Origin of the sequence: Clostridium acidisoli DSM 12555, assembly GCF_900176305.1 — a bacterium.
GTDB classification, from domain to species: Bacteria; Bacillota; Clostridia; order Clostridiales; family Clostridiaceae; genus Clostridium_I; species Clostridium_I acidisoli.
This window is the reverse complement of record NZ_FWXH01000005.1, coordinates 115,343-173,013: the sequence shown is the minus strand read 5'-3', so window position 1 is coordinate 173,013 and position 57,671 is coordinate 115,343. Positions and strand designations below refer to the sequence as shown.

60 protein-coding genes and 1 other annotated feature (2 of these 61 running past the window's edge) are annotated in these 57,671 nt (G+C 31.2%); of the genes, 13 read left to right on the top strand and 47 right to left on the bottom strand.

All coding sequences use genetic code 11. From position 1 onward, the window contains the following. The 3 genes from B8978_RS09615 to proS all read right to left on the bottom strand — a co-directional run. On the bottom strand, positions 1 to 664 hold the start of the coding sequence (locus B8978_RS09615) for an ABC transporter ATP-binding protein (protein WP_084115589.1). Its footprint begins 1,166 nt before the window's first position; only the first 664 of its 1,830 coding nucleotides appear in the window; its start codon is at positions 662 to 664; its stop codon lies off the left edge, out of view. A 33-nt stretch (positions 665 to 697) separates the two neighbouring features. Beyond that, positions 698 to 2,491 (bottom strand): ABC transporter ATP-binding protein, encoded by a 1,794-nt coding sequence (locus B8978_RS09610; RefSeq protein WP_242950532.1) that lies wholly within the window; start codon positions 2,489 to 2,491, stop codon positions 698 to 700. A 601-nt stretch (positions 2,492 to 3,092) separates the two neighbouring features. Beyond that, the gene (gene proS, locus B8978_RS09605; RefSeq protein ID WP_084115585.1) at positions 3,093 to 4,529 is read right to left on the bottom strand and encodes a proline--tRNA ligase; all 1,437 of its coding nucleotides are present in this window, start codon (positions 4,527 to 4,529) and stop codon (positions 3,093 to 3,095) included. A gap of 184 nt (positions 4,530 to 4,713) precedes the next feature. Further along, positions 4,714 to 4,924 (bottom strand) — a binding site (T-box leader). A gap of 144 nt (positions 4,925 to 5,068) precedes the next feature. Between proS and B8978_RS09600 the strand changes: the two genes are divergently transcribed. From B8978_RS09600 to B8978_RS09585, 4 genes are all read left to right on the top strand, one after another. Beyond that, a complete protein-coding gene (locus B8978_RS09600) occupies positions 5,069 to 5,299 on the top strand; it encodes a FeoA family protein (protein WP_084115583.1) in 231 nt (76 codons plus the stop codon). Beyond that, positions 5,296 to 7,056: a ferrous iron transport protein B gene (feoB, locus tag B8978_RS09595; RefSeq protein ID WP_084115581.1), complete on the top strand. Its 1,761-nt coding sequence runs from the start codon at positions 5,296 to 5,298 to the stop codon at positions 7,054 to 7,056. The genes B8978_RS09600 and feoB overlap by 4 nt, the downstream gene beginning before the upstream one ends. Positions 7,057 to 7,079: 23 nt before the next feature. Continuing rightward, positions 7,080 to 7,226 carry a FeoB-associated Cys-rich membrane protein gene (locus tag B8978_RS09590; RefSeq protein ID WP_084115579.1) on the top strand — a complete coding sequence of 49 codons (147 nt, stop codon included), beginning with the start codon at positions 7,080 to 7,082 and terminating at the stop codon, positions 7,224 to 7,226. A gap of 153 nt (positions 7,227 to 7,379) precedes the next feature. Beyond that, positions 7,380 to 7,778 (top strand): SatD family protein, encoded by a 399-nt coding sequence (locus tag B8978_RS09585; RefSeq protein ID WP_084115577.1) that lies wholly within the window; start codon positions 7,380 to 7,382, stop codon positions 7,776 to 7,778. On the opposite strand, the gene B8978_RS09580 is transcribed toward B8978_RS09585, so the two are convergent. The 7 genes from B8978_RS09580 to B8978_RS09550 all read right to left on the bottom strand — a co-directional run bounded on the left by B8978_RS09580 (position 7,752) and on the right by B8978_RS09550 (position 15,100). Beyond that, the gene (locus B8978_RS09580; protein WP_084115575.1) at positions 7,752 to 8,579 is read right to left on the bottom strand and encodes a DUF3307 domain-containing protein; all 828 of its coding nucleotides are present in this window, start codon (positions 8,577 to 8,579) and stop codon (positions 7,752 to 7,754) included. The genes B8978_RS09585 and B8978_RS09580 overlap by 27 nt on opposite strands. Then, positions 8,569 to 9,330, bottom strand: a complete 762-nt coding sequence (locus B8978_RS09575; protein ID WP_176212663.1) for a SatD family protein — start codon at positions 9,328 to 9,330, stop codon at positions 8,569 to 8,571. Before B8978_RS09575 ends, B8978_RS09580 begins: the two co-directional genes overlap by 11 nt. Positions 9,331 to 9,444: 114 nt before the next feature. Then, the gene (gene larA / locus B8978_RS09570) at positions 9,445 to 10,719 is read right to left on the bottom strand and encodes a nickel-dependent lactate racemase (protein WP_084115571.1); all 1,275 of its coding nucleotides are present in this window, start codon (positions 10,717 to 10,719) and stop codon (positions 9,445 to 9,447) included. A gap of 1 nt (position 10,720) precedes the next feature. Then, on the bottom strand, positions 10,721 to 12,106 hold the full coding sequence (locus B8978_RS09565; protein WP_084115569.1) for an FAD-binding oxidoreductase: 1,386 nt from the start codon (positions 12,104 to 12,106) through the stop codon (positions 10,721 to 10,723). Positions 12,107 to 12,121: 15 nt separating this feature from the next. Then, on the bottom strand, positions 12,122 to 13,330 hold the full coding sequence (locus B8978_RS09560; RefSeq protein WP_084115567.1) for an electron transfer flavoprotein subunit alpha: 1,209 nt from the start codon (positions 13,328 to 13,330) through the stop codon (positions 12,122 to 12,124). Between the two features lie 14 nt (positions 13,331 to 13,344). Continuing rightward, positions 13,345 to 14,133, bottom strand: a complete 789-nt coding sequence (locus B8978_RS09555; RefSeq protein ID WP_084115565.1) for an electron transfer flavoprotein subunit beta/FixA family protein — start codon at positions 14,131 to 14,133, stop codon at positions 13,345 to 13,347. A 271-nt stretch (positions 14,134 to 14,404) separates the two neighbouring features. Beyond that, entirely contained in the window at positions 14,405 to 15,100 is a 696-nt protein-coding gene (locus tag B8978_RS09550) for a FadR/GntR family transcriptional regulator (protein ID WP_084115563.1), read from the bottom strand. 200 nt (positions 15,101 to 15,300) lie between these two features. Here B8978_RS09550 and B8978_RS09545 point away from each other — a divergent pair, with 200 nt between their 5' ends. Then, positions 15,301 to 16,275 carry a DMT family transporter gene (locus B8978_RS09545; protein ID WP_084115561.1) on the top strand — a complete coding sequence of 325 codons (975 nt, stop codon included), beginning with the start codon at positions 15,301 to 15,303 and terminating at the stop codon, positions 16,273 to 16,275. 91 nt (positions 16,276 to 16,366) lie between these two features. Here B8978_RS09545 and B8978_RS09540 read toward each other — a convergent pair whose 3' ends face one another. From B8978_RS09540 to B8978_RS19835, 10 genes are all read right to left on the bottom strand, one after another. Then, positions 16,367 to 16,861 carry a methyl-accepting chemotaxis protein gene (locus B8978_RS09540; protein WP_479723215.1) on the bottom strand — a complete coding sequence of 165 codons (495 nt, stop codon included), beginning with the start codon at positions 16,859 to 16,861 and terminating at the stop codon, positions 16,367 to 16,369. Positions 16,862 to 17,347: 486 nt separating this feature from the next. Next, positions 17,348 to 17,812, bottom strand: coding sequence for a chemotaxis protein CheX (locus B8978_RS09535; RefSeq protein WP_084115559.1), 465 nt, complete (start codon positions 17,810 to 17,812; stop codon positions 17,348 to 17,350). Further along, positions 17,794 to 18,669, bottom strand: a complete 876-nt coding sequence (locus B8978_RS09530; protein ID WP_084115557.1) for a response regulator — start codon at positions 18,667 to 18,669, stop codon at positions 17,794 to 17,796. Before B8978_RS09530 ends, B8978_RS09535 begins: the two co-directional genes overlap by 19 nt. Positions 18,670 to 18,807: 138 nt before the next feature. Next, positions 18,808 to 19,431 (bottom strand): class I SAM-dependent methyltransferase, encoded by a 624-nt coding sequence (locus B8978_RS09525; RefSeq protein WP_084115555.1) that lies wholly within the window; start codon positions 19,429 to 19,431, stop codon positions 18,808 to 18,810. Beyond that, a complete protein-coding gene (locus B8978_RS09520; protein ID WP_084115554.1) occupies positions 19,424 to 21,256 on the bottom strand; it encodes an EAL domain-containing protein in 1,833 nt (610 codons plus the stop codon). Before B8978_RS09520 ends, B8978_RS09525 begins: the two co-directional genes overlap by 8 nt. A 245-nt stretch (positions 21,257 to 21,501) precedes the next feature. Then, positions 21,502 to 22,089 carry a rubrerythrin gene (gene rbr, locus B8978_RS09515; RefSeq protein ID WP_084115553.1) on the bottom strand — a complete coding sequence of 196 codons (588 nt, stop codon included), beginning with the start codon at positions 22,087 to 22,089 and terminating at the stop codon, positions 21,502 to 21,504. A 109-nt stretch (positions 22,090 to 22,198) separates the two neighbouring features. Further along, on the bottom strand, positions 22,199 to 22,537 hold the full coding sequence (locus B8978_RS09510) for a hypothetical protein (protein WP_084115552.1): 339 nt from the start codon (positions 22,535 to 22,537) through the stop codon (positions 22,199 to 22,201). 138 nt (positions 22,538 to 22,675) lie between these two features. Then, positions 22,676 to 23,413, bottom strand: a complete 738-nt coding sequence (gene truA / locus B8978_RS09505; RefSeq protein ID WP_084115551.1) for a tRNA pseudouridine(38-40) synthase TruA — start codon at positions 23,411 to 23,413, stop codon at positions 22,676 to 22,678. 103 nt (positions 23,414 to 23,516) lie between these two features. Then, positions 23,517 to 24,632: a DNA alkylation repair protein gene (locus B8978_RS09500; protein WP_084115550.1), complete on the bottom strand. Its 1,116-nt coding sequence runs from the start codon at positions 24,630 to 24,632 to the stop codon at positions 23,517 to 23,519. Between the two features lie 102 nt (positions 24,633 to 24,734). Continuing rightward, positions 24,735 to 24,932: a hypothetical protein gene (locus B8978_RS19835; protein ID WP_176212662.1), complete on the bottom strand. Its 198-nt coding sequence runs from the start codon at positions 24,930 to 24,932 to the stop codon at positions 24,735 to 24,737. Positions 24,933 to 25,429: 497 nt separating this feature from the next. Between B8978_RS19835 and B8978_RS09490 the strand changes: the two genes are divergently transcribed. Then, on the top strand, positions 25,430 to 25,849 hold the full coding sequence (locus B8978_RS09490) for a hypothetical protein (RefSeq protein ID WP_084115548.1): 420 nt from the start codon (positions 25,430 to 25,432) through the stop codon (positions 25,847 to 25,849). 147 nt (positions 25,850 to 25,996) lie between these two features. Here B8978_RS09490 and B8978_RS09485 read toward each other — a convergent pair whose 3' ends face one another. The 14 genes from B8978_RS09485 to dmpI all read right to left on the bottom strand — a co-directional run bounded on the left by B8978_RS09485 (position 25,997) and on the right by dmpI (position 37,895). Beyond that, a complete protein-coding gene (locus B8978_RS09485; RefSeq protein ID WP_084115538.1) occupies positions 25,997 to 27,634 on the bottom strand; it encodes a methyl-accepting chemotaxis protein in 1,638 nt (545 codons plus the stop codon). 98 nt (positions 27,635 to 27,732) lie between these two features. Further along, a complete protein-coding gene (locus tag B8978_RS09480) occupies positions 27,733 to 28,167 on the bottom strand; it encodes a MarR family transcriptional regulator (protein WP_084115537.1) in 435 nt (144 codons plus the stop codon). A 142-nt stretch (positions 28,168 to 28,309) separates the two neighbouring features. Then, complete coding sequence (locus B8978_RS09475; RefSeq protein ID WP_084115536.1) at positions 28,310 to 29,338, bottom strand: epoxyqueuosine reductase; 1,029 nt, start codon at positions 29,336 to 29,338, stop codon at positions 28,310 to 28,312. Positions 29,339 to 29,523: 185 nt separating this feature from the next. Further along, positions 29,524 to 30,189, bottom strand: coding sequence for an NAD(P)H-dependent oxidoreductase (locus tag B8978_RS09470; protein ID WP_084115535.1), 666 nt, complete (start codon positions 30,187 to 30,189; stop codon positions 29,524 to 29,526). A 163-nt stretch (positions 30,190 to 30,352) separates the two neighbouring features. After that, the gene (locus B8978_RS09465) at positions 30,353 to 31,684 is read right to left on the bottom strand and encodes an acyl-CoA thioesterase/bile acid-CoA:amino acid N-acyltransferase family protein (protein WP_084115534.1); all 1,332 of its coding nucleotides are present in this window, start codon (positions 31,682 to 31,684) and stop codon (positions 30,353 to 30,355) included. Beyond that, a complete protein-coding gene (locus B8978_RS09460; RefSeq protein ID WP_084115533.1) occupies positions 31,681 to 32,166 on the bottom strand; it encodes a MarR family winged helix-turn-helix transcriptional regulator in 486 nt (161 codons plus the stop codon). The genes B8978_RS09465 and B8978_RS09460 overlap by 4 nt, the downstream gene beginning before the upstream one ends. A gap of 181 nt (positions 32,167 to 32,347) precedes the next feature. Continuing rightward, positions 32,348 to 33,013, bottom strand: a complete 666-nt coding sequence (locus B8978_RS09455) for a response regulator transcription factor (protein WP_084115532.1) — start codon at positions 33,011 to 33,013, stop codon at positions 32,348 to 32,350. Between the two features lie 365 nt (positions 33,014 to 33,378). Then, the gene (locus tag B8978_RS09450) at positions 33,379 to 33,660 is read right to left on the bottom strand and encodes a hypothetical protein (protein WP_084115531.1); all 282 of its coding nucleotides are present in this window, start codon (positions 33,658 to 33,660) and stop codon (positions 33,379 to 33,381) included. 122 nt (positions 33,661 to 33,782) lie between these two features. Beyond that, entirely contained in the window at positions 33,783 to 34,616 is an 834-nt protein-coding gene (locus tag B8978_RS09445; RefSeq protein ID WP_084115530.1) for a PTS system mannose/fructose/sorbose family transporter subunit IID, read from the bottom strand. 1 nt (position 34,617) lies between these two features. Continuing rightward, entirely contained in the window at positions 34,618 to 35,463 is an 846-nt protein-coding gene (locus B8978_RS09440) for a PTS mannose/fructose/sorbose/N-acetylgalactosamine transporter subunit IIC (protein WP_084115529.1), read from the bottom strand. Between the two features lie 29 nt (positions 35,464 to 35,492). Beyond that, the gene (locus B8978_RS09435; RefSeq protein ID WP_084115527.1) at positions 35,493 to 35,987 is read right to left on the bottom strand and encodes a PTS sugar transporter subunit IIB; all 495 of its coding nucleotides are present in this window, start codon (positions 35,985 to 35,987) and stop codon (positions 35,493 to 35,495) included. Between the two features lie 12 nt (positions 35,988 to 35,999). Next, positions 36,000 to 36,425, bottom strand: coding sequence for a PTS sugar transporter subunit IIA (locus tag B8978_RS09430; protein WP_084115525.1), 426 nt, complete (start codon positions 36,423 to 36,425; stop codon positions 36,000 to 36,002). 319 nt (positions 36,426 to 36,744) lie between these two features. Next, positions 36,745 to 37,566 (bottom strand): nitroreductase family protein, encoded by an 822-nt coding sequence (locus B8978_RS09425; RefSeq protein ID WP_084115523.1) that lies wholly within the window; start codon positions 37,564 to 37,566, stop codon positions 36,745 to 36,747. Between the two features lie 134 nt (positions 37,567 to 37,700). Next, complete coding sequence (gene dmpI / locus B8978_RS09420) at positions 37,701 to 37,895, bottom strand: 4-oxalocrotonate tautomerase DmpI (protein ID WP_084115521.1); 195 nt, start codon at positions 37,893 to 37,895, stop codon at positions 37,701 to 37,703. A 440-nt stretch (positions 37,896 to 38,335) separates the two neighbouring features. Between dmpI and B8978_RS09415 the strand changes: the two genes are divergently transcribed. Together B8978_RS09415 and B8978_RS09410 are read left to right on the top strand one after the other, a co-directional pair. Continuing rightward, on the top strand, positions 38,336 to 38,704 hold the full coding sequence (locus B8978_RS09415; protein ID WP_084115519.1) for a winged helix-turn-helix transcriptional regulator: 369 nt from the start codon (positions 38,336 to 38,338) through the stop codon (positions 38,702 to 38,704). 147 nt (positions 38,705 to 38,851) lie between these two features. Next, positions 38,852 to 39,880 (top strand): NADH:flavin oxidoreductase, encoded by a 1,029-nt coding sequence (locus B8978_RS09410; RefSeq protein WP_084115517.1) that lies wholly within the window; start codon positions 38,852 to 38,854, stop codon positions 39,878 to 39,880. Between the two features lie 94 nt (positions 39,881 to 39,974). On the opposite strand, the gene B8978_RS09405 is transcribed toward B8978_RS09410, so the two are convergent. Both B8978_RS09405 and B8978_RS09400 read right to left on the bottom strand, forming a co-directional pair. Then, the gene (locus B8978_RS09405; RefSeq protein WP_084115515.1) at positions 39,975 to 40,409 is read right to left on the bottom strand and encodes an SRPBCC domain-containing protein; all 435 of its coding nucleotides are present in this window, start codon (positions 40,407 to 40,409) and stop codon (positions 39,975 to 39,977) included. A gap of 17 nt (positions 40,410 to 40,426) precedes the next feature. After that, positions 40,427 to 41,014 (bottom strand): TetR/AcrR family transcriptional regulator, encoded by a 588-nt coding sequence (locus tag B8978_RS09400; protein WP_084115499.1) that lies wholly within the window; start codon positions 41,012 to 41,014, stop codon positions 40,427 to 40,429. A 151-nt stretch (positions 41,015 to 41,165) separates the two neighbouring features. On the opposite strand from B8978_RS09400, the gene B8978_RS09395 reads away from it, so the two are divergent. Beyond that, on the top strand, positions 41,166 to 41,396 hold the full coding sequence (locus B8978_RS09395; RefSeq protein WP_084115498.1) for a hypothetical protein: 231 nt from the start codon (positions 41,166 to 41,168) through the stop codon (positions 41,394 to 41,396). Between the two features lie 153 nt (positions 41,397 to 41,549). Here B8978_RS09395 and B8978_RS09390 read toward each other — a convergent pair whose 3' ends face one another. Next, positions 41,550 to 42,995, bottom strand: coding sequence for an MDR family MFS transporter (locus tag B8978_RS09390; RefSeq protein ID WP_084115497.1), 1,446 nt, complete (start codon positions 42,993 to 42,995; stop codon positions 41,550 to 41,552). Between the two features lie 158 nt (positions 42,996 to 43,153). On the opposite strand from B8978_RS09390, the gene B8978_RS09385 reads away from it, so the two are divergent. From B8978_RS09385 to B8978_RS20525, 4 genes are all read left to right on the top strand, one after another. After that, a complete protein-coding gene (locus B8978_RS09385; RefSeq protein ID WP_084115496.1) occupies positions 43,154 to 43,768 on the top strand; it encodes a TetR/AcrR family transcriptional regulator in 615 nt (204 codons plus the stop codon). Between the two features lie 157 nt (positions 43,769 to 43,925). Next, on the top strand, positions 43,926 to 44,273 hold the full coding sequence (locus tag B8978_RS19510; RefSeq protein WP_176212661.1) for a transposase: 348 nt from the start codon (positions 43,926 to 43,928) through the stop codon (positions 44,271 to 44,273). A gap of 155 nt (positions 44,274 to 44,428) precedes the next feature. Further along, the gene (locus B8978_RS20530; protein WP_139796020.1) at positions 44,429 to 44,725 is read left to right on the top strand and encodes an IS3 family transposase; all 297 of its coding nucleotides are present in this window, start codon (positions 44,429 to 44,431) and stop codon (positions 44,723 to 44,725) included. A gap of 45 nt (positions 44,726 to 44,770) precedes the next feature. Continuing rightward, complete coding sequence (locus B8978_RS20525) at positions 44,771 to 45,088, top strand: DDE-type integrase/transposase/recombinase (RefSeq protein ID WP_139796019.1); 318 nt, start codon at positions 44,771 to 44,773, stop codon at positions 45,086 to 45,088. Between the two features lie 373 nt (positions 45,089 to 45,461). Here the strand turns inward: B8978_RS20525 and B8978_RS09375 are convergent, their stop codons facing one another. From B8978_RS09375 to rarD, 10 genes are all read right to left on the bottom strand, one after another. Then, positions 45,462 to 49,157, bottom strand: coding sequence for a GH32 C-terminal domain-containing protein (locus tag B8978_RS09375; RefSeq protein ID WP_084115495.1), 3,696 nt, complete (start codon positions 49,155 to 49,157; stop codon positions 45,462 to 45,464). Between the two features lie 481 nt (positions 49,158 to 49,638). Beyond that, entirely contained in the window at positions 49,639 to 50,958 is a 1,320-nt protein-coding gene (locus tag B8978_RS09370; RefSeq protein WP_084115494.1) for an extracellular solute-binding protein, read from the bottom strand. Next, positions 50,955 to 51,632: a response regulator transcription factor gene (locus tag B8978_RS09365; protein WP_084115615.1), complete on the bottom strand. Its 678-nt coding sequence runs from the start codon at positions 51,630 to 51,632 to the stop codon at positions 50,955 to 50,957. The genes B8978_RS09370 and B8978_RS09365 overlap by 4 nt, the downstream gene beginning before the upstream one ends. Next, complete coding sequence (locus B8978_RS09360) at positions 51,625 to 52,953, bottom strand: sensor histidine kinase (protein WP_084115616.1); 1,329 nt, start codon at positions 52,951 to 52,953, stop codon at positions 51,625 to 51,627. Before B8978_RS09360 ends, B8978_RS09365 begins: the two co-directional genes overlap by 8 nt. 17 nt (positions 52,954 to 52,970) lie before the next feature. Beyond that, the gene (locus tag B8978_RS09355) at positions 52,971 to 53,948 is read right to left on the bottom strand and encodes a sugar ABC transporter substrate-binding protein (protein ID WP_084115493.1); all 978 of its coding nucleotides are present in this window, start codon (positions 53,946 to 53,948) and stop codon (positions 52,971 to 52,973) included. Positions 53,949 to 54,678: 730 nt separating this feature from the next. Then, entirely contained in the window at positions 54,679 to 54,876 is a 198-nt protein-coding gene (locus B8978_RS19495) for a conjugal transfer protein (RefSeq protein ID WP_242950530.1), read from the bottom strand. Between the two features lie 8 nt (positions 54,877 to 54,884). Continuing rightward, entirely contained in the window at positions 54,885 to 55,013 is a 129-nt protein-coding gene (locus tag B8978_RS20415) for a hypothetical protein (RefSeq protein ID WP_278326919.1), read from the bottom strand. Between the two features lie 234 nt (positions 55,014 to 55,247). Further along, positions 55,248 to 55,571 carry a sigma factor-like helix-turn-helix DNA-binding protein gene (locus B8978_RS09345; protein ID WP_084115492.1) on the bottom strand — a complete coding sequence of 108 codons (324 nt, stop codon included), beginning with the start codon at positions 55,569 to 55,571 and terminating at the stop codon, positions 55,248 to 55,250. 246 nt (positions 55,572 to 55,817) lie between these two features. After that, positions 55,818 to 56,828, bottom strand: a complete 1,011-nt coding sequence (gap, locus tag B8978_RS09340) for a type I glyceraldehyde-3-phosphate dehydrogenase (RefSeq protein ID WP_084115491.1) — start codon at positions 56,826 to 56,828, stop codon at positions 55,818 to 55,820. Between the two features lie 172 nt (positions 56,829 to 57,000). Continuing rightward, positions 57,001 to 57,671: the 3' portion of an EamA family transporter RarD gene (rarD, locus tag B8978_RS09335; RefSeq protein ID WP_084115490.1), read on the bottom strand. The gene runs 241 nt beyond the window's last position; the window shows 671 of its 912 coding nt (coding positions 242-912); its start codon lies off the right edge, out of view — the gene reads right to left on this strand; the stop codon is at positions 57,001 to 57,003.

Sequence of the window (57,671 nt, the reverse complement as noted above, 5' to 3'; positions counted from 1 at the left end):
TTGTTTTTGCACCAGCTACCTCTTCATTAAAATCAGAGGTAAGCTGTGAATTAATTTTTCTTACATTTCTATAAGCTTTCAATATCTTCTTTTGAAAAAATAATCCTATTATAAATAGTGGTACAATAACACTCATGCTTACAAGCGTTAACTTTACATTATTAAAAAGCATTATACCTAAGAAACCAATCATCATAACAATTGCCCAAACCATATCTATAAGTCCCCAAGATATAACTTCACTAAGTCTTGCTATGTCTGAAGTCATTCTTGACATAAGCCATCCTACTGAAGAAGTATCATAATAGGAAAAGGATAATTGTTGAAGTCTCTTAAATCCCATTTTTCTTATATGATATGCTAGATGAGTCTCAATCTTACCTGCCTGCCTTATAAATATTTTTACATTTATAGCTTGAATTCCTACAATTAATAAATATACCAGTCCAAAAATTTTAAGATTATTAATTGTGTTTTTTTCCACAAAATTATCTATAGCATATCTAGTTAAAAGTGGCATTATTGAATCTATACCAGCCACTATCGTCATAAGGAATGCAAGAAATAATAAACCTTTTTTAAACTCAGATAGGTATTTAAAAAGCTTTTTCCATATTCCTAAATTCAACTTTTCAGTTACCTTTTCTTCTTGTATTCTTGCCATTTTAATTTCACCGCCTTAAATCTATATCTCTTATTACGCAAATTTTTCTTCGTTATTTATTTCTGAAGAATTTTGTATATCCCATATTCTTTTATATATACCATCTTTATTAATAAGTTCATCATGCTTACCAATAGCTTCTACTTTTCCATGATTTAATACTATAATTTCATCTGCATCTTTAACAGTAGAAATTCTATGCGCTATTATAAAAGTTGTAACATCTTTACTTTTTTCTTGAAGTTTGCCTCTTATAATCTTATCTGTTTCAGCATCTACTGCACTTAAAGAATCATCAAAAACAAGAATAGGAAACTTATTTATAAGTGTTCTTGCAATTGCTACCCTTTGTCTTTGTCCTCCGGATAAAGTAACACCTTTTTCCCCTACTATTGTGTCATAACCTCTATCAAATGAAGTTATAACTTTATGAACCGCAGCCATTGAAGCTGCCCTTATAATTTCATTATCCTCTGCATCTAACTTTGAAATTTTTATATTCTCCTTTACAGTCCTTGAATACAAAAATGGTTCCTGAAGAACTATTCCAATCTTACTTCTTATCCACTTTCTCGATATATCTGAAAGTTCTATTCCATCAATTTTTATAGAACCGCTTTTATAATCATAAAGTCTTAGTAAAAGATGTACAAGTGAAGATTTACCTGAGCCTGTAGCCCCGACTATAGCAACTGTAGCTCCTTTTTTAACCTTAAAACTTATATTCTTAAGAACCTCAGCGTCTTTCTCATACTCAAAAGAAACATTTTCAAAAGAAATTTCACCCTTTATATCAGGTTTTAATGCTTTTCCATTTTCCTTTTCTACTTCCTCATCAAGAATATTTGTTATTCTCTTAAGTGAAACTGTCATTTTACCCATATCAGATAATATTCTTCCAAGTTGCCTTATTGGCCACAAAAGCATACCCTCATAGGTATTAAATACGACTAAAGTCCCAAGACTTATATCTCCTTTAACTGCATAATATATTCCAAATATTAAAACTAAGCCTATTTGCACAGTACATATAAAATCAGATGTTGCCCAATAAGTTGCTAGTACGTTGCTCACCTTAAAACTTAAATCTCTATATTTAGCATTTTCTTTTTCAAACTTCTCAATTTCAAACTCTTCTCTTCCAAAAGCTTTTACAACTCTAACCCCAGAAAGATTCTGCTCTAGTATAGATGTAAGTGCACCTTCTTGTTTATCTGCATTCTCGAAAGTATGTCTTACACTATTAAAAAATATATATGATGCTACAAATATAATTGGCACAGTAACCATCGCTATAATAGTCATTTTTACATTCAATGATGCCATTATAAAAATTGACAATGCAACTATAAAAAATGCTCTTCCTATCTCGACCATTTGTATCGAAAAGAACTTTCTTACAGTTTCAACATCAGAAGTGCATCTTTGAATTAAATCTCCAGATTCTGCATTTACATGATATCTATATGGCAAGTTTTGAATGTGATCATATAACTTTATTCTAGTTTTCCTTGCTATATTTTCCGAAGCTAAAGTAGATAATTTTCCTTTAAAATAAAGAAATATTCCTCTTAAACTTGTTAATAATACAAGAGAAATTGCACATATCCATAATTTTTCCCTTAAGGCATTTCTACCACCTATTGCTTTAATTATATCCTGTAGGAAACTTGGTAAATTCATTGGCTCATTTCCTATAATAGAATCAATTGTAATTTTAATTACCATTGGTTCAAGCATAGATATATAGGTTGCAACTCCAATAGCTAATATAGATAAAATATATAATAGTCTGCTTCCTTTTGTCAGTTCTAAAAGTTTTTTCATTTTATAAAATTTCCCCTTCCAAATCATATTTTTTAGTATTGCTACCCATAAGTTATAGCCTCACAGCTTTTTAACTCTGCAATCATTTTTTTCTTGTTCATTCTTAACATCTCCCTTAGTAAAATTTTATATAAAAAAAGCCGTAGGTATTCGCCTACGGTTTCTAATTTCTGATATTTTATAGATATATTGCCATAAAAAATCATATTAAAAGCCATAGGTTCACAACCTATGGCTAATTTACATAACAAAAAGTAATCTAAATTGACTCACCAAGGTCGTGTTTTATTATTAATAGGTTTGCTACAATTGCATTGCCAATTAATTTTCTAAACATCTTAAAGTTTTTCATAATACGACCTCCTTTTATCAATCTATATTTACCATTATACTCCATCAAAGCTAACATTACAAGAACTTTTTAATAATTTTTTAACGTTCAATTTTTTTTAATAAGGACAAGCCTGGTTCATACTAATTATAAATTGCCAAGCAATGAGTGAATGGTTTTCACCTTTGCTTCGCGGTGAAAAGGGAAAGCATCCGTTAAAACCCTTCACCCGTACTTTCCAATCTCTTTATATTATGAATAAACTAAATTTTAGTACGCTCTACCCCAGTAAACCATTTTTGTAGCTTTTTTACCACAACATACACAAGTATCTGAAACTTCTTCCTGTTCAAATGGTATACATCTTGAAGTAGCTCCCGTATCCTCTTTAATTTTATCCTCACAAGATCTATCTCCACACCACATTGCTTTAACAAATCCAGTCTTGTTTTCAACTATATCCTTAAATTCATCCATAGTTTTAGCACTGCTAGTTTTTTCTTCTCTAGCCTTTTTAGCGGCTTCATACATAGAATTGTGTATATCCTCTAAAAGTTCTGGTATTTTTGTTTCAAGTTCATCCATAGAAACAAAAATCTTTTCTCTAGTATCTCTTCTAACAAGTACAACTTGATTTTTTTCAATGTCCTTTGGTCCTACTTCAAGTCTTATTGGAACACCTTTCATCTCATACTCACTAAATTTCCAACCAGGCATTTTATCACTGATATCTAATTTTACTCTAGCTATCTTAGATATTTTATCCTTAAGTTCAGTAGCCTTATCAATGACACCCTCTTTATGCTGAGCTATTGGCACTATTACAACTTGAATTGGTGCAACTCTTGGTGGAAGTTTTAATCCTTCGTCATCTCCATGTACCATTATAACTGCACCAATTATACGTGTAGTCATACCCCATGAAGTTTGATTAACATATTCTAGTTTTCCTGTTTTATCAGAGAATTGTATTCCAAAAGCCTTTGCAAAATTCTGTCCAAAAAAATGTGATGTACCAGATTGAAGTGCCTTACCATCATGCATTAAAGACTCTATAGTATAAGTAGCCTCTGCACCTGCAAATTTTTCTTTTTCTGTCTTTCTTCCTTTTACTACTGGTATTGCAAGTAAATTCTCACAAACATCAGCATATACATTAAGCATTCTTATTGTTTCTTCTTCAGCCTCTTCTTTAGTTGCGTGTATTGTGTGTCCTTCTTGCCATAAAAATTCTGTTGTTCTTAAAAATGGTCTTGTAGTTTTCTCCCATCTTACAACAGAGCACCACTGGTTATATAGTTTTGGAAGATCTTTATAAGATTGAACAATCTTCGCATAATGCTCACAAAAAAGTGTTTCTGAAGTTGGACGTACGCATAATCTCTCTGTTAATTGTTCATTTCCACCTTGTGTAACCCATGCAACTTCTGGTGCAAAACCTTCAACATGATCTTTTTCCTTTTGAAGTAAGTTTTCTGGGATAAGCATTGGCATATATACATTTTCATGACCTGTTTCTTTAAATTTTTTATCTAATGTACTTTGTATATTTTCCCATATTGCATAAGCATAAGGTCTAAAAATTACACAACCCCTAACACTTGAATAATCAACAAGTTCAGCCTTTTTAACTATGTCAGTATACCATTGTGCAAAATCATCTTCCATTGAAGTTATTTGTTCAACTAATTTTTGATTTTTTGCCATATATATTCCTCCTAAAATTTATTATGTATTATTTGTTAAATAAACATTTTTTAAGTTCATAATAGTTATAAATTGCGAAGTAAGGGCGAATGGTTTTCACCTTTTTTCGCAATCTCTTTATATTATGACCATCTATATTCAGAGCTCCTATCATAAATATAAGCACAAAAAAACTCCATCCCTCCAAAGGGACCGAGATTACACCGGTGGTACCACCCTAATTAATATAATTAATTAAAATACTCACTTTAAGACTTTAACGGAATCACCGCTGCACCTTTAATGCAGAACTCAAAGGTAGGTTCAAAATTGTTTTTTTAGGAAACTTTCACCTAATCCGTGTCCCTCTCTTAAAAAAAACTCACATTTTTACTAATCCTTATCCTTGTATATATATATTTAAATTAACAATTAAATCAATAATAGAATATATAACTATACTTGTCAATAGGATTTAATCCATTGACAAGTTATTAGTATGATGTTAATATGTAAATGAAAACAATTTTCATTTACATATTAGGAGGGGGATTTTATATATGAGCTTAAGTGATTTAAAACCAGGCGAAAGTGGCATTATAAAAAATATAGGTTGTGATGAGCGTCTAGCTAAGAGATTATTTGCTCTTGGACTAATAGAAGGTACTAAAATTAAGGTAAAGACATCTGCACCCTTCGGTGATCCAATTGTTGTACATGTTAGAGGTTTCAATATGGCAATTAGGAAAAGCGATGCAAATAAAATATCACTAGGAGAGATTTCAATATGATAACAGCTGCACTTATAGGTAATCCAAATGTTGGTAAAACCACACTTTTCAATTTGCTAACTGGTTCAAATCAATATGTGGGAAATTGGGCCGGAGTAACTGTTGAGAAAAAAGAAGGATTTTTAAATAATTCAATAAAAATAGTTGATCTTCCAGGTATTTATGCTATGGACACTTATTCAAATGAAGAAAAAGTATCAAAAAACTTTTTGTTAAATGAAAAAGTTGACGTAATAATAAATATAGTTGATGCATCCAATTTAACTAGAAATTTGTATCTTACAACTCAATTAGCTGAGTTTAATATACCAATTATTTTAGTACTTAATATGATTGATGTTGCAAATAATAAAGGCATCGATATAAATTACGAAAAACTCGAAAAAGAATTAAACGTAAAGGTAGTTCCAATAATTGCTTCAAAACGAATGGATATAAACAAAGTAGTTGATATCCTAGTAAAAGGTGACTTCGCTTCGAATCACATTGATAATAAATATCAATTTCAAAATGAAAAAGAAGCATATGAGTACATTGAAGCTTTAATAAATAAATGTTTAAGTAAATCCTCCGAACACAAAGATACTCTAACGGAAAAAATAGATTTTATATTTTTAAATAGGTTTTTAGCTTATCCAATCTTTGCACTTATTTTAGTATTAATTTTTTTATTTACATTTTCTTGGGTTGGAGGGCCACTGCAGAATCTTCTTGATGGCGGCGTTAATGATGTTCTTATACCTGAACTTCACAGACTTCTTGCCTCTACAAGTCCTTGGTTCAGTTCACTTTTAATTGATGGTATAGTTGGAGGTGTTGGTTCCGTAATAGTATTTTTCCCACTAATTCTTTCACTTTTCTTCTGTATATCAATTTTAGAAGATAGTGGATACATGGCTAGAGCAGCATTCTTAATGGATAAGCTTATGACTAAAATGGGTTTATCAGGCAAAGCTTTTATACCACTGGTTATGGGTTTTGGCTGTAGCGTTCCATCAATAATGTCTGCAAGAACTTTAGAGAGCGAAAAAGATAGGAAGATGGCTGCACTTATAGTTCCACTTATGTCTTGTAATGCTAGACTTCCTATATATGTGCTTCTGACATCGGTGTTTTTTCCTAAACATCAAGGTTTAGTTATAGCTTCTTTATACCTTTTAGGTATTGTAATTGCATTTTTAATAGGCATATTATTTAAAAACACCCTATTTAAAAAATCAGATGAACCCCTTATAATAGAACTTCCCGACTATAAGTTCCCTGAGCCTAAAAGTTTATTACTTCATACATGGGAAAAAGGAAAAGGCTTTGTAAAAAAAGCAGGAACTATCATATTCTCAATATCTGTAATACTTTGGGTGCTTTCAAACTTTAGTTTCAGTGGTAAAGTTGACATTGAATATAGCTTTCTAGCATTTATTGGACATGTTTTAGCTCCAATATTTAGGCCATTAGGGTTTGGTAATTGGCAAAATTCAGTAGCATTATTAAGTGGATTAGCTGCAAAAGAAGTTGTTGTTAGTACTATGGGTGTATTATATGGAGCAAATCTTAGTAAAGTAATTCCAACTTTCTTTACACCGCTTACTTCATATGTATTTTTAGTTTATGTGTTGTTGTATCCGCCTTGCATTTCAGCTTTAGCAACAATGAAAAAGGAATATGGAAATAAGATGGCTTTATTTTCTCTTTTTTATCAACTAGCTCTTGCTTGGATTGTGGCATTTATAATATATAGGATTGGTTTATTTTTATAATTTTATTTATGAGAGGTGTTTTTATGGTTATTGAAATAATAATTACTGCTGTTATAGTAGTTAGTGCTGTTGTCTTGTTTACAAAAAGTATGAAAAAGAAAGCCTCTGGGGGCTGCGATTGTGGACATTGTTCAGCTAGTTGTTCTGTTAAAAAAATAAAAAACAAATAATAAATAAACACTTGAAAGAACTTTCTTTCAAGTGTTTATTTATTTTAGCTATGTCACAAGTTCTAGTAAATCTCATAATATGAAGTAAAGATTTAAATCTTTACTTTTCTTGAGTTAAGATTTAATTATTTACTTTTAATTTAGGGGGATACAATGAATTATTGTACTTTACTCTGTGATATAAAAGATTCCAGAAAATTAAAGGATAGAGAACTCTTACAGTATAAAATTATTGACATGTTAACTGAAGCAAACACTCTATTTAAAGATATTATAGTTTCACCATTTTTAATAACCCTAGGTGATGAATGGGAAGGTCTCTTAAAATATCCTTGTAGTTATTCTAACATCCTTGAATTTTTTAAAACTTCAATTCCTGATGTCAATTTTTATACTGGTATAGGCATTGGTGAAATTGTTATACATGATTTTAAGCTTACTGTCAATCAATTGGATGGTCCTTCATTTTATAGGTCAAGAGAAGCCTTAAACTATGCAAAAGGTAAAAATTTGCCTTTGGTTATATTATTTGATGATTGGAAAAATTTTTAATGCATAAATTAAAATTCCTCCTAAAATTGCCACTATAAAGCTCATAAAAGTTCCTATTAAAAAATATTCTGCAAAACTTGGATCATCAAGTTTCTTAAACCTAGCAATAGATTTAGCTGTAAGTACAAATCCTATCATGGCTGGTTCTCCAATTGCCATTACAAGTAAAATAAAACTTCGCTCTAATATGCCAATAATAAATCCACCATTATGCAATTCTTTAGCCGATCCTACTATTATATAATTTTTATTAAGCATTTTATTATAATTTTTAAAATTCATATATTCTATGTATTGTTTTATAAATATCCCACTTGCAAAAGTGCATAATAGAAAAACAGCTATGATAATTAAACTTTTATCTATGTAATTTATATTTTTAGGACAATTTCTTAGCTCATTAACACTAAATGTCAGTTTATCCCCATATACTACAAATATTATTAGCATAAAATGAAAAATTTGATCCATAAGAAATATCCATATATTTTTTTGAGGTCCTACTTTAAAATTAATAAGAAGTGTTTTTAACTCATCAATAAAAAAATGTGTTATAGATATTATTAATGATATGCTCAGTATATACTTAAAACTTATTGATGAATTGATTATGCTTATAACTTTACATGAAGATAAAATGATAAGCATTAAAACAAAATGTATTAAAACATGCAGTGTATTTCCTTTAACATTTTTACGCAATGTTTTTTCAAATCTAAGCTTTAAAATATATTTACTTTGAAATACGAAATCACCTAGTAAATGACTTATAACCAGTAGTAAAACAATTCTAAAGTTCATTACCCCTACCTTCTTTTATTTCACAATACAATTTTAATAGTTTACTTATATTTAAATTATTATTTCTAATTACAAAGTAGTTTGAGTTATTTATTTTTTGGCTTATATCAGCCTTTGATATGGTTTCTGATTCTTTCACCATATTGCTATAAGAGCTGAATTTTTCGTATAAGTCTATCATCTCCCACTGTTTATCAGTAACCTTATACTTTAAAATCTCATTGTTTTCAATCATTGAATTAATAATATTATTAATGGTTAGGTTTGACTCTATCATCTGATCTCCTGATGTTACAGCTACCTCCTCAATAGGATCAAATTTATCTTTAAAAAACACTTGATGAAAACTTATGTTAGTTCCATTAAAGTAAACATTGTTTTTTTTGCTTTTTATTTTTTTATTATAAAACCTGTTTTTATTTTTTGATATGTTTAGTGCTTCTCTTGCTTTTATAAAACATTCACCATCCATACTTCTTGCATCTTCATTTACCTCTGTGCTTATAGTTCCAATACCAAAACCTGAATAAACTTTTATGCCTTCTTTTCTTAAAATCTTCTGAAAATCACTAATTATTTTATAACCTTCATATGGCTCTTTTAATACAATTTGCCATTCATCCCCTAATGTAATAACTATAGGAACTAAAAGCAAATTTTCATTTTCTTTATTCATATAATCTAAATATTTTTTAATCTTTTTTTGAAGAATTTCTCTGTTATATAAATTTCTAGAGTTAACTATATCCATATTTATAACTCCATATAATTTCATGACATCATCCCTTAAAATATAATAATGTTATAATGATTGTTTAAATTCATTATAACATTATTACACTTACAAAAATAGTAAATTTTATTTTTAACTAACTATACTTGAAACACCGTCTTCTATTAATGTAATTTTAGCATCATTGCCTTTTATTTTAAAAGCAATGTCTATTGCTTCCTGAAAGGTATTTGCATGCTTCATGTGCATGTCTGTTATTATTTGGGGATTGCACATGTCTGTTACGATTATAACTTCATGCTTAGTTAATATTCTGGCCAATATTTGTATTTCCCATTGATCCGGTGCTGTATCATTTCTAGATACTTTCATTAGTTTCTCCAGCAATACTTCTGGACTTTTTGAATTTGACATAGTTTTATAAAATGATTCTCCACCATGACCATCTGAGCAAGAAGCTATCATTATTATGACTCCATCTTTAGATGAGCACTTTTCTGCAGCCGTCATGCCCTTTACTGCTTGATAAATATTTTGATCAAGTGGATATCCTCCATTTGTGGTAACTACAATGTCTGAATCATTGCCTTTTACATTAGAAATCTCTTTAACAAATTTACAACCTGCTTCATGTGCTAATTTACTATGACCAGCAAAGGCATTTATTATATTTTTATCTTTTCCCAGCACTACATTTAATATAAATGCAAGTTTTGCTTTTTCTGCAGCATACATCATATCTTCATGTATTGGATTGTTTTCTATAATCCCAGTTCTTGCTTTAGGGCTAGCTATAAATTCAGAACAGTGGTTAGCTTTTATAGTTTCTTCCCCTGCAATTCCCGGTAATACACTTTTCCTTCCACCTGAAAATCCAGCAAAGAAATGCGGTTCAATAAATCCTTCTGCAATGAGTAATTCTGCCTCTATAGCCTCTTTATTAAGCCATAACTCTCCTCCCGATGGTAAGAAACCTAAGTTTACAAGTTTACTTTTTTCTGCCGCTCTATGGCATATTATAACTTCTTTATCAACAATTTCAGCTCCAAATTTTTCAATCATTTCTTCATGACTCGTTGGTCTATGAAAACCTGTTGCTATTAATATTTTAATTTTTATATCAGGATTTGCACTTCTTATGTGTTTCAAAATTATAGGTAATGTAATTTTACTTGGTACAGGTCTTGTATGATCACTTGTTATAATAACCATATTTTTTTTACCCTTAACCAATTTTTCTAAACTTAGGGAGCCTATTGGATTCTTAAGTGCTTTTTCAACTATTTCTTCTTCTGATAAAGCTGTCCTATACTCCTGAGCTTTTGATTTGAGTACTCCTACAAAATTCTTATCCGGAATATTTATTTTCATAGTTCCTTTATAATATGGAACCTTAACAATAGCCATGTTATTCACATACCTTTTGTGGATTCAAAATATTTTTTGGATCAAAGGCTGTTTTAATATTCCTCATTAGTGCAATATATTCCTCACCATATTGTTTGAACATATAGTTCTTTTTAGCAAACCCAATTCCATGTTCTCCTGACACTAATCCATCTAAATCCATAGCTTTTTGATACATACAATTAAATATTTCTTTTAGCTTGTTGTTCCATTTTTCTTCACTCAAATCGTCCTTTAATACGTATATGTGTAGATTTCCGTCACCAGCATGCCCGAAACTCCTTATTCTTATAGAAAACTGTTTTTGAAGTTCATTAGTGTATTTAATAAATTCAGCCACCTTATTTCTTGGTACAACAACATCACACTCGTCCATTTCTGTAGTTGATGCTTTAACAGCTTCAAGGAAAGCCCCTCTTGCATTCCACACTGCTTCTTTTCTCTCATCTGTATCAACTATATACACGTCAAGCGCTTTTTCTTCTAAACATATTTGTGCAACTTTTTCATAATCTTTCTCTATATCCTCTTTGCTATTCCCATCAAAGCTTAAAAGGAGGTATGCATCTGCACTATTGTCTGGAAATTTTTTTCCTAAAAACTCTTCTGCTGAAAGTATTACTTCTCTTTGCATAAATTCAATTGCTGTTGGTATTGACTTAGATTTTATAATTTTAGGTACTGTACCTATTGCTAGTTCTAAATTAGGAAATGGCACTAAAAGACTTATACTTTTCTTTGGAAGTGGAAGTAATTTTAATATTGCCTTTGTAATTATTGCAAGTGTACCTTCAGAACCACAGACTAAATCTTTTATACTGTAGCCAGAACTATTTTTTACAACTTTTCCACCCACGTTAAGTATGTCTCCATTTGGCATAACAAGTTCTAATCCTCTTACATAATCTCTAGTAACGCCATATTTAACTGCTCTCATTCCACCTGCATTAGTACTGATATTTCCACCTATAGTAGCAGACTTTTCACCTGGATCTGGTGGATAAAATAAATCATGTTCTTCTACAAATTTACCTATATCCATAAGCAAGACTCCTGGTTCAACTGTAAGTGTTAAATTTTCTTCATCTATCTCTAATATTTTATTCATACTACTCATATTAATCATAATTCCACCTTCAAGTGGAACAGATGCACCTACAAGACCTGTACCAGATCCCCTAGCTACTACAGCAATACCTTTTTCATAAGCATATTTCATTATTTTTGATATTTCTTCTGTATTTTGTACTTCTAAAAGCACCTCTGGTTTTTTGCTAATGCCACCTAATTCATCATGGCTAAAATCCTCGTTTATACCTTCTTTTGTAAAAACTCTGTCCTCACCAAGAATTGTATTAAAATATTCTATATCCTGTACATTAATCATAATTGACCCCTCCTTCTATAAAACAACCTCTATTTTTTTATTTAATTTAAGTTTTTCAATAATCTTAGGGACAATATCATATATGTCTCCAACTATGCCGTAATGACAGGCATTGAATATAGGTGCCTTCTCGTCCTTATTTATTGCAAATATATAATCTGAGCTATTCATGCCTGCAGTGAATTGAACTGCACCAGAAACTCCAAGTACTATAATTAGTTTAGGTTTTACTGTTCTTCCGCTAAGTCCTATTTGCTCCTTTGCATCAATCCAGCCTGCTTCAACTAGAGGTCTTGTACCTGCAACTTTAGCATCTAAAAGTTCAGCTAATTCATATACCATATCCATATCCTTTTGTGCTTTTATTCCTCTTCCTGCTGCTATTATTACCTCAGCATCTGATATTGTACTTTCTATTTCTTTTTTAGTAACCTTTAGAACTTTAATGTTAGATTTAAGTTTTTCCTTATCAATCTTACACACTGAAATTTGTCCGCTTATTCCATCTTGTCTTTTTGCAGCATCCATAACCTTATATCTAACAGTAGACATCTGTGGTCTAGCATTTGGATTTATAATTTGAGCCATTATATTTCCTCCAAAAGCAGGCCTTATTTGAATTAAGTCTGTGTTTTCTTTCATATCTAAAATTGTGCAATCTGCAGTAAGTCCTGTTCTAAATCTTGCAGCTACTCTTGGTGCAAGGGATCTTCCTATAGTAGTTGCTCCAACTAATATTGCTGTTGGTTTTACATTGTTTATGAAATCCTCAAACACTGAAGTATATGGCTCTATAGTAAAATCTTTAAGTTCTTCGTAGTCATACACAAATACATTATCAACTCCATAATGTAGTATTTCCTCTGCTTTTTTCTCGATGTTATGTCCAATAAATAATGCATATACAGGTTGATTTATTTTAGCTGCTAATTCCTTGGCTTTCCCAATAAGTTCAAAAGTCACTGGATGAATCTGCCCTTCAACATGATCTACATATATTGCAACACCTTTCCAAAGGCTTTTATCAATTTCCTTCTTTTCGCCTTCCACAAATTTAATAATATCCTTAGGTCCCTTCCTAACACACATCTTGCATAATTTACATCCTGCATTTATATCAATCTTATCACCTTTGTCCTCTATTGCATTAAAAGGACATATGTTAACTAATTCCTTAATGTTCTCTCTTGTCAATTTATCATAATTAATTACTAACTTACCCATGTTATAGCCCCCTATTAAACATATTTTAATTCTTTAAGTTTATTTACTAATCTGTCTGATATTTCTTCACTATCACCAGTCCAAGTTTCTCTGTCTGTATTTGCACTTGGTGGAAAAATTCGTTCCACTTGAGTTGGAGATCCATTTAGACCATATTTATTTTCATCTTTGTCCTCAAAATCATTTAAACAAATAGTTTGTATTTCCCTATCCTTAGTTTCAAGTTTTTTCTTATATGATGGAAGTCTTGGCTGAAATATATCTTTTTCTACTGTAAGAAGGCATGGAAACTTAACCTCTGCCACCTCAATAGTGTTTGGCATATCCATTTCAATAACTATTGATTTCTCCTTAACTTCTAATATTTTCAAAACATTTGCTACGTGAGGTATTCCTAAATATTCTGCCATTTCTGGTCCAACTTGCGCTGTGTCACCATCTGTAGTTTGTTTTCCGCATAATATAAGGTCTAAGTTACCCATTTTACGTATACCTTGAGAAATTGTATACGAAGTTGCAAGCACATCTGCCCCTGCAAATTTTCTATCTGAGATTAATGCTCCTTTATCAACCCCCATCATATATGCTTCTCTAATAACATCCATAGCTTGAGGTGGCCCCATGGATATTACACTTAATTCACCACCATTTTCCTCTTTAATCCTTAAAGCTGTTTCTAATGCATAAAGATCATATGGATTCATTTTTGAATCTACGCCATCTCTTTTTAATACACCTGTTTTTTCATCTACTTCTACCTTACTTGTACCAGGAACTTGTTTTATACAAACCAATATTTCCATTTTATCCCCTCCACTTAATTTTAAAATTTGTTACCGATTACATAAAAATCAATCAATCTCCCTATAAAATTGGTAATATGGTATGACCAATTTATTTAAAGTATAACACAAATTTAAACTACATTCCATAATAATACAAAAGTTAAATAATTAACTTTTTATAGTAAAAAATATTAGTCAAATGCAATATAAGTCTATGTTTTACTATGTATAAGTGAACACTTTTAATACATATTTATTTTATAATATTCTTTTGTTTGTTAAAATATTATCATTCTTTAAAAATTGTATTGTTAATAAACTCAAGATGTCTTTTCATTTTTTCTGCTGCCAGTTCAGAATCGTGTGCACATAAAGCCATATATATAGATTCATGTTGTTTAATTAGGGTTTCTCTATTATTTTTATTTTTCATAATCCTAAACCTGGCATCACTTATAAATGAATCAATAATGGATTCTGTTGTAAGTAAAACATTTAACAATAGAAAATTTTCTGATGCTTTTGCTATTTTTAAATGAAATTCTTGATCTAATTCTGTATTTATTACCTCATCCGTAGTTCTCTTAAATTTATCTATTATATTATGGAGTTCATTAAGTTTGTCTTCATTAATGTTTTTTGCAGCTAAAGATGCTAGTTCTGTTTCTAAAATCCTTCTAAGTTCCAGCACCTCATTAGGACTGCTTTCTTGAAGCATAAACATTATTGATAGTGGTTCTAAAAGACTTTGCTGAAAGCTTTTCCTTATAAAATTTCCTTCTCCTTGTCTGCTTTCAATAAGTCCTAATATTTCTAGGGACCTAAGTGCTTCTCTTATGGATGTCCTGCTCACCTTAAGTTGCTCTACAAGTTCTCGTTCTGGTGGTAATTTATCTCCATTTTTAAGTTTTCCTGTTTTTATCATATCTTTTATTTGTTCTATCACTACTTCATAAACTTTTTGATTTTTAACTGGCGTAAACATAATCTGTCACCTCTAAATAATTATTCACCAAACTAATTGTACCAAAAATATTTTTTTATATAAAGTACTTTATATTGTTGGATACATTATTAATCGTAATTACTTCATCATTTATTTTTTTATATAAATAAACAAACTAATTTTTAATTTAGTAGTACAATAAATATGTACTTACAATAAACTACAGGAGGTCAAATATTATGAAACAAGGTTACATCTATATCGCCCTATCAACAATCTTATTTAGTACCATGGAAATATCTCTAAAACTACTTTCAAATCAATTCAATCCTATTCAAATAACATTTTTAAGATTTTTTATTGGATCTGTTATTCTTATACCAATTGCATTAAAAAATTTAAAATCTAAAAATTTGTCATTAAATATAAACGACTTTAAATTTTTTGCCCTATCTGGTTTTATATGTGTTGTTGTCAGTATGACTTTATATCAGCTGGCAATATTATACAGTAAAGCTTCTATAGTAGCCATTCTTTTTAGCTGTAATCCTATCTTTGTAATTCCATTAGCGTTTTTTATACTCGGTGAAAAGGTCTATAAACATACTATCATTTCTCTAGCTGTAAGCATTATAGGCATAATATTTATATTAAATCCACTAAAATTAGCTGATAGCCCTTTGGGGATTATATTAACCTTCTTATCTGCAGGGACCTTTGCACTCTATGGTATCGTCGGAACAAAAAAGAGTTCAAAATATGGAGGCATTATATGTAGTTGTTTTAGTTTTCTTTTAGGTAGCCTAGAAATGTTAATTTTAATACTAATATCAAAAATTCACTTTATCTCATATGCACTTAGTAAAACAACCTTTAAAACTTTTGCCAATATACCAATTTTAAAGGGTATATCTATAGGAAATATACCAAGTCTTATATATATCGGCATATTTATAACAGGTTTAGGTTACTCATTTTACTTCCTATCCATGGAAAAAACTTCCGTAGCCACAGCTTCACTAGTTTTCTATATCAAACCTGCTTTTGCACCGGTCTTAGCACTCATTATATTAAAAGAGCCTATATTTATAAATACATTAATTGGTATTTTATTAATTGTAGTGAGTTCCTGCATAACTTTTGTATTCAATAATAAAATTTCAAACAAAGTCCATAATGAAAATTCAAAAGACGATAATGCTGTAAACATATAAACAGAGTTCTTGATTTTCGGATAAAAATAGGAGCTGATTTATAAAATAATGTTAATTTAAATCAGCTCCTATCTTCTAAATCAATTAATTTTTAAAGTTTACCAGCCATCTTCTTTAAAATTTGTGCTTCTTTGTTTAATTCTTCAATTGACGATGTAATTTCTTGAAATGATGTGGATTGTTCACCCAAAAATGAGTTTGATTCATTTACTCTTTGTGATATTTTTCTAACAGCTTCTCCTATTTCTTTTATAACTGAATCTATCTTCTTAATTGATTCAGTGGTTGAATTAGATAGTTTCCTTATTTCTTGTGCAACAACACTAAATCCTTTTCCAGCTTCTCCAGCTCTAGCTGCCTCTATTGCTGCATTTAATCCAAGTAGATTTGTCTGACTTGAAATGTTTTGTACGAATCCTATAATTCCATCTGTATCTTTTGTTGTTTCAGAAGCCTTTTCTACCTCTTCAACAACTTGTCTATTAGAATCAGCAAGTTCTTTAGAAACTTTTGCTACATTCTGAACTACTAATGATATTTCATTTAAAGACCCAGCAAGGCTCTCCGATAATGCCAATACTTCCATCCTTTTTTCTATACTTTTACCTGCGACAATCACACCTATTACTTTGTCATCAGAATTTTTTATAGGAATTGCATATGATTTAAAGGCCGTACCATAAATCTCTTTCCCCACATCTTTAATTACAACCTCTCCCTTTTTTAAAGCTTCATAAATTGCTCCACCTTCAGGTATTTTATCTCCTATACCTGCTTTTAAAGGAAGTTTTTCATTAATTGTTACATCTAAATATTTTACAGTGTCAGTTACCGCAAAAGCAACTTTAAATACGGAGCTACATTTGAAAATGAATTTAAAACTACATTATCGTCTTCATCTTTCATAAAACCACTCCTACTTTAAATATTATTAATTTATTCTTTATTAGTTATTATCGGTCTAACTTACAATATCTTAAATTTTTGTCATTAAAAGCTTGTACGAAAAATACCCATTTTATCTAAGCTAAAAAAGCTTCAGTATAAAATGGGTATAATTAATACTTTGTATCTATAATACTCTATCTATAGAAATATTAATTTCAAATGGTAACTCATTTATTTTAAGTTCAACACAAATAACCTTGTCTGAACTTGCTGTTGCCGTAAAATCACCATACATTAGTGTCGGTGTAGATATATCTATATTTATGCTTTGTTCTGAAAAACCCATAGATGCATTTGCTGTAAGCATATTTGTAAGTTCTGAAATAGCACTTTGAGCCATCTCATCTAATTCATTTACTGGCATTCCCATCATCATTGTAGATGCAATTCCTTTAGCACATTCCATTGTAGTTCCATAAATTACATTTCCTCTGAGATCTCCAACAATTCCAACATTTATCAATACGCCAGGACTATTTATTACCTTCCCTTTTATTGCTAAGTTGCCTTTTTTTATATTGGTTATTCCCAATTGAGGCATCACATTTACAACTGAATCAAGAAATGGATTTATATACTTGACGTCCATTCACCTGACCTCCTCTGAAAGCCTATGCTCATATATATTTCTCCATAATTTGTTTCGATGTTTGCTACTGAAATGCTCTCAAGTTCTGCTTTAGATATAGTTAGAGAGCTTCCATGAAATATAGTTGGTGGTGCAACTCTAAGTCCAAATAATTTATTCTTTTTATTCATAACTGAGCAAGCATTGCCTGCGATTATATTAGAAATTTCACCGATAACATTAAACATCTCTTGAGAATTTTTAGGAGCCCTTCTTAAAAGGTCATTTGAAAGTTTATCTGCAGTTTCATAAGACATATCAAATAGTAATCTTCCAGAATATTTCCCAATTACGCCCATAACAATAGATATTCCCTTTGAAGCTTTCTCAGAATTAGATGCCATTTCTTGTCCAAATTTAGGAATGGATTTTGTCATTTTATTAAATACATCTAAGAATCCCTCTTTAAACACTGAATAATATAATTCCTCAAGTTCTTTATAAAGTTCTTCATTAGCTGTAATTCTATTAATAGTAAGTGCAAGTTCTTCTTTATCAGCTGGCTTTTGAATATATCCAGATACATGATTTTTCCTTGCTTTTCTTACTATTTCATCGTCCATCATCGAACTAACAATTATGACATTTATGTTTGGATCAATTGAGTGTACTGCTCGTGTGCATTCAAACCCATCAGTGCCTGGCATAGTCATATCCATAGTCACAATATCAGGTCTAACTTTGCCCACAACTTCAATAGTTTCTTCTAATGAACTTGCTTCCCCTACAACTTCAAATCCACTTTCTGTAAGCATATCTCTTAAAAGAGTAATTGAAAAAGGTGAATCATCAACAATAACAACTTTTATTTTCTTCACTTTGACACCTACTTCCAAATTAATTGTCTTTTTTCTTAATTATACATTAGATATAGTACTTTCGCAATTACCGCAATTGTCTATTAAGCATAATCAAAAATTTTAAATTATCTTCTACATTATTTATATATAAAGTTCTTAACTTATACAGCAAAGCCAATTTTTTTCTTCTACAGTAGTGAGTTTTGAATTTTTAAAGCCTGCTTTCTTTAGAAGCTCTAAAAGTTCCTCTGGTGATAATATTTTCATATTTCCAATTGCTGCATATTCATCGTTTTTTTTCTTAAATGCCTCACTAGAATACATTTCATTTATAATAATAAATTTACCTGAATCTTTTAATACTCGTTTAACCTCTTTAAAACTTTCTAATAGATTAGGCCAAAAATATATTGTTTCTACCGCAGTTATTACATCAAATTTTTTATCTTCAAATGGTATTTTTTCTACACTTGCTTGAATTATTTCTACTTTATTATTATCAATAAGCTCTTTATTATATTCTGTAGACCACTTTACACAATCCTCTGAATAATCAATTCCAAACACTTTTCCTTTAGTTGCAAATTTAGATAACCTATTAACTGTTCTTCCACCTCCACAGCCTATATCAAGAATAATGTTTTCCTCTTTAATTTCTATTTTTTCAAGTCCAAATGAAGTTAATTCAAAATGACTTTCATTCATATCCTCCACTACAAATTTTCCAAGCTCTCCTTTAGGTTTTCTACACTGATTTACTCTTTTTGCGATGTCACTCATTATTATCATCTCTCCCTTTTGCTTCTGCAATATTGATTTTTATCATTTGAAATGCTCTTTCCTCTGATATTGGTTTTGAATATAAATATCCCTGGTAATAATCATTATCCACATTTTGCAACATATCAACCTGGCACTGTTCTTCTATCCCCTCAATTATTGTCTTCATCCCAAGTGATTTTGCAAGGTTCACTACAGCCTTTACTATTTTTACATTTCTATCTTCTAAGTTATCAACTAAAGATTTATCTAATTTTAAAATATTAAACTTAATATTCTTAATATAAGATAAGGAGCTATACCCTGATCCAAAATCGTCTAAGGCAATAAGAAATCCTTCTTCTTTTAATTTATCTACAAGTTGATTTGCATATTCAAAATTTTTTATAAGTACAGATTCAGTAACTTCAATAGTAATGTGTGAAGCCTCTACTTCGTACTTTTCTTTTAATTCTATAAGCTTTTTTATATATTTATAATTGAAGCTTATGGCTGAAGCATTTATAGCAATATGTGGAACATTTTTTAATTCTTTTTCACATCTATTAATAAATTTAAAAGTCTGTTCCGCAACACAGTAATCTATAATATCAATTAACCCTCTCTCTTCAGCTAATGTTATAAATTTATCTGGAAAAACAATTTCTGCTGAAGATAATTTCAATCTACTTAACGCTTCAAATTTCATGAATTTACCGCGTTTTGAAAATACAGGTTGATAAAAATTCACAATACTTTCTTTACTATCTTTGCTAATAGCATGTATAATTTCATTATCATACTTTTCCATGCAAACATCAATATTTTCATAAGCTAAAATCTGATTTCCTTTAAGAAGTTTTGCTCTGCGTCTAGTTTTTTCTGCATTTAAAATAATATCTATAGCATCATTTGCATCTTTAGGAAATACTGCTATTCCAGCCGATACAGAAAATTTATAATCGAATTGAGGCAGTTTAAATTCAATTTTTTTTACAACCTCATTATATATTTCTTTTAAATGTCCCACATCTGAAATCTTAGGAAAAACTATTATAAAACTATTTTCGCCTGCTCTTGAAAAAATGCACTTATCTGAAATTAATTTTACAAAATCATCTGCTAATTTTTTTAATACATTATCGCTTACCACTTGTCCAAAGGTATCTTTTATTTCTTTAAAATTGTTAATATCCATATATATTATAGAAAACTCACATTTATTTTTTATTGCCATTTGTTCTAATACTCTATTAATAGCATTCCTATTCAAAACACCAGTAACGTTATCGATATAAAGTGCTTCCTCATATTTGTTATTTATATCAATCCTTTCATATACAAGAAAAAAGGTGATTTGTCCCAATAACAAAAATACAATTACATCTGTATAAAATATATTATTCATACCATTGTAGACATAGCAGCTTCCAATATTTAATGGTACTATTGTGAAATAATATATGTATAACATAGATTTCTTATTTATAATTTGTATCATAATAAAAAATCCAGCTATAAACAATATGTAAACAATAATATTGTATTTTAAAGCTATATTAATATAAATTAGCCAAATAGACACTGTAAATAACATTACATTTACAACATCATCTAAATACTCATTAAATTTTTTATGAAAACTAAATAAAAGTTCAGCAAGTAATATTATACATATAATATTAGGATACCAAATTTCTGGTGATTTATTGTAGATATTTTCTATATAGTAATTACACATAAAAACAACAAACATACCAATCAATATATTTATTCTTAATATTATTGTTGAAAATTTAGTTCTTTTCTCCTTAATTTCTATCAACATTTTATTTTTATTATGCATATTTCCTCCAAATTCTATTCGATTAAATAAAAAATATTATATTACTATATTATTCGAGTAAAATTCAGATTACATAAGAAACAATTCACAAATTTTATATATTTTTGTTGACTAATTACGTTGTTTCCAATTTTATTCCAATTATTGGTGTTGTTATTGTAAAAAAATGCCTTTAGAATGAACACTATTCCTGTGTATCTTCTATAGGCATTTTTTAATATAATGATATGAATTTTTTTACAATCCTAATAATTTTCAGCTAACACTTCAAAATAACTTTGTGGATGAAGGCAAGCTGGGCATACCTGTGGTGCTGCATCCCCTTCATAAATATATCCACAATTAATGCATTTCCATAAAGTAGTTTCATCTTTTTTAAACACATTTTCGTCCTCTATATTTTTCGCTAGTGTTCTATATCTTGCTTCATGATGTTTTTCTACTTCAGCTATCATTTTAAATGCAGCTCCTATAGCTGGAAACCCTTCTTCTTCAGCTGTTTTTCCAAAAGTCGGATATAAATCAGTCCATTCTTCATTTTCGCCATTTGCAGCTGCAATAAGATTTGCTTTTGTGTCGCCTAATGCCACTGGATATGATGCTCCATTTATTTCTACAGCTTCACCATTAAGACTCTCATTTAAAAATTTAAAAAATCTTTTAGCATGTTCCTTTTCATTTTCTGCAGTTTCAGTGAAAATATTTGCAATTTGAACATAACCCTCTTTTTTTGCTACTGAGGCATAATAAGTATACCTATTTCTTGCCTGTGACTCACCTGCAAAAGCCTTTAACAAATTTTCAGCGGTTTTTGTACCTTTTAATGAACTCATAAAATCCCCTCCTATATTTATCTTAACATATATATATTTCTACATTTTGTTACAGATTCCTTCTAATCTTCTGAACTTTTAAAAATTCCACTTTATTTAAATATATGGATTATTCTTTCATATAATAACAATAATTGCTTTCTATTGGATTATAAATTTTAATTCTACTCCCTTGGAATTCTCCTTTCAAACTTGAAACTTCGTAATAATTCTCTTTATCACTATCAAACATTATTTTTATATTGTTATTTTTTACAACATATTTACACTTAATATAAAACGCTTCTTTATAGCTGCTATTAATAATCGTACATTTATTATTGGAGCTAAGTAAAATAATATTATTACTTGCGGATTTATAGCTTCCTGCATACGGGTTTGTATTGTATGATTTTAAATAAATACTGATGATTATAAGAGTTGCTAAAACAAAAAATATCTTTTTCATAATAAATCTCCTTGTATGCTGTTTATAGTTTAATGTTATCATTTATCATGTAAAGATTAAGTTAAAATTAACTTTGCTTTTATAAAGATTGTATAAATATTAAATAAAAAAGTTCTGCAAAATGCAGAACTTTTTTATTTAATATAAAGCTTCCTTTAAACATAAACCCTTTGCTTTTGCTATTGGTCCATATTCTAATCTTTTCTTTTCATCTAATATTTTTTTAACATCTACTGATTTAAGTTTACCTAATCCTACTTCTAACAAGGTTCCTACAATAATTCTTACCATGTTTAATAAGAATCCATCTCCATTTATTTCTACCTCTATAATACCGTTCACTTCTGATATGTTTATATAGTTAATAGTTCTAACTGTTGGTTTAGTACTAGACTTTAGATTGGTAAAGCTTTGGAAATCATGTGTTCCAATTAAAACTTCTGCTGCCTCTCTCATATCACTTAAATTTATATGTTCCTCTGTTTGATAAACATATTTTCTATTAAATACATTTCTAAACTTATTATTATTTATTTTATATACATAAGTTTTTGACTTCACATTATATCTTGCATGAAATCTTTCTCCTACCTCTTCCATAGACTTTACTACTATATCTTCAGGTAAGAACTCATATAAATAATCTAGCATAGAATTTGTGCTAAGCTCACATTCAGTATGAAAATTTGCTATATAATTTTCAGCATGTACTCCTGCATCAGTTCTACCACACCCTATTACCTTTATATCTTCACCTGTCATCTTAGACAAAACATTTTCTATTTTATATTGTATAGTTAAGTCACCAACTTTTTGTCTTTGCCAACCCTTATATTTGCTCCCATCATATTGGATTTTCATTTTTAAGTTTCTCATATAATTCCACCTTTAATCTATTTTCTTTATCTGCTGTTTAGTTTTCACTAACAACCTTTTAATTATATATTTTTTGTTATTATAAAGCTATTAATATTTTTAATTACTTTAGCATAGCCATATCCTCTAATTCAATTACTGTGCATGCCACTTCATTGCCATTAACTAATAAAGCAATTTTATGTTCTCCTGAATAATGTTTTCGTGTAGTAAGATTATGCCACTTATGAATTCGTGTTCCTGTAATTCGTTCACCACCAGCTACGATCTTATCAGATAAAAGAAACAATTTTCGTGATGTTTTTCCATTTGCTTTTACAAAGTCGATTCCATATTCAACACGTATGTGTACAGGATTTTCTTTTCCAATAAAAACTTCATAATTAATTCTACAACTATCCCCAATATTCAATATAAATGAATCCACAGTTAAACTAGCTTCTGTAACAACAGCGCCATCTCCCCCCATATCATATCCAAATAAGCTCATAACCTCTGGATTGGATTTTCTAATTAAAGTTCTACTAGCATGTCTTAATATCCAGTCCGTATCCTTATTTTTACCTTTCCATCGTTTTAATATATCTATAAAAATCCTCTGATTATCTTTAGAAATATCATTTAAATTATTAGCCACACTCTTTCTCACATAAAGTGAAGGATCTTCTTTTAGTTCCTCTAGAACCAAAATCACAGGTTTGGGATCCTTTTTAAACATAGTAAGAGCTTCACCCCACGGTAATCTTGGCCTACATCCTTCACTTGAAAGCCTTCTTACATGCTCATTTTCACTCTTTGACCACTCTAACATTTGATTTATCATTTTTTCTGGATTACGTTTAAAAAAAGGTCTTACAGCAAATTCGGAAGAAGATCTTTTTGTAAATCTTTCAAGTGCTTTCATGGAAATATCCCAATTTTTATCTGACTCTCCGTGAAATGCTACAAAATCAGGAAAAAATAAATATGGAAATCCAATGCAATCTTCGTCAATTGAAAACAACACCTGAAGTGCCTCCTCATATTCTTGTGGAAGATATTTACCAAGTGTTTCAGCAATTCTCATCATTCTAGCTCTTAGCTTTAAGTCGTTCCAATTATCATCTAGTACCATATCTAAAAATCCTTTTTTATCAAAATTCTTATAGGCTGAATACACCTTTTCACTAAAGTCTATTAAAAATTGTTTATTGTATATGTCTTTTAAAGCTTCCGGCATTTGTTAATCACCCCATTCTTATATAAAGAAAATTAAACTTATTATTTATTACTTCTACATATTATTTTAAATGATATGTAAAATAATTTATAGTTATTTTACTTATGTAACCTTAATTAATTCATCTGAATAAAATATTGCGAGGTGAATTATATTGTCATACTTTGATTCACTAACTCCTAAAGAATTTATACTTCTGGCAAACTTAGTTGCATTTGCACTTACAGAAGGTGAATCAACTAAAGATACCAAACTATTAGCTGATTTTTTATCTACAGTTTCAAGTATTATGTTTTCCATATCGGCTCAAAAAGAAAACCTTAACTCTTTAGAAGAAGACCAAAATAAATTAATGAATAAGAACTCAAATTAATCTGTGCAAACCTTTAAAGGTAATAATATAGATTATCTTTAATTATGTAAGCACAGATTAGTTATATTTAATTGAATACTTTTTAGTGGCATAGTCAATAATCTATTTGAGGTGATTACATAATGAATTTAAAATCTTCTATTGGTTTTGATATTGCTGTGGCTTCTGTTTTACTTACTATTATATGTGCAATTATTTTTAATTTGATTGTTTAAATCTTTAAGTTTAGGCAATAATTAAAATGTAACCTATTATTATTCCCCTTTATATAGGACGTGCCTTTTGGTGCGTTCTTTAGTATTAAACAGTTTACTTCTCCATCTTAACCTACATATAGCTTTTGTGTGATTACTAGTTTAGTGATATAATTACATATTGTCATTAATTTAATGACCAAATAAAAAATGCAAAGTGAGAATATAAAATGCGAAATGAAAATTTAGAAAGATCAATAGTTAAAATTTCTAATGATATTGCTGCTATTAATATCGCCAAAAAATACTTATCAAATATTGATGAAATAAATGATGTAAGAGACAGTCTAAACAACAAAAAACAATTATTATCCAATGAATTGTATGCTGAAGATCATAAAAGTTACGCAAAATGTTGTGAAGTTATAAATGACATATTATCCAAAGAACTTGCAAAGGAAGAACAAGTAACTCTACTTGAAACAATAAAAGAAACCTTTGGCAGACAGTATCCAAATGTAAGCAAAAAAAGTAATGGCCTTAATGCTTGGTTAAAAGAACTTAACCTTGAATATAATTGGATTACTGATGAAGAAACTGGTTGGGACAAATTAGTTATAACTGGCTTTGGATTATATAAGCAAAATTAAATTTTAAACAATTAAGATATATTGTTTAAAAACTTAATTATTGGAAATAATTATAAATGTTACTCATTATTATTCCCCTTTATATATAGGACGTGCTTTTAGTACGTCCTATAGTTATTATAAAGTCCATCCAAGGTAATTTAAAAATCATGTTCTAAACTGGGAAACATTTTTTCCTAATACAGATGAAATATTAACCAACTTCTTCGCTGTAATAGACAGTTCATTTGTTATAGCTGCTTGTTCTTCTGTAGCTGCTGTTACGTCTTCCGAAAGAGCAGAAATGTCTTGTGATTTTGAAGCTATATTTTCAACTGTATCCGAAATCTTATTCCTGCCTTCCATTGTTCCTCTGAGTACTAATTGTACCTTATTAATGTCACTAGGAATATTATTTACCTTACTAATAATTCCCTCAAATGAAGTTGTCACACTATTAATATCATTTTTACTTTCTTCCACTATCTTAGTTAAAAGTTCTGTTGTAGTCGAAACATCATTAGTCTCTTTCATAACTGTATTTATTAATTGAGTTATACTCTTTGATGATGTTAGAACTTCTTCTGCCAGCTTTCGTATTTCTTCTGCTACTACTGAAAATCCTTTTCCTGCTTCACCGGCTCTAGCAGCCTCTATAGATGCATTTAGAGCTAAGAGATTAGTTTGTTTAGCCACTCCATTTATAACATCTACTATAGAATTAATTTGTGATATAGTATTATCTAAATTCTCAACTTTAGCTTTTGATACTAAAAATGAATCTAACATTTCATCAATAGTATTAGCCAATTTATTTATAGTTTCTACTCCTCTGTTTGTATCTTCTTTTATAATCTTTCCACCATCAGCTAAAAAGTTTAAATTGTTGTCCACATTATCTAAATCTATTGAAAAACTTTCTAGTAAATTAACCGCTTCCTTTAAAGCTTCTGTTTGTTTCATTCCTTCTTGAGATACACTAGCTACTGAAGTTGCAATTTCTTCACTAGATAATGCTACAGTACTTCCACTACCTCCAATCTGTTCTGATAAATTGCTTAAACTCTCTGATATTACTTTGATTTTTCTAACAAGTTCTCTCATATTTTTTCTAGTCTTGGCACTTGCAATTGCAAGTTTTCCTATTTCATCTTTACTTTTAATTTTATATTCTGCTGTAAAGTCTCCCTCACCTGCTTTTTCAATAGCATCTTTAATAATTTCTATAGGTTCACCAATTCGTTTTCCTATGAATATTCCTGCAATAGCGGCTAATAACAAAACTAATATAGCACAAATTATGCTTCTTATAATGGTGATTCTAATAGATCTTTCCATGTTTTCAATAGAAATGCCAATTGAAAGGCTATATAACACATTATTTCCGTCTTTTATAGGAACTTCCACATTATATGCCGTAGTTCCTTTCCACTTATACATATATGAGTTTGTCTTTCCTTCAAAGACACTGTCTAGGTCTGATGCATCAACTTTTCCACCAATGGAATTCTTTGATGTTCCTGCCACAAGAGTTTTATCTCTTGATATCACACCTATGTACAATAATTCTCCATTTGCATATTTATATGTTGCATCTATTATATCTTGTATTTTATTCATGTCTTTTATTCCTGCATTTTCAATGTTTGCTCTTACATTATTCGCCAAAGTAATTCCATCATCTTTCATCTGGTTTTGTATTCCATTTATCATTTGATATGTAAAAAATGATGTACAAATCAATATTATTATTGCTGCAGTTAAAACAAAATTGAACGTTAATCTCTTCTTTATAGAAGTGAACATATTATTCCTCCCTAAAATTTGAATATTACATATGAATTATAATTTTATATTTTACTTATTTTCGTACGCGTACGAATTAAAAACGCAACAAAAATGTTTTAATACATTTTTGTTATGTTTTTAAGAGCTTTATCTATATTATCCTCAAAACTTTTCCTTTGCCCATCATCAAAATCATACAATAATAAATCTAGAAATTCTTTTTCCATAACTTGAAGTCTTTTTTTTATATATACAGCGTCAGAAGTTAAACTAATATATACACTTCTCTTATCTTCAGCACAAACACACTTTTTTATCAATCCTTGACTTTCATACTTATTTATTATGTCTGACAAAGATGATTTAGACACCTTCCATATGTTTGATATCTCATTAAAAAGCATCTTTGATCCGTCCTCTGATAGGATATTAAATAAAGTTGCATGATTTTCTAATATAGGTAAATGCTCCTCCTTTATCTTTTTTTTAAAAAATTTAGTGGACGCTTCATTAATCTTATTTATTTTACCAATGGTGAATTTACTTTTCATTTTCGTCACCTCATTCGTTCGGCTCCGAATTAATTATATGATTTTAACTTTTTTTTGTCAATATACTTTTTGTAAATTTCGTTACTTACCTCAATAAGTAACGTCTTTATATAACGTTACTTATTGAGGTGTTAATGAATAATTATAAATTTAATTCCTTGCGAATAAAATCTGCCATTTCACGAATCTTCTCATTTTCATTATTTGAGGAATTTATAATATATGTCTTGTAACTTTCCTTATAATTATTACGCATATAACATAATACATCTATCTTCCATTTCCAAAGTTCCTCTGGTGAAAGGTAAAAGAATTTTGGCTGAACTTTCTCACGATAAAAATCTTCATCCATATTCAAAATATTCTCTGGAGTTAGTTCAGAAGACAGCTCAGCGAGTCCCGGAAATTCTTCAACCTCCTTCCACTTTCCTTTATTCATTGGACATACATCTTGACAAATATCACAGCCATAAATACAATTCCCAAAATTTTTGCTTAGTGGCTGCTGTGGTAAATTACGACCTCCAAATGTTGTCAAGAAAGAAATGCAGGCAGTTGGTGTCATGGTGTACGGAGCAGAAAGTGATTTAGTTGGACAGGCAGACATGCATCGATTACAACCTTTTGGGCACTGGGGCACATCCATTGTTTCTTTTAACTCAATTTCTCTGTCAATTAACCATGCTTCAATATGAACCCATGATCCGGACTGCGTGTACAAGAAATTATTTCGTCGTATAATTCCAAGCCCAGCTTGTAAGGCTGCCCAGCGCATACCTACAACTCCAAACTTCTGATTGGTCACTACCTGCAAACCAAGGTCCTGCATATATTTTTCCATTGCTCTATTATGTTGATATTCTTCTGTATTTGCATCTATACGTACATCAAATAAATATGCCTTTGCAACATGATCCTTAACTACCTCTGGAATTTTATATTTTCCATATGGGACTGTCATTACTACAACAGATTTTGCCCAGGGATACTCTTCCAAAGGATTAGCTAGCCTTTGTTGGGTTTGATAAAATTGTGCAGATTCTGGTACCTTTTTAATTCGCTCCTCAAGCTTTTCTTTATATCCTGACAACTTATTAATTGGAATAATGCCACATTTTTCATAGCCAAGTTCATAAGCTTTTTTTTGAATCATTTGTTCAATTGTATTCATTACTTTGTCACTTCCCTAGAAATTTATTTTTTATATGTATATGCATATAATATTTTATTAGTTGTCTTTTGTCAATAATATTATTAGAGAATGAAAGCGACAACAAAAACATGGATTCTCTGCAGAGTGCAGTAAAATCCATGTTTCTGTTAAAACCCGTTTAATACTTATTTTTTATTATTAAATTATACAAACTGTACAACTTCCTCTATTGACTGTCTAGTTTTGGGATATGGTTCATTTTTACGATATCCAAAGCTTGCCATAACTGAAACTCCAAAGTGTTTTGTATCTATGATATTATTTTCTTCTAATATTTTTTCCACAGCTTCTATATTGAATCCTTCAATTGGACATGAGTCAATCCCTAAAAATGCAGCTGTTGTCAGCATGTTTGCCATTGCAATATATGTCTGCTTAGAAGCCCAATCATATAAAGCACGATCACTTTCCAAAAGTTTAAAATCACTTCTCTGAAAATTCTCGAAATACCCCTTCCTTTCTTGAGCTATGTTACTAGGCAATTTCTGTACTTCAGTCATAATTTTCATTATATAATCAGAATTATATAATGTATCAATTTTTTTACGCGCTAGTAAAATTACAAAATGACTTGCACCATTAAAACTGTTTTGTGCTCCCCATGCCACTGGATACAGTTTTTCTTTGATTTTTGGATCCTGTACAACTAAAAATTTCCATGGTTCAAATCCAAAAGAACTTGGTGAAAGTCTTCCTGCATCCAATATTGTATTAAAGTCTTCCTCCGACACAACTTTTGTAGCATCAAACTGCTTGCATGCATGACGAAACTTAAATGCATCCAATATTAATTGATTTTTATTACTCATTTACAATCCCCTCTTTCACTTTACCCATTTACTACCATCCGTAAAACTCCATCTGAGTGCAAGTTTCACTTTATCCTATCTCAAATATATCACACCTGAATATCATATTGAAGTACGCACATTTTTTATATATAGTATATTAAAACTATCTTAAGTATCAATTTTATACCATAGTAACAGAGTTAATGTTAGCCGTACTCCATTCGTCCAAAAATTCAATTGTTTCTTTCCAACAATCTACACAAGCTATTGCCCATTCTTCCAAGTTACCATCACACTTATCTAACGTGGAAATAGATTGATATGGTAATGTAAGCATATGACCCGATTTCTCATAACTTAAGTGCTTGAATCTAAATTTAAAGTTATTTTCAGTTAATCTTTTAATAACTGTCTCGCAATGCAATAACGATGGCCATATAGAATCCGATGACGAAGATAATAATAATATTGGTCCATTTATTTTCTCTACTTTAATGCTAGATTGATTTAGATCGCCTTTTTTAATTATCTTATTATACATCCATGTCATAAGATCTTTTTTACCAAGTATTTTTCTGATCATCATTTGGCAAAGGATTAAAAAGGAAAATTTCAAATACGGAACTTCATTCCCTCTATATGTCCATGATGAATGACGACTTGGCATATCATTTTTTAATCCCTCATATACATAACAACTCGGTGTGTTTGCTATGACACAAGTCAGTTCTGGAAAAAACGACGCCGCAAGCAACGCCAGTTCTCCACCTTTTGATCTCCCATAAATGGCAATTTGATTTTGATCTACAGTGTTTTTACTTTTCAACCATTTAATAGAATTTTCTATAATTTCAAGTGGTATTCTATCCAAATTTCGTTTAGTTCCATCAAGTCCAAAATAGCATACCGCCAAGGCCGAGTAGCCTTTTGATGCAAATACTTGAGATATCGCCTGTGCCTTTTCAATTCTTCCATCGCTTCCACTTAACACAATAATCGCTGGTCTTTTTTCTGACTTCTCGTGAGTAAAGTAACGTGCTATAAAATTGTTCTCTATAATAGTTTCACATTTTATTTTTTCATCGCAGAACATTCTGATATGCTTTTTTGATGCTAGGATTTGATTGTTTACTTCAACTGTAAAGTTAACGGTATAGTTCCTTGTTGCAGGTATTTCTTGGATGTTTTGAGGTGTTTTGTGTTTATGCAATTCTTTTATTTTCATAGAATAAAAAAGTCCCATAGCATTGCACTTTTCATAAGTCCCCTTCATTGGTATAGCGTTTCTAAGTTGAATACTGCCATTATCATCCGCTATAAAAACTCCATAAGACTCCCACTGGGAGTTTTGCCCTTGTTCTGACATTCCAGCATTGATGCAGTAATAATCCTCGCTAACCGCACGAAATAAGACCTTCCGATTTTTGGGTAATCCACTTATTGTAATATCAACAGTTTCATTAATATAGGATATTTCTGGAACAATGGTAATTAAGCAATTATTCTCATTCATCTTTCTTCCTCTTTTCTTTTGTCAATAGGAACTTTTTCATCAAATCCAATCCACTGACTACCGTCAAATGTAGCAAATTTCTTTAACAAACTCCATAAGATCTTTAATTCCTCTTCATCAAAGTCTTTGAACATTTGTTTTAATTGTTCATTCCCTTTTTCATAGTATCTTTGCAAAAAAGATCGACAATTTTCTACTATTTCAATATTTACTGCCCTGTTATCAAATTTGTTTTTACTAATCATAACCATGCCTTTTCGTTCAAGAACAGACACCAATTTTTTTGCATTTTGTTTGGAACAGCCCATTATATTGGCAATCTGGCTATATGACACATTGTTTTCAGGTAGATGTATAATTGATAAAAGTGTCATCCATTGTCGAACAGTCAATCGTTCATCTAACTCATCACCTTTTGTTTGTATTTTGTTAGAAATGAAAAATATAGTTGATAGTATTTGTTGTAGGTAATATTGCTTCATATTTATTCTCCTTAAAGTCTCACAATATAGACAACTTGTTGTCTATATTGTATAGCATTTATTTTCCGTTTGTCAAGAATAAACAAATTAATATAATTAAGAAAACTATGAATACGTTTATGGTTCTAGCTAAAATAGCTACTTTTATAAATTTTTTATATATTTTAATCTTGGTTTTTTGTCACCATTTTTTTGTAACTCCAGTTTTGACTGCCCAAATAGCCAATTGTGTTCTATCTCTAAAATTAAGTTTATTTAATATATTGCTTAAATAATTTCTAACAGTTCCTTCTGATAATCTCAGCTTTTTTGAAATTTCTTTATTTGATAAACCAAGCCCAACGCACTTTATTATATTCCATTCTGTGTCGCATACATCATTTAGATTTTTTTTGGCACCAACCTGAATAGAGATGTCACCTTGAGCCATTTGAGAAAATAGTTTAAAAACCTTAGCCGTTATATCTGAATTTGTCATGGCCCCTCCATTTGAAACAGTGTGAATTGCCTTTACAAGTTCATCCATTGAAACACCCTTAAGTAAATATCCGCTAGCACCATATTTTAAAATATTAAATATGTATTCATCATCATCAAAGGCAGTAAGCGCTATAATTTTAATGTTTGGATAAGATTCTTTTATAATTTTTGTACATTGAACACCATTCATTTCCGGCATGCAAACATCCATTAATATTACATCCGGTTTGTACTTACGTACTAATTTAATTACTTCTTTTCCATTACATACAGTTCCCACAACTTCAATATCTTTATTTGCACTTAAAACAATTTTCAAGCTTTCCCTAATTAGCTCCTGATCATCAGCAATTAATACTTTAATCACTTACGTCACCCCATATAATTGAAATATTCATAATTATTAAAAACCATCGCTGTCATAATATTCCCCGGTCACAATTTATCCCTCCTTACCATGTTTATATAATTTTTTATAGCTTGTCCATTAACTTCTATCTTTACATTTTATTCGTTTAATTGTACCTTCATAACTTATGATTGTCCATTTGTTGATTTTAATTTTTGTTTAATGATATAATTCTTTTCATTTTCTTTCATTTATGGACGAATGAATAAATTGATAATTTAAAAAACAGTATCTTAAAATATCAATTTTATTTAATATTTCAAAATACTGTTTTTTAATTATTTATGTTTAATACACTATCTACCATAGCTAACATGTTAATTTTATTTATTACTAATAATTTTTAAAATGTTATTCACATTTTTTCTACCATTTCTTATTGCCAAATTAATTAGAAGACATGCTACAACACAAACTACAGTAAATAAAATGCCAAAAACTCCAAAAGCAAATTTAATTTTAGATCGTGACAATCCATAATAAGCTATCACAATACCTATACTAGACAATCCCATAGCACTTACAGACCACCTAGATAAATTTTTTAAAAGCTTACTTTGCTTCTCTGCTTCATAAAACATTTGTTTTTTCTCTTCATCTTTCATATTAACTCCTCATATATAGTTACTCGCTACTTGGATATTAAATTATACATGTATCATAAATGGCCAAAACATAGCTTTTTGAAACATGTATAATTTAAATTTAGGTGCGATAACCTTTTTTATTAATAAGTTAATCCTGGATTAAAGAATCCTACGAGTACTCCAAGAAAAGCTATTATCAAAAATATTAACATTACTATTGTAGGAGATATTTTCTTCTTTGACATAAGCCACCATGCAAAAATTACAGCTGCTGCGGAAAGAATTTTAGGAAAAACACCATCTAAAGTTTTTTGCAAGTCTATAATTACTCCACCACGTGAATTATACATTTTCAAAGATGTATTGATGTTTACCCAAGTAGCAGCAACTGCGCCAATTACTATAGTTCCAACCATAATTACAGATTCACGGACAGCAGTAGCTTTTTCTCCAACAACCATCTCAACAGCTTTACCACCTAGCTCATATCCTTTATAATAAGCCCATCTCATTCCAAAAATCGCTATAGCATTCCAAACTACAATATAAAATATTGCTCCTAGAGGAGAACCTCCTGTTGAAAGTCCTAAGCCTATACCTAAAAGTATTGGTATTAAAGTACCTACTATTAATGAATCTCCAATACCTGCTAAAGGTCCCATAAGTCCAGCTCGAATACCATTTATCATCTCACCATCAATGTTTTCATGATTAGCCCTTGCTTCTTCAAGACCAGCTGTCATACCAACAACTAATGTTCCAATCTGAGGTTCTGTATTAAAAAATGCCTTATAAGTTTCCATAGCTTCTTTTTGTTCTTCTTTTGTTTCGTATAAATCATTAACGATTGGAAGCATTGCACAAAGATAGCCAAAAGTTTGCATATGTTCTTGAGAAAAACAAGTTAAATTTCCATAAAACCAATTTCTAAAAGATTTGCTTAAAGCTTTCTTAGATACTTTTTTCTTTTCCATACTATATGTCCTCCTCATCATCATCGTTACCCGTGGCCTTAGCTACAGCCGGTTTTTGCAGTTGAAGCATTCTTATTCTGTAATTAATTAGTGCAAAGAAAATACCTATTATTGCTGCTCCAATTAAATTAACTTTCATGACTGCTGCCAAAGTGAAGCCTAAAAAGAAGGTTACAAAATCACTTGATTTTAACACAACCTGTTTTAGCAATATTGCAATTCCTACTGCTGGAAGTAAACTTCCTACTGTAAATAAAGTTTTCATTGGTATGCCATTCATTGGCAATGCTACCTTCATAATTTTAACCATGCTAGAACCCATTCTTGTAATAATAAGTGCTGGAATAAAACTACAAATAATGTGAGAAATCCATGGTAATCCCATATCAACTAAATAAAGCTTTTCAAACTCACCCTTATCTACTGCTTTCCATCCTATATGCTGCCATATCAAGTTTATAGTTGCTGTTCCATAAAATAAAACAGTTCCTAAAGTTCCAACTGCCGCACCTAATGCAGTTGCCATTTGAGCTGCCTGTGTAGAGCTTGGATTTAATCCCATTCCTTTAATTGCTACTACAGCTAGAGGAATACCAATATAACTGATTGCACGTACATCTGCAGATACAGTTCCACCTGGCGTAACTAATGCAATATAAACGACTTGAATTGCTGCTCCAACTATAATACCAGTTTGCACATCACCTAAAATAATTCCAACTACTAAGCCTGCAACTAAAGGTCTTCCTAAAGTATAATTACCAAAAGTAGTGCCACCCATGCCAGGCATACTTGCCAGACATGCAAATAATCCAAATAATGTGGCTTGAATCCAATTTATTTCCATAATAATTCCCCCCGCTAGTATATTAAATACTATTTAAAACCAAACTGGCCTCTAAACTTTTTCCAATTTCCTATTGCTTCCTCTTTAACAAGTGCAAATTCTACACTATAGCCAGCTTGCATAATAGCTTCAAAAGCTTCAGCTTCTTTCTGATTTATAGATTGATTGTTTCCTAACTTTACCGTACCCGGTCTATCGTTGCATGGTCCTACAATAACTTCTTTAATACCGGGCTCAAACTTATCTTCAACCAAAATCTTAGACATAAGTATAGGTTCTTTTGTAATAAGAAAATACCTTGTATCACTTTCCAAAACCTTACTGCATTTTAATTTCCAGTGTTCATAAGTCCATACAAATGTTTTTTTGCCACTTGCACTTTTATAAGCTGCTTTTAATACTGGATTATTAGCAGCTGCATCATTAACAGCTATTATTCCATCACATGGGTATTCTAAAGCCCATCTTGTACATGTTTGCCCATGTATCATCCTATCATCTATTCTTAAAAACGAAATTGACATTTTTTACTCCCCCTAAATATCTTCTTCCCCTGTATCAATTAGTTTAAATTCCTTTATTGACTCACCTGCTGTTTCAAATAACGTTTTCTTTAATTCTTCTTTACCCATGGAATCTTTCATCAAAATTGTCGTCAATACTGTAGGCAAGTTCATGCCACCAACTACAAGTGTTTTTGATAATAATTCTTTACCTGCTAATATATTTACTGCTGTAGTTAAAGGTGAACCTCCAATAATATCACCAAAAAGAATAATTTCATCTTCATTTGTAATATTTTCAATAACTGTCTCAAATTTTTCGCCAAATTCATCAGTACTCATTCCATCTTCTAAACCTTGAAATTTTACGCCTTCTCTCCCTTTACCTGCAAGCATTGACACTGCATTGTAAAGTCCTGCTGCAAATTCTCCATGACTTACCAATATTACATATCTCATTTTTTCCCCCCTTTAAATTCAAACAAAACTTAACATACCAATATTGCAACTAAGTGATAATTTATATGCATATTTTAAAATTTAATTAAACCGGTTTATTTTAATAAACGTTTACATTGTTAATTTTACTAATATTCATTTTAATAATCATCTATAATTTGTCATTAATATACGATTACAAATGTAATATTTTGCATGACATTTGTAATTGTTTTCATAAAATATCTTGTGAATATTTTGGAGAATATAATTGCCACCAAAAAAACAATTTATGGTGGCAATTAATTTTTCATTTAATTTTGATTGCTTGTAAAGTATTTTACGACGTTGAATGCCAGGTCACAATGAGAGGAGAACGGTCAACCAACCGTTTATAACTGTATTTTGGGTAACCAACTATAATTCCACCTGTAACTATTAGATTTTCTGGTATATCTAATAATTCCAACAATGGTTGATAGCCAGATCTTGCACATGTTTCGACAAGACCTGTCCAACATGTTCCTAATCCTAGACTTGGTGCAAACAATTCAGCATATGCAAGAGAAAAATGTGTATTATCTCGTCCACGCATAAAATTTTTCTCAGAGAGTGCTAAGATAAAACATGGTGCATTTCGCAAGATTACATCTTGCCCAGTTTTATGATAGTGTTCCGCCAAATCGACAAAATTATCTGAAAATGGTTCCTTGTTGATGATTGCTTCATCCATCCAGGCTATTGTAGCTTGGGTAATAGATTGAAGAATACTTTTGTTATCTATAACCATGTATTGCACACTTTGTGAGTTGTTGCTTGAGGGTGCTAGTCTGGCGACATTCAACAACTTCAAAATTTTATTTTTAGGGATGATATCTTTTTTGTATGCACGGATTGACCGTCTGGATCTAAGAAATTTTTCTGCTATTTCAGCATTTAAAACTTGAAATGTGTCAAGCGTAACTTGATTAGTAAGTGGTGCGTGAGTATGATTCAATGCTGCTCTAGGACAAATTGCACCACACTGACCGCAATCGATACAAACATGTCCAGCATCAACAGGAATCCTTTTATCAGTCATTCCAATATAATTTTTAGGACAAATCTCAGCACAAATGCCGCAACCAATACACTTTTCTTTATCCACATTAAGTAAAATCATTAAAATTCATCCTTTCTTTTATAAAAACATATTTAATCCTTCTTGTATACATATTTCAGACTTATATAATAATAGATTTTATATAAGACACCGCATTCGTAATATAAGAGCGCGGTGTCTAGCCTTTATTTATTCTACTTGTTAGCGTGTTTTTCCAACAATGTTTCTCCACCAATACCAATACTGTTAGGCTCATACTCTTCAATGAAAACAGTGAAAGAGCTTGAAGGAGAATTTGTAACCTCAACAGCTGCAGCTGTTAATTTTTCAATCAATTCTTTTTTCTTTTCTGGCTGAGTTTTTTTCATTTTCATTGTAATTACTGGCACAATAACACTTCCTTTCAATTTAATTAAATAATTAGCACTGTGCTATTAATATAGTAGCATGCTATAAAATAAATAGCAAGCATTTTATTATTTTTTAATATCTGGATTTTTAATAATTACCAATTGAACTATTTCTCTCATTAATATTTTTGAGTTTTCTTTCAGCAATTCAAGTATACGAATATCTGCTAAATCCAGCTTCAATATTATTTCTTCCACCCTGTCTCAATATTTCATATATTAATTTTTATCTTGCCGCATCTTTATGTTTCAAAATATATCATATGATGTAATTTAAAATTTTTCATTATACGCTTGCTATATAAATGATAGCATGCTATGATTTATATAGCATAATGTCAATATTTTGTCATGAAAGTAAAAAATATTTATGCCAGTTTTAAAAAATCATCATAGACAACATAAGGGGGATTAAAAATATGTCAGTTCCACATCCAGGGAAACCAGTTCGTGGTTCCAAATCAGGACTTCCTATTATGGCCCTTTTCGATCTTTTAGGTAGAAATTGGGTAATGGGTATCATCTGGAATTTGCAGGATGGCTCCACTACTTTCAGAGAACTTCAGCAACGATGCGAATCTATTTCTCCTGGGATATTAAACAATCGAATCAAAGAGTTAAGAGAAGCCGATATTGTAGAGCGTACTATTGAGGGATATCAATTGACCAAACGTGGAAAAAAACTTATGGAATTATTGCGTCCATTTGGTGAGTGGTCACGTAACTGGTCAAAGGAAGTATTCAACTATACCAAGGCACCTAACAATGAAAAAAAGGATGATATGTAGTATATTTATTACATTTTAAAATAAATGATGAATTTAAATGAATTCTAGACATAAGAGTAGCATAGCACCTACCAATTTTTTGCATATATTATACCTATTTTTCAATATTTGAAATAACAAAACATATAAGTAAAGAAGGTAATTTTTATGGTTCATTTGCTTACACCCTTAAAAATTAATAATCTTGAGCTAAAAAACAGGCTAATAATGCCTCCAATGGCAACATCAAGCGCTGGATTACAAGGAGAAATAACTTCGACTCTTTTGCAATATTATGATGAAAAAACACGTGGCGGATACTTTGGTATGGTAATTACAGAACATACTTTTATTTCAGCAGACGGGAAATCCAGTTTACACCAAATTTCTTCTGCTAACAACAGTATGCTTTCGGGCTTGCGACAGCTTTGCGATGTCATTCACAGTAATAGATGTCCTGTTATCTTGCAGTTAAACCATGCGGGAAGTGGTACTAAAAGAAATGTTATAGGTTCTCAGCCGATTGCTCCATCGGCTGTTATAAATCCTTCAAAGTCAAATCTAGAACTCCCGTACGAGCTGAAATATGACGATATCCAAAAAATTATAAGTAATTTTGCTAATGCGGCTTTGCGAGGGAAGCAAGCAGGTTTCGATGGGGTTGAAATACATTCCTGCCATGGTTACTTATTAAATCAGTTTTTGTCACCACTTACCAATAAAAGAACTGATAAATATGGAGGCAATATTAAAGGCAGGATTCTTATTCATCTTCAAATACTGAGAGCGGTTCGCAATGCCGTTGGCAATGATTTTCCTATTCTATTCCGTCTTGGTGCTACTGATAATATGGATGGCGGACTTAGCTTAGATGATTATATTGTAGCGGCAAAAGAACTAGAAAATGAAGGTGCTAATATGCTTGATATATCCGGTGGAATGTGTCGTTACACAGTACCTGACTCGGAAAAATCAGGATATTTTATTAAACAGGCAAAAGCAGTCAAAGGTGCTGTTTCAATCCCTGTCATTATAACTGGAGGTATTAGAACAATAGAAACGGCAGAATTGCTTCTGCAAAATAATGTTGCAGATTTAATTGGCGTCGGAAGACCTGTCTTTAACGATTCAAATTGGGTCAAAAATGCAATTAATAAATATGATTCCGAAAATAAAAAAACACTACTCACTTTTTGATTGTAATAAAAAGCACTCAACCAAAATGATTGAATGCCCTTTATTATATTTAAAACTTGGTTTAAATGAACTGCAGTTGTTATTTGATAAATATTTATAAATTCGTCTCAGAAATTTCCTTAATTTTTTTGTTCATTTCATCGAATCCAGCTTTTGTGTTATCTAGAGAGTTCTTTAAAAGAGGTACTAATATACCATAAAATTTTTCACGTTGAATAAAAGTTGTGGTTCCATCGTTATTATATATTAATTCAAATATATGTTCACCATCGAATAACCCTGATATAAAAGTATGACCTAACCAGCGAAGTTCTTTGTTAGGTACAAATTTTAGAATAGTAGGCTTAAAAATCATACCCTTAGAGTTAGGAGGAACCATTTTCACCTCTATTCTATTACCTTCTCTTGGAATTCCTTTAAAATATTTAATAAACGGATTCCAATTAGGATAAGCATCAAAGTCCGTTAATATTGCCCATACTTTGTTTACATTTGCATTTATTATTATTTGAGTTCTAATTTCCTTCATAACATTCATCTCCTATATTAATCTATACTTAACCCTTTTAAAATAAAATTAAGTAATTCATTTATAGTAGTATTAATATTTATAGAGGTTGCATTAGTATTTGCAGATTCAATAAAATATTGATTTTGACGAGGAAAAATTGCAACGGACATAGTAAAGGATAATGCATTATCGATATTTTCAAATCTAAATATTCCTTTTGATTTTCCTTCAAGTAATAATATCTTTACACGATTCCAAATTGGAATTAGTAATGTTTTGAGTTTATCACATCTACTGCTATTTAAAATAATTTCATGATGAAGTATTTTAACTAACTGTGGATCTTCGAATCTAAGTCTTATTATATAATTTATTATTGATTTAAATTCATCAATAATATCCGAAGATGTTATATTAGTTTCAGTATGATAAGTGTCCTCCATAAAATGATCAAACATTGAGAAAAACAAATTTTCCTTACCACCAAAATGGTAAGCTATTAAAGAAATGTTTACTCCAGCAGCATTAACAATTTCTCTTGTAGATGTGCCATCAAAACCTTTTTGAGCAAACAATTCTTTTGCGGCTGCTAATATTTTGCCTTTTGTTTCACTATTATCCATAAAGATCACCTCAATTAATTTATTTATATTAATATCCATTTTACAAAACCTATATTTTTTTTATTTGGATTAGGTAAGCTTTCTTTTATAGCGTAACCGATACTATGCCCCGTGTTGGGAGCATTATACTTCTTCCATCTCCAAATATATCTTGACTGCTATGGAAGTTGTAAAAAATGCTCCAGAGGAATATTCTATCATTTCAACATTAGTTATCATCGAAATGGATTATGGACATACTTCAGCAATTACTCCTAGAATTTTTTTATCTTTGAGTAGCCATTCATCTGAACTAATAAATATTTTCTTTACATCACTATGTTTGTATCCAATAGCTTCTAATTGTGAAGTTGCATCTAATTTTTCTCCTTTAAATAATTAAATCAATCGATTGATTTAATTATACGTGCGAGAGAAGTATTTGTCAATAACATTATGATGTTAAAACACCACGTTTCGTAATATAAGAACGTGGTGTAAGATTTTGAATGAGACTTGGTAACCTCAACAGCTGTACCAACCTAATATTCACCTATTATTTTTCTTGCATGACTACTTCCTGTTCTGGCCTTTTACGCATTGTTAAGAACAACGTTGGAATTGCAGCTACAACAGTAAGCCCAATTGCCCACCAAAAAGAAACATTGAATGCACCTGCAACTGCATGAAGGTCTGAGCCTACATGTCCAACCATATGGCGCTGAAGAACAGTGGCAAGAATAGCTGACCCAAAAGCCCCACCGATGGTCTGAAAAATCCTTGTAGCAATACTTACGTGTGGAATCTGTTCTTTTTGAAATCCAATATAAGCAGACATCATGATTGCTATAAACAAACCACCAAGCCCAGCTCCTCTGATTAGCAAGGCAATGGAGAGAATAACTAAATTTGTATCCGTACTGGCAAAAGCAAATGGCAGCGTACCGATTGCAGTAGCAGCGAGACTCATAAGCACAATATTACGAGAACCGTCACGATCAGCCACTTTTCCAACCCAGCTTCTTGTGAGCAGCATTCCTATGCCTTGAGGAATCATCCACAAGCCAGCAGACAGGGCACTTGCACCACGCACTTCCTGATAATAAAGTGGTAGTATCAACATAGCCCCATTCGTGATAATTCCGCTAAAAATCAGTAGGATATTGGAAGCAGTAAAATTGACGGATTTGAACATCCGCACATTCAAAGCCGGTTCCCGTTTCGTATTCAGAGCATAGATTACGTAGGATGCCATCAAAACGATACCGATAATAATAGGAACATAGACCGCCCTGCTGCTTAAGCTCCCATGTTGGGCAATTTGGGCAATTCCATAGATCAGAAAAGCAAATGCAGGAGAGAGCAGTAGCAGACCTACCACATCAAGGGAATTTTTCTTCTCAGAAAGTTTATCTGTCGGTATTCCCCACAAAGCCAACAAAATTCCTACAATGCAAATGGGAATATTAACCCAGAAGATTGCACGCCAGTTCAAACCGCTGACGATAATTCCTCCTAACACTGGACCGAGTATTGGCCCAAGGACAGCTGGTATGCTGACAATGGACATTATCTTTCCAAGATTACGTCCTTCAGCAACTTGTACAAGCACTGTTTGCAGTGTAGGCATCATTAAGCCGGCACCGATTCCTTGAATAATCCGAAAAGCAACCATACTTCCTATGTTCCATGACAACATACAGCATATAGAGCCCATTAAAAATATTATCAATGAAAAGATGTAGGTCCGCTTGCCTCCAAAACGTTTGGTGGCCCATCCTGAAATCGGAACAGCCAGTCCCATAGCCAGAACGTATCCAGTTGTAATCCATTGAACGATAGAAATGTCTGCTTTCATATCAGCCGCGATTGTATGGAGCGCTACATTAACCATGGTTGAATCAAACAGTGGCGCAAGCGCACCAACCACCAAAATAATGGCAACTCTGAGTACTTGATCAAACTTTTCTTTTTTTAATTTTTCATTAGGTATTGTATTCATATGCAAATTCCTTTCATAACTGCTGTTAAGAAACGTTTGAGTTTCTTATAAATCCATGATATAATAAAAATATACTTTTGTCAATAAGGTACTTTTGTGTTTCTTATGTGAAAATATTAAAAAGCTCATTATACCTGAAACTTGGAGGAAAATAAAAAATGAATGAACAAAAAAATGGTACACGACGACGTGGAGAAGCCCTAGAATACGCCATTCTTGAGGCAGCTTGGAAGGAATTTACCGAAGTCGGTTATAATAGTCTGACAATGGAAGGAGTCGCAGCACGAGCAGAAACGAATAAAGCCGTGCTTTATCGTCGTTGGTCAAATAAATCTGAGCTTGTCATCGCCGTTCTGCACAAATATCTTCAAAATTCATCAAATGAAATCCCCAACACAGGAAATCTACGCAATGATGTTTTTTATTTTTTACTGGAACTAATAAAACCTTTGAAGAAGATAGGGACTCAAGCGATAATAGAGCTTCTTGCCGAACATATAGGAAGTACCATAATTTCTTCAATACCTCATCTTATCCAGCCGGGAGCAGAAAACAAACTTACAGCAGCTATTACAGCTATCCTTAAAAACGCTGAACTACGTGGCGAAATCAACCTTGAAAAGTTAAGTATGCGCATCATTTCATTACCTGTAGATCTAGTGCGTTATGAATTGCTTACCAGAAAAGAACCTATATCTGACGAGGTTATAGAAGAGATTGTTGATACTATTTTTATTCCTCTTGTTCATGTGCAGGCAGGTATTATGAAATGAGAATAATTTTTTTCTTTGAGGTTTAAATTGATCACCATTTATACTACTCTTAAATGGGGGTGCGGACATAAAGTCGGACTTCAATAGGGCTTCGAAAGGAGCTTGTGAAAGATGATACTCATGAAAAAGTTGATATTGCATTGAAACTATATCATCGATGCGATCTGTAACGAAAACAGTACGGACACTATGGTATCCTACTAAAAGGATTCATGATGAATGTAAGCAAGAAAAGCAAAGAAAGGTAATTGAACTCATTAATACTAAAACGCATCCACGAAATCCATCTGTTGAAGTAAAAATGGATGCATTACATCGTTGCTTTAAATTGGGAGAAAGTATAAAATCAGTATCACAAGATATTGGTTATACAAGAGCCAGTATTTATGCATGGCGAAAAAAGTATCTTAAGAAGGGTGCGGTTGCATTAATGAACAAGAAAAATATCAAGCCTGAAACTTTAAAAGAAGGTTCAGTTGCATTCAACACTGAAGTTGAGAATTAAAAGCTCATATGGTTGACATGCAACTTGAAATAGATATTTTGAAAGAAACAATAAATGTATTAAAAAAGACCCAGGCATTGACCAGACAGTTCTCAGTAATCTGGAAAAGGTAGTGATAGTCGATGCTTTGAAGAATAAATACTCACTGCCACTTATTGCTGGATAAACTTGAGTTTTCAAAGAGTTGTTATTATTACCAAGAGAACGTCCTATCAAAACCAGACAAATATGCCCAATTACGTAAACGTATAAAGGAAATGTTCAACGAAAACAAAGGGCGCTATGGTTATCGTCGTATTTATGGGCTTTTAGGAAAAGAAGGTTGTATGGTTTCAGAAAAAGTTGTCAGACAAATAATGAAGCAAGAAAATCTAGTAGTCAAAATTCGAAAGAAGCGAAAATACAGCTCTTATAGAGAAGAAATATCACCAGCTGTTTCAAATGTTATATAAAGAAATTTCCATGCGAATAAACCAAATCAAAAATGGCTAACTGACATAACAGAATTTGCTATTCCTGTAGGGAAAGCATATCTGTCTCCAATCGTTGATTGCTTTGATGGTTTATTGCCATGTTGGGCAATCAGTACTTGTCCAGATTCAAATTTAGTAAACTCTATGCTCCATAGCGCCATTGCTCTTTTAAACAATGATGAGCATCCTATAGTTCATTCTGATAGAGGCTGCCATTACAGATGGTCTGGTTGGATAGAAAGAATGGATAAGGCAGGACTGACGAGGTCAATGTCTAAGAAAGGATGTTCTCCGGATAACTCCGCTTGCGAAGGTTTGTTTGGACGATTGAAAAACGAATAAAAATACCATTAGGAAATATGAGTCCTTAGGAGTACAGACAAAGCCTTGGATTTGCAGCTTAGCCGGTCCAAGAAAATGTCCGCCCCCCCTCACAAAGTGCATAAGAAATGCCACTAACAAAATTGTAACATCAACTTATACATTTTAATTATTTAACCTGTCTACTTGACAGAGGTCGGTTCATTTAAAAATTCTTCATTCTAATGTTAAATAAAACCACGTACTTTATAAGCTAAGGATGGTAATGGGATACTTAATAAGTTCAGGTATTCCTGTACGATCCTTTTTTACCGTTTACTCGGCATGAGCAATCTATTTTGCCACTCCATCTATTTTTAATTATACCTTTAACTGTTAAATTGTTTTTTCCTTATCATTGAACATAAATCAAGCATTCTGCTGTTTTCCCCTCACTTTTTACAGTTATTATTGCTGTACCAGATGCTACTCCAGTTACTTTCCCACTTGCATCCACTGTTGCTACTATTGGATTGCTACTAGAATATACAATATCTAAACTGCTCATGTCTACATTGGAACCATTCCCACCATTTGTAGCAGTTATACCTAAATTAATGGTCTGCTTTACAGCTAAAGAAGCTCCTAGATTAATGTTTAAGTTATCTAAGTTCTGGAAAAGTACATCCTGAAAATCTGCTGAACCATCCAATACATCAAGTCCTACATTCCCACCAATATAACCAGTTACATTTATATCAAATACCTTTGTACTATCTAAGTAAGCCTTAATATTTGTTCCACTTGTTACTACTTTTAGTTCGTACGATTTATTACTACTTATCGTTTCCTTAGCCTCAGGTGCTAAATCTTTACCATCTTTTTTATTGAATAGACGAACCACTCCTTTACTTGGATCAATATTAAACTCATAAGCTTTTGCTAGATCTTTACTAGTTCCAAATACTAGTCCTGCTTCTCCATCTTTAGTTTTACTAGTAGAAGCTATATTACTTACCTTAGCTTCATAAATTAAGTTTTTAGCATTTTGGGCCGCCTTGTATAGTGCATTAGAAACAGTAGCAGTACTTGAACCTTGCATTCCATATGGTCCAATTTCTCCCCAAGTTCCTGTAGTTCTATATTTTTTAATGTTGCTATTAAAATGAGGTACATCTATGTCATCAAGATTTATATGTCCCCAACTACTTTGACTTTCATCCGCAATTTCTAAATATACCACTTTCCCTACATATTTTGAAGCGTCCCAGATAACTTGTCTTAATGTTTCACTATCTGTACCTGTTGCTGAAAATAATTTAGTACCAGTAGCACCGTCTACTAGAGCTAAATATTCTGATGTAGGATAATTTCCTCCACCAATTAAGAAGCTAATCTTTCCATCGCCACTGAGTTTAAAGTAGTCAGATTGCAATATGCCTGAATATGCATCACCATTTTTTTCGGTAGTAAGGAAATTATTTCCATCTTGATTATATGTTCCTCCCCACCATGTAGTATCATTTGAAACTTTAAATGTATTAGCGTAACCTTCAGTTTGTTTCCAACAAGAAGGAATAGTTCCTGACTCAAAATCACTTGTTGGAAGAGATGCTGGTACAGTTTTTGGATTATAAGGTAAAGTAGTATTTACATAAGGAGTAAATTTTGCTGATTTTAAAGGAGTTACTACTAAAGATTTGACTTTAGTGTCTCCACCTGTGCTATATAGCTGTATTCCTCTGCTTGAATCATCTGAGAAAATTTGATCCGTAATTGTAACTGAAGCATTATCATTATTACTTCCGAAAACTTCCACCGAGTCATTATCTACCAAAATTTGAATTTTTACATTACCATTTGCATCTGGTTTCAGTGGTGCTTCCTGTTTATTTGGCATATAATCTAGGAAATCATAGCTACTAGAGTTATAACGATTTAAAAATAATGTTGAAGTTGCTTTATCATAACCAATAGTTGTATACTGAGCTCCACCTGTTTTTACATTAATTCCAAATTCATTAGCAGTAGTTGAGTTAACATTAAATGTTGATGTAATTTCATATGTGCTTCTTGAACCTAACGACACGGTACTTCCTTTGCTTACAGTTGTATTAGCTAAAGTTTTTGTTGCAGTTTGTTGAAGACTTGCAAGTTCCTTTATAGGTTGTTGAGTAATCTTATATCCATCAGCTGTAGCTACTAATTTTTCTTCTCTTGGAATGGAATCAGCACTTCTCCAAGTAGATGTAGGTGTCTGATCTGCATATGCCCAATTGCTCATCCAACCTAATAGAATACGTCTTCCATCAGGAACATATTTTCCATATTTTGCAGTAGTTGCATTAGTCTGTGGTGTAGTATCATTCCAAGTAACTCCTGCATAAAAATCTGGTCCATAATCAACCCAATTTACTGGATATGTAGGCAATTGACTTGCTGGTGGTTGATATAGAACTGTATTATATACATGGAAATCATCTACGTCAATGTGACCCCAACCACCAGTAGCGTTATCTACTACTTTTATACGAAGCTTTTTACCAAGATATGCTGATGCATCCCAATTCACCCTTCTAACGGTAGCAGAGCTTTCACCTGATGCTTTAAACTGAGTTAATTCCTTACCAGTAGTAGCATCTTCCAAAGTAACATATACGGATTTTGGAAGATCCCCACCTGCAATTAAGAAATTGATGCTTCCATTTCCACCTAAAGTAAATACAGTTGATTCCAACGTACCTGTGCCAGCATCTCCAGCACCTCCTATTGCAGGATCCACGTAACCAGAGCAGTGATATTTACCAGATCCTCCACCCCATGTTGTATTATCTACTACATTCTTATTTGACCATTCATTTCCTGTTACTGTCCATCCTGTTAAATCACCTGTTTCAAAGTCAGGATTGGTAATGTCCTCACCTGCAGGTGCTACAGCGGTTGTTCCAGTACTTGTTGAAGTACCTGTATTTGCTGAAGCAACCTCTGAAGAATAATCACTCTCTAGTCTAGTTCCTTCTTTTCCATTGCGTGTTATTGATATCCATGTCTTTCCACTACCAGAACCTAAATCTTTAGTTAAATTTACAGTAGCCGTAGATTGACTAGCTGATACTGTAGCTGTTCCTAACATATTTCCACCAGCTTGTGCATCATAAACCTTAATAGTGTCTCCTGGAAGTAAATAATATCCTTTGACGATGTCACTAGCTCCAATATAATTTGTTACTGAAAATTTAGGATCAGCTATAAATTTACTGCCATCAAAATCTCCAACAACATACATCATTCCTGAGCCTCCTGCTGGTGGTGAATCAGGACTTGAGGATGCTCCCATGTTTATTGATAAAACCCATTTTTTATCATTATGTCCATCTACAGTCATTTGGTATAAATCCGGACATTCCCAAACACCAGCGTGAGATGCTTCACCTTCTGCTCCAAATTTTCCTGTCTCAGTCCAATCCTTTAAATTATTAGAAGAATAAAATTGTATTTCATCACCTGCTGCAATAACCATAACCCATTTGTTATGTGCATTATCCCAAGATACCTTTGGATCTCTAAAATTAGGTGTGTTTATTGGCTGAGCTATTATTGCCTTACCACCATTATATTTTGTCCATGTTTTTCCGTCATCTGTACTATAGGCCATACTTTGATACTGTTGTCCTGTAGTTGCTGAGTTAGTTGTATAAAAAGCAACCAAACCAGTATGATCTGATGTTTTATTGAATAAACCACTGCTATTATTCCAGTCTACAACCACGCTGCCTGAAAAAATGTCTCCATTTGCATCTGGTGCAAGAGCGATTGGCTCCTGTGTCCAGTTTACCATATCTTTACTTTCAGCATGTCCCCAGTGCATAGGTCCCCAAACTATATCATACGGATTATATTGATAAAATAAATGATATACCCCATGATAGTAAACCATACCATTTGGATCATTCATCCAACCAGTATCTGGTGTGAAATGATACTGCGGACGATATGTTTCACTCCTATATGCCGAAATACTTGATGTTGATGCGCTTGCTCTTACAAAATTATTGCTTGTAACAATCACAATACTGCTAATTAATAACACAGCTATCTTCTTTAATCTCATATTTACCCCCTTAAATAATAAAATCCACTTTGGCAATTTTCATAGCTGATATAAGTTCATCTCACTTCAAAACGTTTTCAATAACTGTCTGAAATTTTTTTCAAATTTATCTGCACTCATTCCATCTTCCACCCCCTAATCTCAAATGTTTAATAACTTATATGCACAGTTCACAGATTTGACCAAACTCATCAGTACTGATTAACGTTTACATCTTTTAATTTTAATGATATTTTAATTTGTAATCTCCTATAATTTGTAATCAATATATCATTACAAATGTAATATTTTATATGACATTTGTAATTACTTCTATATAAATATGAAGTAAGCGCATCACATGATATTAAATAAAATTTTATTTAAATCATCCTGCAATACACTTACCTCACATTACACGGTATTATAATGAAAAAATTCCTCCGTTCCTATGGAACTTTAGGTGTGAATCTTTGTAATCAATTAAAACTAAACCTTAACTTTAATTTATTAACATATTATTTATATCTCTTTGCAAAATTAAAAGAGCTGTATCTAAATCCTCTTTTCCATTTATTATGTTATTCATATCATTATCTGCTTTAATCATAACAGCATTATATTTTTTAAATTTAGGAGTAACTGCTGCACTTTTCATAATATTATCAAGAATTTTCATGCTTAAAGAACTTTCTGAAGGAATGCTTTTATTTATTTCATCAATATTCTTTGGAGATTCTATTACAGCTTTTATCGGTGAAACTCCCTCGGAATATTTAAAAACATTCTTCTGCGTTTTTTCATCATAGGTTAATAATTTTAAAAATTCCCAGGAAAGTTTTTCATGCATTGTACGGCTGCTTATCCCCATAAGCAAAGTATTTAATTGAGAAACATTTTTTCCATTTGGGCCAGATGGTAATTCAATACAGTCCCATTCAAAATTGGAGTATTTCTTTATACTCCAAGGATAAGGTTTATATGTTCTATATTCCGAAAATGATAGTGGACGAAATGCTACCTTTCCCATATCAAATACTTGTGATGTCACCCGGTAACCATTGTTCACGTCGTTTAACTTTTTAACAAAGTTTACAGCCTCCTCTACCTTTTCATCTCCAAAATATGACTTTGTTCCAGCAGTATTAAATAATTTTATTCCATTAGAATATACTGCATCTTCCCATGTATAATCATAAAATCCAAATTGATCTATAACTCCATCTTTGTCTGTATCTTTCGTAACTTTTTTACAAATGTTGTAAAAATCATCCCATGTCCAATTATTCTTAGGAACAGGAATACCTTCTTTATCTAGAAGCGTTTTATTTACCATCATTAATGTTGGCACACTCTCATAAGGAAGCGCGAATTGACTTTTATTATACTTTCCAGATTCATAAGCAGATTCATAGTATTTACTGCTATTAAAATCTTTATCATTTTTAATTAGTTTATCTAAATTTTTTAATGATCCTGTTGAAGACAACACATTAAAATCATCTGGTAACACCATAAACACATCAGGTTCTTTTCCTAAAAGAATTTTCTCTGAAATCCATTCTGAAAAATCCTCTTTTAATATTCCACTTGAATATTCTATTTTTACCCCTGGATGGCTTTTTTCAAACTTTAGTATGGCACTATCTAAAATTTTATAGGTATTTTCACTAGGAGTATTCCAACTCCCACAGAATATTCCAACAGTTAACACTACGTTTTTCCTTGCTTCTAAAAGCTTTACATAAATAAAAAAACTTCCTGCTATAATTATAATTAAAATAGCTGCCACTATAGATTTCTTATACCTTTTTAAATTCATTTTTTTGTCACCATTTTTCTTATAACCCCAGTTTGAACTGCCCAAATAGCCAGCTGAGTCCTGTCCCTAAAATTAAGCTTATTTAATATGTTACTTAAATAATTTCTAACAGTTCCCTCCGACAATCTAAGCTTTTTTGCAATCTCTTTATTTGATAAACCAAAACCAATGCATTTTATTATATCCCATTCTATATCACATATATCATCTAGGTTCTTTTTAGCACCAGCCTGAACAGAAACATCTCCTTGAGCCATTTGAGAAAACAACTTAAAAACCTTAGCCGTTATATCTGGATTAATCATTGCTCCTCCATTTACAACAGTGTGAATTGCCTTTATGAGTTCATCCATAGAAACACCCTTAAGCAAATATCCACTAGCTCCATATTTTAAAGCATTAAATATATATTCATCATCGTCAAAAGTAGTAAGCACTATAATCTTAATATTAGGATAAGATTCTTTTATAATTTTTGTACATTGAACCCCATCCATTTCTGGCATACGTACATCCATTAATATTACATCTGGTTTATACCTACGAATCGATTCAACTACTTCGTTTCCATTACATACAGTTCCCACAACTTCAATATCTTTATTTGCACTTAAAACAACTTTTAAACTTTGCCTAATTAGCTCTTGATCATCAGCAATTAATACTTTAATCACTTTCATCACCCCACCTAATCGGAATATTTACAGTTATTAAAAACCCATCACTGCCTTCATATTCTAAAGTCCCATTTAATAACTTAACCCTTTCTTCTATATGTTTTAATCCAAAACCCTTTTTTATATTAGTACATCCCCCGCCGTTATCACTTATTGTTATATTCAACTGCTTATACCTCCTTATCATACTTGTATAAATTTCTGTAGCATGTCCATGACGTATTGCATTTGTTATTCCTTCTTGTACAATTCTATAAATAGTATCTTCTTCATCATGCTCAAATTTTAATGATTTTATATTTGAATTAAAAAATATTTTTGCTTTTGTAGCCTTACTTATCTGCAAAATCATATTATTTAATGCATCTTCTAAACTAGAACTTTCAAGTGCATCGGGTCGAAGTTTTTTCACGGAACGTCTTACATCTTTAATAGCTTGTCTTGCTACCTCTGCAATAACATTCAACTGTTTTTTAGTTGTCTCTGTAGATATATCTATTGTTGTTAAGCAAGCATCAATCCCAACTGATATTCCTGTAAGTGCATGCCCCAGCGTATCGTGAATTTCCCTTGCCAAGCGATTGCGTTCCCTAGTTTCAGCCATTGACTCTATCTTTGCAGCGTAATCCTTTAATTGTACATTCATAACCTCTAATTTTTCATTAGCTAAATTTAGTTTTTTATTTAATGAAGTTATCTTTTCATTTTCTCGCATTTGATCTTGAATAAGTACAATCATATATACTATAAATACTATAACATTTATAGTACTCAGTAAACTTTTTAGTTCCATTAAATAACTTCGCATATTAGCATTATAATAAAACAGAAAACTTTCAAAGGACACCATCTTTATTTTAAGCGATATAAAATCATAAACACTAAGCATATATATGATTATCATAAGAACCAAAAATATAATTTTATTGCCTTTATCTTTGGTATTTGTTACTAAATCAGCAATAATAAATAACACAATTCCGTTATAACTCATATTTAGCGCTGTCATTATTGCGACGCTTAAAAAAATCTCACCTAATAGCAAGGCAGCTGTTTGCCACTTTAAAAATGAATCTATATATTTCTTTTTTAACATGATTAATGCTATTAATATTATGTAAGCTCCTATAGCCACAATAGTTATATTCTGTGGTTTCCATGGTATAACCGTAATTTGATCCAAAAAATCCCTTGCCATAAATCCCAAACTGATTTTATATAAAGTTATAGCCATGATTCCCGAAATAAAAACTATAATGGTGAAATTTATAAAAATCATAAATAAGCTAATATAATTTAAGTTTCTGTTTGATTCCATAATTCCCCTTCCATTCATTACTTCCATCCACTTATTTCATATTGTATAACGTTTTCTTTTGATATTAAAGTTATCGGAACAATTACATCTTTTTTTACCTTTTTTCCTTTTAAAATATCATAAGCTTTCTCAGCAGCTATATATCCTATTTTATTGGGAAACTGAGCAGAAGTGGCAGTCATAAATCCATTATGAATCATTGTCTTAGCTTCAGGCGAGCCATCCACTCCAAATACCATAACCTTGCCTAATAATCCATTTTCTTTAAGTGCTGCTAGTGCGCCAAGAGCACTTGGATCATTTAATGCCATAATTGTATCTACCTCTTGATGTTTTTTAATCAAATTGTTCACTAGAGGCATAGCTTTATCTAATTGTCCTTCACTATCACCTTCAGCAACTATTTTGTATTGTTTATTGCTGCCAATAGTATCTACAAATCCCTTAATCCTATCAATACCAGATTTTGCTTCAGAATGTTCAATTAGCATAATATTAGCTTTGGACTTCACTTTCATAAGGTACTTTGCACATTGAACTCCGGCATCGTAATTATCAGATATTACTGTACAGGAAACTAGCTTATTATCATAAACAGGTGTATCAACAACAATAACAGGTATTCCTGCCTTTTTAGCCGCCATTAATGCTGGCTTTATCTGTTTCCAATCCACAGGATTTATAAAAATAGCTTTAACCTTTAATTTAATAAACTCATAAATCTGCTGCGTTTGCTTTTCCTTATCTAAGGCTGCATCCCTTGTTACTAATATATCTCCATTGCTCTCTACAACCGAACGTATTTCATCGTTAATTATTTCATAAAATCTATTATTCGTTGTCATATAGGTGGCTCCAAACCTTTTCCTATTTTCTATTTGTCTTGCAGAGTAGTCTTCACCATTTTTTTCAAACATTTTTAAGTTAATTAAAATAAAGCCAACAATAAAAATTAACAATATTGCTATTAATATTTTTTTATAGTTTTTGTTCATTAACACATCCCACTCTTTTCCTATGGTAACCCACATAAACTTATTTAAATTCTATCACAATGTCTTTATTATACATAATTCTATTTATACTTTGTTATTTCTAAATATGACTCACATCATGTTTCATCCCTCAATTTATATTTTATCTATTAAATATAATCTATACATAATAAAAGTCTAACAAAATAACTCTTTATAGTAAATATGTTTCATAGATAAAATATAACTATTTAATCTATGAAACCATTGAACTAAAAATTAGTTAGCTAGCGCCTGAAATCACCAACATGAAATTCTCTAAAATTCCTAGAAATTCATAGCAAACAAACGAATATTTTTAATAATAGTCATTACAGCTGATTATGTGTAAAATAATTGCTTTTTAGCATATTTGATTAAAACTTTAAAGTCATATACTTCAGAATCACCGTGTTTGGATATTCAAATACCTTTATTAAATAATCCATTGATTGCACCGCTACTCCTTTATTTTAATAATCAGAAATCACATCGAATCTAAAAATATTATAAGCTCCATTGTGAATGTGTAGAGGAGTCGCATTATCCAATTCATATCTTTTTCTAGAATCATATGAAACTGTGAAATTTGCGTTGCCCTTGTCTACTGGTCAAGATATTTCACTGATACTGATGCCTCAATTTTATAATTCATTTTCAGTCGCCGTTGGATAGAGTTTAAAAAATGTCTTTAGAAATTCGTTGATTTGTCCTATAATATCAACATCCACGTTCCATTATCTTCTTTTGCATTTGGCTCATAGTTTGATTTTAAAGGTACGCTGCAAATTGTATCAACATTTAAAGTTTGCAATTCCTCTATAATATATTTTTTAATTGCTTCATTTCTACTATCAATTGAAACTTGCGACGGTTGCCATGTATAACAATCTTTTGCAAAATTCCTCACAAAATTTTCTATCTTATGGGATCGCCAGCCTGTGCTTCTGATAGTTGACTTCCAATGCCGACCACTCCAACCTCTGACAAAATCAAATTAGGCAAAGTAATAATATATGGAGCAAGATAGACCATCAATAAAGTCATAATATATGCTTCCAATACATTTTAGTACAGAAAGTACTGGCGTAAGAAAAGAGTTCAATCCATATATCGCCAATGTACAAATAAACTGCACAACTGACAATAATCGCATTTAGATATTAAACAATAATTATTTGATTAACTTTCATATGATATTAAATAAGCATTTTGGAAAGAGGATAAAATATATACTTCGCATTAAATCTCTAAACTACAATAATATCAAATGATAGATTTTTATTCTTCTTCATATTCTGCTTCCTCCTTGTACAATTTTTTTATTTCTTTTAGTATGCTTGTCTTATGCCGATAAATTGTACTGCGTACAAGATTCATTAGTTTTCCAATTTCTAGATCTGACATATCCATAAAGTATGATAGTAATATAATATTTCTTTTCTTATCTGGTAGCACTTTTAGAATTTCACTTAACTTCTCATCCATTATTTGTATTTCCATTCCAAGAACATTAAATGCCGTATACTCACTAGGGTATTTGTCTATGTTATAAAAGTTCTCCAATTCTACTTCCAATGCCTTTTCAAAAGAAGATGATTGCATAAATTCACCCCTTTTCCGTCACTAAGTGGTTGAGGGCTTTCCTCTCTCCCCTTTCCGCAACGTAACTTCCAAAAAAGCACATAATCAGACTGCTTAATCTGTTTATGTGCTTTTGATTTAATTATGTTTTCAATATGTTGCCAAAATCCCAATTTATAATATTTTTTATTTACCGCACAGCAGTATGTTTTTATCGACAATACATAATAAGATTTATAAAACACATACTTTTTATTAAGTCATATATTATAATTTGGCAAAATATTTAATTGTTCTAACCATTTGGCTTGTATACGAATTTTCATTATCATACCATGCCACAACCTTCACTAAGGACTTTCCATCAGAAAGTGAAGTAACCTTTGTTTGCGTAGCATCAAATAATGAACCATATGTTATGCCAATTATATCTGAGGAAACTAATTGTTCTTCTGTATATCCAAAAGAATCGGAAACTGCCTCTTTCATTGCAGTATTTATATCATCTTTCTCTACAATTTTATTTACCACAGCTACTAATTCAGTGATAGATCCGGCTGGAACAGGAACTCTTTGAGATACGCCGTCTAATTTTCCTTCTAATCCAGGAATCACCAACCCTATTGCTTTAGCTGCACCAGTTGAAGTTGGAACGATATTTAAAGCCGCTGCACGTGCTCTTCGTAAGTTACCCTTTGCATGTGGGCCATCTAGGGTCATTTGGTCGCCTGTATAAGCATGAATTGTTGTCATGGATCCTTTTTCAATTGAAGCCAACTTATCAAGTACATTAACCATTAAAGCTAAACAGTTTGTTGTACAAGAAGCTGCTGAAATGACCGTGTCGTTCTTTGTCAAAATATTTTCATTTACTCCATAAACAATTGTGGGTAAATCATTTCCTGCTGGAGCAGAGATAACTACTTTTTTAGCTCCTGCTGCAATATGAGCCGTTGCTTTTTCTTTTGACGTAAAAAAGCCTGTGCATTCTAAAACTACATCTACATCAAGTTTTCTCCAAGGGAGATTTTTAGGATCCTTTTGAGCGTAAATTTCAATTTTCTTTCCCGCTACTACAATAGAACTTTCTTTCGCTTCTACTTTATCAGCTAAAGCATAGCGTCCCTGTGCAGAATCATATTTTAATAAATGGGCCAACATTTCGGGACTTGTCAAATCATTAATTGCTACTACCTCATATCCCTCTGCGGATAACATTTGTCTAAAAGCAAGTCTACCAATGCGTCCAAAACCATTAATTGCAACCTTTACTACCATAATTTATTTTCCTCCTTGTATAATCTAGTTGTAACATTTGATAGAGAACTATTTCTAACCAACATTACACTTTTTTTTATTTAAATTCCCAAAGGAATCTAACCAAATTAACATGAAATTCAAAAAGCATAAGTTTGTTATGCCTTTTTTCCAAAAAATCACTTAACTATTATTAGCTAATCTTATTAATGTTCTCTAAACTTTTCAAATTTTTACGCAGACTTACTTGTGAGAAAGAATATATAACTATAGCCAACCATATAAAACCAAAAGCTATCATATCAATAGTTGTAAATCCTTCATTATACATAAATATTCCAATAAGCAAAACTATAGTTGGACAAATATACTGTGTAAAACCAATTAATGATAAAGGAATTCTTTTAGCGCCACTTGCAAAAAGTAGCAAAGGAACGGCAGTAGCTACTCCAGATCCCATAAGTAAAAAGATTATCGATGCCCCTTGCGTATTAAATGCACCAACTCCGCTAATATTTCTTAATCCTATATATATTAACGCAAAAGGAGTAATCATAGCTACTTCAAGCGTTATCCCTACTGTAGGACTTACACTTACAGACTTCTTAATTGCACCATATAGTGCAAAGGAAACAGCTAAACTTAAAGAAATCCATGGGATTTTACCATATTGAATAGCTTTTATCAAAACTCCAACCAATGCAACGATAAGTGCTGTACCTGTCAAAAAATTCACTTTTTCCTTAAAAATTATAATTCCCAATAGTACTGCCAATAAGGGATTAATATAATATCCAAGACTTGCCTCTATAATTTTATTTGAATTAATAGCCCATATATATACCCCATAATTAATAGTGATCA

Excerpts from the sequence above, each read along its gene's own strand:
- B8978_RS09475 (WP_084115536.1), bottom strand. The coding sequence starts at position 29,338 with ATGAATACAATTGAACAAATGATTCAAAAAAAAGCTTATGAACTTGGC.
- B8978_RS09580 (WP_084115575.1), bottom strand. The coding sequence starts at position 8,579 with ATGAACTTTAGAATTGTTTTACTACTGGTTATAAGTCATTTACTAGGT.
- B8978_RS09485 (WP_084115538.1), bottom strand. The coding sequence starts at position 27,634 with ATGTTCACTTCTATAAAGAAGAGATTAACGTTCAATTTTGTTTTAACT.
- B8978_RS09470 (WP_084115535.1), bottom strand. The coding sequence starts at position 30,189 with ATGAGTAATAAAAATCAATTAATATTGGATGCATTTAAGTTTCGTCAT.
- B8978_RS09400 (WP_084115499.1), bottom strand. The coding sequence starts at position 41,014 with ATGGATAATAGTGAAACAAAAGGCAAAATATTAGCAGCCGCAAAAGAA.
- B8978_RS09540 (WP_479723215.1), bottom strand. The coding sequence starts at position 16,861 with ATGGAAGTATTGGCATTATCGGAGAGCCTTGCTGGGTCTTTAAATGAA.
- B8978_RS19510 (WP_176212661.1), top strand. The coding sequence starts at position 43,926 with ATGCGATCTGTAACGAAAACAGTACGGACACTATGGTATCCTACTAAA.
- B8978_RS09500 (WP_084115550.1), bottom strand. The coding sequence starts at position 24,632 with ATGCCGGAAGCTTTAAAAGACATATACAATAAACAATTTTTAATAGAC.
- B8978_RS09590 (WP_084115579.1), top strand. The coding sequence starts at position 7,080 with ATGGTTATTGAAATAATAATTACTGCTGTTATAGTAGTTAGTGCTGTT.
- B8978_RS09510 (WP_084115552.1), bottom strand. The coding sequence starts at position 22,537 with ATGAAAAAGATATTTTTTGTTTTAGCAACTCTTATAATCATCAGTATT.
- B8978_RS09370 (WP_084115494.1), bottom strand. The coding sequence starts at position 50,958 with ATGAATTTAAAAAGGTATAAGAAATCTATAGTGGCAGCTATTTTAATT.
- B8978_RS09550 (WP_084115563.1), bottom strand. The coding sequence starts at position 15,100 with ATGTTTACGCCAGTTAAAAATCAAAAAGTTTATGAAGTAGTGATAGAA.
- B8978_RS09440 (WP_084115529.1), bottom strand. The coding sequence starts at position 35,463 with ATGGAAATAAATTGGATTCAAGCCACATTATTTGGATTATTTGCATGT.
- B8978_RS09480 (WP_084115537.1), bottom strand. The coding sequence starts at position 28,167 with ATGAAAAGTAAATTCACCATTGGTAAAATAAATAAGATTAATGAAGCG.
- B8978_RS09450 (WP_084115531.1), bottom strand. The coding sequence starts at position 33,660 with ATGAAAGATGAAGAGAAAAAACAAATGTTTTATGAAGCAGAGAAGCAA.
- truA (WP_084115551.1), bottom strand. The coding sequence starts at position 23,413 with ATGAGAAACTTAAAAATGAAAATCCAATATGATGGGAGCAAATATAAG.
- B8978_RS09355 (WP_084115493.1), bottom strand. The coding sequence starts at position 53,948 with ATGAACAAAAACTATAAAAAAATATTAATAGCAATATTGTTAATTTTT.
- B8978_RS09345 (WP_084115492.1), bottom strand. The coding sequence starts at position 55,571 with ATGCAATCATCTTCTTTTGAAAAGGCATTGGAAGTAGAATTGGAGAAC.
- B8978_RS09410 (WP_084115517.1), top strand. The coding sequence starts at position 38,852 with ATGGTTCATTTGCTTACACCCTTAAAAATTAATAATCTTGAGCTAAAA.
- B8978_RS09545 (WP_084115561.1), top strand. The coding sequence starts at position 15,301 with ATGAAACAAGGTTACATCTATATCGCCCTATCAACAATCTTATTTAGT.
- B8978_RS09375 (WP_084115495.1), bottom strand. The coding sequence starts at position 49,157 with ATGAGATTAAAGAAGATAGCTGTGTTATTAATTAGCAGTATTGTGATT.
- larA (WP_084115571.1), bottom strand. The coding sequence starts at position 10,719 with ATGGCTATTGTTAAGGTTCCATATTATAAAGGAACTATGAAAATAAAT.
- B8978_RS09460 (WP_084115533.1), bottom strand. The coding sequence starts at position 32,166 with ATGAAGCAATATTACCTACAACAAATACTATCAACTATATTTTTCATT.
- B8978_RS09465 (WP_084115534.1), bottom strand. The coding sequence starts at position 31,684 with ATGAATGAGAATAATTGCTTAATTACCATTGTTCCAGAAATATCCTAT.
- B8978_RS09565 (WP_084115569.1), bottom strand. The coding sequence starts at position 12,106 with ATGATTAATGTACAGGATATAGAATATTTTAATACAATTCTTGGTGAG.
- B8978_RS09575 (WP_176212663.1), bottom strand. The coding sequence starts at position 9,330 with ATGGATATAGTTAACTCTAGAAATTTATATAACAGAGAAATTCTTCAA.
- B8978_RS09600 (WP_084115583.1), top strand. The coding sequence starts at position 5,069 with ATGAGCTTAAGTGATTTAAAACCAGGCGAAAGTGGCATTATAAAAAAT.
- B8978_RS09585 (WP_084115577.1), top strand. The coding sequence starts at position 7,380 with ATGAATTATTGTACTTTACTCTGTGATATAAAAGATTCCAGAAAATTA.
- B8978_RS09360 (WP_084115616.1), bottom strand. The coding sequence starts at position 52,953 with ATGGAATCAAACAGAAACTTAAATTATATTAGCTTATTTATGATTTTT.
- B8978_RS09560 (WP_084115567.1), bottom strand. The coding sequence starts at position 13,330 with ATGGGTAAGTTAGTAATTAATTATGATAAATTGACAAGAGAGAACATT.
- B8978_RS09490 (WP_084115548.1), top strand. The coding sequence starts at position 25,430 with ATGCGAAATGAAAATTTAGAAAGATCAATAGTTAAAATTTCTAATGAT.
- feoB (WP_084115581.1), top strand. The coding sequence starts at position 5,296 with ATGATAACAGCTGCACTTATAGGTAATCCAAATGTTGGTAAAACCACA.
- gap (WP_084115491.1), bottom strand. The coding sequence starts at position 56,828 with ATGGTAGTAAAGGTTGCAATTAATGGTTTTGGACGCATTGGTAGACTT.
- B8978_RS09445 (WP_084115530.1), bottom strand. The coding sequence starts at position 34,616 with ATGGAAAAGAAAAAAGTATCTAAGAAAGCTTTAAGCAAATCTTTTAGA.
- B8978_RS19835 (WP_176212662.1), bottom strand. The coding sequence starts at position 24,932 with ATGGAAAACATAATACTTGAAACTGTAGATAAAAAATCAGCTAATAGT.
- rbr (WP_084115553.1), bottom strand. The coding sequence starts at position 22,089 with ATGAGTTCATTAAAAGGTACAAAAACCGCTGAAAATTTGTTAAAGGCT.
- B8978_RS09415 (WP_084115519.1), top strand. The coding sequence starts at position 38,336 with ATGTCAGTTCCACATCCAGGGAAACCAGTTCGTGGTTCCAAATCAGGA.
- B8978_RS09520 (WP_084115554.1), bottom strand. The coding sequence starts at position 21,256 with ATGCATAATAAAAATAAAATGTTGATAGAAATTAAGGAGAAAAGAACT.
- B8978_RS09525 (WP_084115555.1), bottom strand. The coding sequence starts at position 19,431 with ATGAGTGACATCGCAAAAAGAGTAAATCAGTGTAGAAAACCTAAAGGA.
- B8978_RS09535 (WP_084115559.1), bottom strand. The coding sequence starts at position 17,812 with ATGGACGTCAAGTATATAAATCCATTTCTTGATTCAGTTGTAAATGTG.
- B8978_RS09405 (WP_084115515.1), bottom strand. The coding sequence starts at position 40,409 with ATGAAGGAAATTAGAACTCAAATAATAATAAATGCAAATGTAAACAAA.
- B8978_RS09425 (WP_084115523.1), bottom strand. The coding sequence starts at position 37,566 with ATGATTTTACTTAATGTGGATAAAGAAAAGTGTATTGGTTGCGGCATT.
- B8978_RS09435 (WP_084115527.1), bottom strand. The coding sequence starts at position 35,987 with ATGTCAATTTCGTTTTTAAGAATAGATGATAGGATGATACATGGGCAA.
- B8978_RS09555 (WP_084115565.1), bottom strand. The coding sequence starts at position 14,133 with ATGGAAATATTGGTTTGTATAAAACAAGTTCCTGGTACAAGTAAGGTA.
- B8978_RS09430 (WP_084115525.1), bottom strand. The coding sequence starts at position 36,425 with ATGAGATATGTAATATTGGTAAGTCATGGAGAATTTGCAGCAGGACTT.
- B8978_RS09610 (WP_242950532.1), bottom strand. The coding sequence starts at position 2,491 with ATGAAAAAACTTTTAGAACTGACAAAAGGAAGCAGACTATTATATATT.
- B8978_RS09385 (WP_084115496.1), top strand. The coding sequence starts at position 43,154 with ATGAATGAACAAAAAAATGGTACACGACGACGTGGAGAAGCCCTAGAA.
- B8978_RS09390 (WP_084115497.1), bottom strand. The coding sequence starts at position 42,995 with ATGAATACAATACCTAATGAAAAATTAAAAAAAGAAAAGTTTGATCAA.
- B8978_RS20415 (WP_278326919.1), bottom strand. The coding sequence starts at position 55,013 with ATGACTTTATTGATGGTCTATCTTGCTCCATATATTATTACTTTGCCT.
- proS (WP_084115585.1), bottom strand. The coding sequence starts at position 4,529 with ATGGCAAAAAATCAAAAATTAGTTGAACAAATAACTTCAATGGAAGAT.